Genomic DNA, 55506 nt, shown 5'->3' with positions numbered 1-55506 from the left:
TTCGGTGCCCGGGGTGATGACGAAACGATAGGCCCCGGTCAGCGAGGCGCTTTCCATGGCGGCATAGACCACGACGGTGCCCGCGCCCGCAGCCGGACGTTCGATATAGAACCGGGTGAAGCGCGGGAATTCCTCGGCCACCGAAAGCCCGGTGTTCAGCGCCAGCCCGCGTGCCGACAGACCATAGGCCGAATTGCGGCCGAGCGCGCGGAAATAGGACGCCCCCTGGAAGGCCGCCAGTTCGTCGAACACATCGGGCCGGTTGAGCGGATGATGCAGGCGGAACCCCGCAACGCCGGGCAGTTGGGCATGCTCGGGGACGTGGTTGCGCGCTTCGCGTTCATAGATGAAATCGTCGGTGTCGAAGCCCATGATCCGGGCCTGACCGTCGGCCACTTCGTAAAGCAGCACGGGTTCCTTGAATAGCCAGCCCATGTGGAAGGCGTGCAGCTGGAATTGCGATCCCTCGATATCCGAGAACCGCGCCCGTTCGGGGTTGAAGCGGATCAGGCGGTAATCGTCATAGGTCAGCCCGGACAGGAAGCTTTCCGGCATCTGCACCGGCACCGGCGGCTTGGCTGCCATCGCCTGCATCTCTTGCGACAGGCTGTCGAAGTCGAAATTTTGCTGCGGCGCGGCAGGTTCGGCCAGGGTTTCGGGGGCTGCCACCGGCGCGGCCGCATCCTGTGCGAAGGCCAGCCGGGGCAGCGCCGTGCTGCAGGCCAGGAAAACGCCCGCAGGCGCCGCTGCAAGCAGACGGCGGCGGGTCAGAACCGAACGGGTGTCAGGGCGCATCGCGGGCATATATTTTCCAAGTAATCTCAGGTAGTTCTCAAGGCCGATCAGGGCGGCCTGTTTGCTGATTTCTTACGCATAGAGCCGAAAAACTTGCAAGGTGGCATCGTGTTACAAAAGCGTCAAAGGCGCGTGACGAGGACGCAATCCGCGCAATGTTGCCGAGCTGCCGCGCCGAACTTGCGGAATATTGCGCATTCTGCGGTTGCGAAGGGTTTCACCGCGCAATTTTGCGAGGGTTCCGGCGCCCCGTAACGCCGCCGCACCACGCCTGCGCGGATGTCTGGCGACCGCGGCAGGGGGGTGAGTCGCGCCGGTTTGTTCCATTGGTCGCGCCCGAGAGGCAAAAGAATGGGCCGGTTGTGCTTGACAGTCGGGGGTGGCTTTCGCACTTAAGGTAAACCCTTGTGCCACAGGCCCGGCGCGCATCTTCGGTAACCCAGCCAAGCTGCCCACGCCCCCAAAGGCCCGCCAAAGAACGGACCAAAGACCGATGTCGCCTGCCCTCATCGCCGCCTTGCCCTTCATCGGAGCATTCCTGCCCGCGCTTTTGATCCGAACCGGGCGCACCCATGCGGCGGCGGCTGCGGGTCTGACCTCGGGGCTGGCGCTGCTGGGGCTGTTGCTGCACCTGCCTGCGGTGCTGCGCGGCGAGGTGATCCAGGCGCGTTTCGAGTGGTTGCCCTGGCTTGGTCTGAACGCGAACTTTATGATCGATGGGCTGGGCATGCTGTTTGCCACGCTGATCCTTGGCATCGGCATCCTGATTATCCTTTACGCTCGTTATTACCTGACCAAGGCCGATCCGGCGGGGCAGTTCTATACCTATCTGCTGCTGTTCCAGGGTGCGATGGTGGGCATTGTTCTGTCGGATAACATCCTGCTTTTGCTGGTGTTCTGGGAATTGACCTCGCTCAGCTCGTTCCTGCTGATCGGGTTCTGGAAACACCTGCCCGAAGGCCGGCAGGGCGCGCGCATGGCGCTGACGGTGACGGGGCTGGGCGGGCTGTCGATGATTGCGGGGATGCTGATCCTTGGCAATATCGCGGGCAGCTACGACATTTCGGAAATCCTGAAACACCGCGAGGCGATCCAGTCCTCGGACCTGTATCTGCCCGCGCTGATCCTGATCTTGGGCGGGGCCTTCACCAAATCGGCGCAGTTCCCGTTCCATTTCTGGCTGCCCCATGCGATGGCCGCGCCGACGCCAGTGTCGGCCTATCTGCATTCGGCGACGATGGTGAAGGCGGGGCTGTTCCTGATGGCGCGGCTCTGGCCGGTGCTGTCGGGCACGCCCGAGTGGTTCTATCTGGTGGCCACGACCGGCCTGATCACCATGCTGATCGGCGCCAAGATCGCGATCTTCAAGGACGATCTGAAGGCGCTGCTGGCGTTTTCCACGGTGTCGCATCTGGGGCTGATTACCTTCCTGCTGGGGCTGGGCACGAAAACCGCGGCGGTGGCGGCGGTGTTCCACATCATCAACCACGCCACCTTCAAGGCGGCGCTGTTCATGTCGGCGGGCATCGTCGATCACGAGGCCCATACCCGCGATCTGAAACGTCTGGGGGGCTTGCGCCACCTGATGCCGATCACCGCCACCATCGCCGTGATCGCGGCGCTGTCGATGGCGGGGATTCCGCTGTTCAACGGCTTCCTGTCCAAGGAGCTGATGCTGGAAGAGGCCGCCCATACCGTCTGGGCCGAGACGACCTGGTTGGTGCCGGTGGTGGCGACGCTCGCTGCGCTGTTCTCGGCGGCCTATTCGTTCCGCTTCATCGCGCATGGCTTTTTCGGCCCGGTGCGCGACGATTACCCGCATACGCCGCATGATCCGGGCATCGGCATGTGGGCAAGCCCTGCGTTCCTGGTCACGCTGGTCGTGCTGATCGGGGTGATGCCGATGACCTTTGCCGGGCCCTATGTGCAGATGGCGGCCAATGCGGTGGTGGGGGGCGATCTGCACATGCATCCGATCAAGCACTGGCACGGGGTGACCCCGGCGCTGATGATGTCGGGCATCGCGGTGGTGGGGGGTATTGCCCTGCTGGCGCTGTTCAAGCCGCTGAAACTGCTGTGGGAAAGCATGCCGCGCCCCGAAGCCAAGGTGATCTTCGACTGGCTGGTCGAGGGCTTTGCCGATCTGTCCGGGCGCTTCACCGCTGCGCTGCACAACGGGGCAATGGCACGGTATCTGATGCTGTTCACGCTGGGCTCGATTGCGGCGGGTCTGTGGGCCTGGACCGGGGGCACGCAGGGGCCGATCACCCGCGCGATGCTGCCGGTGACGCCGGTCGCGCTGGTCGGTTGGGTGATGCTGGTGACGGCGACGCTGTGCGTGGTGGCCTTCCATCACAACCGGCTGCTGGCGCTGGTGCTGATTTCGATCGTCGGGCTGATCGTGTCGATCTGCTTCATCTATCTGTCCGCGCCGGACCTGGCGCTGACCCAGATCTCGGTCGAGGTGGTGACGGCGGTGCTGATGCTGCTGGCACTGAACTTCCTGCCCAAGACAACGGCGCTGGAATCGGGGCGGCTCAAGCTCAGTGCCGATGCGGCGCTGGCAATGGCGGGCGGTCTGGCGGTCGGCGGGCTGATCTATGCGCTGATGATGCGCGATTTCTCGTTCGAGACGATGGCGGCCTATCACCTGGCAAAATCGTACGAGCTGGGCGGCGGGGATAACGTCGTGAACGTCATTTTGGTCGATTTCCGCGGCTATGATACCTATGGCGAGATCACAGTTCTGGGGATCGCCGCACTGGTGATCTTTGCGCTAACCGAGGCGCTGCTGTCGGGCACCGCCTCGCGCAAGCTGATCGCCTGGCGCCCGGATATGGTGCGCGGCGGCGACAAGCACCCGCTGATGCTGTTGATCGCGTCGCGGGTGATCCTGCCGATTGCGCTTCTGGTGGGCGTGTTCATCTTCCTGCGCGGGCACAACCTGCCGGGCGGGGGGTTCATCGCCGGGCTGGTCGTCTCGATCGCTCTGGTGATGCAATACATGGCCTCAGGCTTTGCCTGGACCCAGGCGCGGCAGAAGGTCTATTACCACGTTCTGATCGGGGCGGGCGTTCTGGCGGCCGGGATTACCGGCGCCGGGGCCTGGTTCAACGGCATGCCCTTCCTGACCTCGGACTTCGGCTATGTGAAGCTGCCCGGGCTTGAAAAGTTCGAACTGGCCACCGCGGCGGGCTTCGATCTGGGCGTGTTCCTGGGGGTGGTCGGGTCGGTCATGCTGTCGCTGGGCGGTCTGAGCCGTCTGGCACGCCGGGCCGCCGCGATCGAGGATGAAGAAGGCGCCCATATCGTCGCCGAGAAACCCGCCGCGCGCGAGGTTGCCGCGGCTGCCGCAGTGGCCTATCCGGCGGGCACGCCGCTGCCGCGCCGCTGGCTGAGCGCCCGCGCGGCCAAGGGGGAGGAACAATAATGGAAGCGCTGGTTGCAAGTGCCATCGGCATCATGACCGCCGCCGGGATCTATCTGATCCTGCGCCTGCGCACCTTCCCCGTGGTTTTGGGCATGGCGATGCTGTCCTATGCGGTGAACATCTTCCTGTTCGCCACCGGGCGTCTGGCGGTGAACATGCCGCCGATCCTGGGCCATGCCGGGGCCAATACCCCGGGCTATACCGATCCGATGCCGCAGGCGCTGGTGCTGACGGCGATCGTGATTTCATTCGGGATGACGGCGGTGGTGGTGATGCTGTCGCTGGGCGCCTTCATCGAGGCGGGCAATGACCGCATTGATCTGGGCGAGGAGGAGAAGACGAAGTGATGGGTCACTGGATCATCGCGCCGGTCGTTCTGCCGGCCTTCCTTGCGCCCTTGATCGTGCTGTGGATGCGGTTTGATCTGCGCACGCAGCGGGTGTTTTCGGTGGCGGGCATGGTCGCGCTGCTGGCGCTGGCACTGACACTGGCGGCCTCGGCCAGCCTCAACCCGCCCGAGGTGTATCGCCTTGGCAATTGGGAGGCCCCCTTCGGCATCGTTCTGGTGCTTGACCGGTTGTCGGCGCTGATGCTGGTGCTGACCTCGGCGCTCGGGCTGGCGGTGGTTCTGTATGCCATCGGCTCGGGCTGGGACAAGCGCGGCTGGCATTTCCATTCGCTGATGCAGTTTCAGATGATGGGCATCAACGGGGCCTTCCTGACCGGCGATGCGTTCAACCTGTTCGTGTTCTTCGAGGTGCTGCTGATCGCCTCTTACGGGCTGATGATCCATTCGGGCGGCGAGGCGCGGCTGAAGGCGGGCGTGCAATATGTGGTCTATAACCTTGCGGGCTCGACCCTGTTCCTGTTCGCACTGGGCACGATCTATTCGGTGACCGGCACGCTGAACATGGCCGATCTGGCGCAGAAGGTGGCGCAGATGCCCGCAACGGAAACCGGCCTGCTGCGCGTCGGCGCGGTGCTGCTGATGCTGGTTTTCGCGGTCAAGGCGGCGCTGGTGCCGTTCCAGTTCTGGCTGCCCGCGACCTATACCAATGCGCCCGGGCCGGTGGCCGCGCTGTTCGCGATTATGACCAAGGTCGGCGTCTATGCGATCATCCGGGTCTATACGCTGGTGTTTCCGGCGGGCGGCACGATCGGTCTGCTGGCACAAGAGGTGCTGCTGCCCGCAGCGCTGGTCAGCCTGGTGATCGGTATGGTGGGCGTTCTGGGCGCGCGCGACATGGGCCGCACCGTGGCCTATTCGGTGATCGGTTCTGTCGGCACGATGATGCTGGCCTTCAGCCAGTTCGACGAACGCGCGACTGCCGCGGGGCTTTATTACATGGTGCATTCGACGCTGGCCGCCGCCGCGCTGTTCCTGATCGTCGATCTGGTGCGCGAACGGCGCGGGGCGGCGGGGCTGCGGCTGGTGCCGGTGCGCCCGGTCAAGAACGCGGGCCTGCTGGCGGGCATGTTCTTTGCCGGAGCCATCGCCATGGCCGGCATGCCGCCGCTGTCGGGGTTTCTGGGCAAGCTGATGATCCTGGATGCGACGCGCGGCGACTGGCTGATCTGGGGCACGATCCTGGTCACATCGCTGATCGCGATCGTGGGCTTCGGGCGTGCGGGTTCGATGGTATTCTGGAAGGCCCATGCGGCCGAGGGCATCCCCCCCGAAGGGCCGCGCGATGCCACGTCGCCGGGGCTGGCCTTCACGGCGGCGGGCGGATTGCTGGCCGGGCTTGTGGCGCTGACCGTGCTGGCCGGTCCCGCGACCGACTGGCTGCGCGTCACGGCGGCGCAGATCCACGCGCCTCAGGCCTATATCGACGCGGTGATGCAGGGCGCCTATGAGCGCGCCTGGTCGGCCACTTCGGGGCATGAAGACGGGCATGCCGCAGACGACGAGGCGCCCGATCCGGCCCATGCCGCCGAACCCGAAGCCGGGCATTGAGGGAGGATGCGATGCTGAAGAAACTGCTTCCCCACCCGCATCTGACGCTGCTGCTGACGGCGGTCTGGCTGCTGCTGGCCAATGCCTATACGATCAATTCGCTGGTCTTCGGGCTGCTGATGGGCTTGGTGATCCCATGGATCACCGCGCCCTATTGGCCCGACCGTCCCCGCGTCCGCAATTTTCCGATGATCGTGGAATATGTGCTGATCGTGCTGTGGGATATTCTGAAATCCAACATCACGGTGGCGCGGATCGTGCTGTTCGTGCCCAATGCCAAGCTTGAACCGGCCTGGGTCACGGTGCCGCTGGACCTGCACGAACCCGAGGCGATCACCGCGCTGGCCGGAACGATCACGATGACGCCGGGCACCCTGACGGCGGAGCTGGCCGCCGATGGGCACAGCCTGCTGGTGCACTGCCTGCATGCGCCTGACCCCGACGGCGTGCGGGACGAAATCAAGGAACGCTACGAGCGTCGGCTGAAGGAGATTTTCGAATGATCACCGTTGCGTTGATGTTCGCCATCGCCTGCTATGCCGTGGCGCTGTTGTTCAACCTCTACCGCGTCGTGATCGGCCCCGGCGTGACCGACCGCATCCTTGCCCTCGACACGATGGCGATCAACGCGATCGCGCTTCTGGTGCTGTTCGGGATCTGGGAAGGCACCGCGATCTTCTTCGAAGCCTCGATCCTTTACGCCATGACCGGCTTCGTGGCGACGGTGGCCTATGCCAAATTCGTGCTGCGCGGCGATATCATCGAGTGAGGATGTGATGGAACTGTTCTGGGAAATCCTGATCGCGGCGCTTCTGGTCATCGGCGGCTTCTTCGGGCTGGTGGGCAGCTTCGGTCTGGTCAAGCTGCCCGATCCGATGACGCGGCTGCACGCGCCGACCAAGGCCGCGACGCTGGGCGTGGGGGCGGTGCTGATCGGCTCGATGGTCTATTTCGCGGCGTTCAAGGGCGATCTGAGCTTGCACGAGTTGATGATCACGCTGTTCATCTTCCTGACCGCGCCGATCACCGCACATTTCATCGCCAAGGCCAATCTGTTGCGCGACTGGCGCCCAGAGCGGTTGCCGCCGCCCGAGGGAGAGGGCGATTGGGCCGTCTACACGCCCGCTGCCGACACCTCGGCGCTGGAATTGCAAGAGGTCGAGGACGCCGACAAAGAGGCCGCGCGTGAGGCCGCGCAGGCGGCGGCGCAAGCGGCGGCCGGGACGACCGGCTCCGAGGCAGAGCGCGGCTGAGCCGTCGCCGCCGGACCCGAGAGCCCGAGTTGACGGCGCAGGGGCCGCATGCTTGTGTGACCCCGATATGGCCCGGAGGGTTTCCCCATGACTGATCGGATCGGCGGTGTGCCTGCCGCGCGGATCGCGGCCCTGGCCGCACATGAAGCCGCGCGATACGCGCAGGCGCGTCCGCGCACGCAGGCAGCACTGGCCGCCGGGGGGCAGCGCTATCTGGGCGGGGTGCCGATGCATTGGATGCGCGACTGGCCGCAGCCCTTCCCGATGCTGGTGGCCCGCACGAAAGGCGCGGTGATCCAGGACATCGACGGCCACCGCATCGACGATTTCTGTCTGGGCGATACCGGCAGCATGTTCGGCCACAGCCCGGCGCCGGTGGCGCGCGCGATCCGTGCGCAGGCCGGTCGCGGGCTGACCTACATGCTGCCCACCGAGGCGGCATTGCAGGCGGGCGCGCTGCTGTCGGATTGTTTCGGGCCTATGCGCTGGCAGATTGCCACCACCGCCACCGATGCCAACCGCTTTGCCCTGCGGGTGGCGCGCGCGGTGACGGGGCGGCGCAAGGTTTTGGTGTTCAATGGCTGCTATCACGGCACGGTCGATGACACGATGGTGCGGCTGGGCCCCGCGGGGACCGAGGCGCGCCCCGGTCTGGTCGGGCAGGTCGCGGATCTGACGCAGACCGCCGTCGTGGCCGAGTTCAACGATCTGGCCTCGGTCGAGGCGGCGTTGGCGGCGGGCGATGTGGCCGCGATCCTGACCGAACCGGTGATGACCAATTCCTGCATGGTGCTGCCCGGTCAGGGCTTTCACGCCGGGCTGCGCGAACTGGCCACGCGCCATGGCGCGCTGCTGATTATCGACGAAACCCATACGATCAGCTCGGGTCTGGGCGGCTATACCCGGGTGCATGGGCTGCAACCCGACATGTTCGTCGTCGGCAAATGCGTGGCGGGCGGGGTGCCCACTGCGGTTTGGGGCATGACAGAAGATGTCGCGCAGCGCTTCGCGGCCTATGACGCCACGCGCCCGGCGGGGCACAGCGGCATGGGCACCACGCTTTCCGCCAATCCGATGCAATTCGCCTGCCTGGTGGCGACCCTGTCGCAGGTGATGACCTCCGACAATTATGCCCGGATGGAGGCGGGCGCCGCGCGACTTTGCGCGGGGCTCAGCAAGCAGATCGCCCATTTCGCCGCGCCCTGGCATGTGGTGCGCGTCGGCGCACGGGTGGAATTCATCTGCGCCCCCGGACCGCTGCACACTGGCACGCAGGCCGAGGCCGCGCATCACCCCGCGCTCGAGGCCGCGATCCATCAGGCGCTGCTCAACCGCGGCTGCCTGATCGCCCCCTTCCACAACATGATGCTGATTTCGCCCGCCACCTCGACCCGCCAGATCGACCGACTGGTCGCCGCGTTCGCCGATGTGCTGGGCCATTTGTTCGAGACCTGACATGACCCACTCTCCCACCGGATCGACCCTCGCCGAAGCCGAGGCCTTTCTTGCCGCCCATCCCGAAATCGAAGCCTTCGACATCGTGCTGCACGACGCCAACGGCATCGGCCGCGGCAAGATCATCCGCCGCCACGAATTGCCCGGGCTGTACAAGAACGGGCGCCACCTGCCGATTTCCATTCTGGGCCTCGATATCGTGGGCGAGGATGTGCATGAAACCGGGCTGATCTGGGATCAGGGCGATGGCGATCTGCGCGCCTGGCCGATCCCCGGCACGCTCAAGCCGCTGCATGGCACCAATCCGCCGCGCGGCGAATTGCTGATGTCGATGTTTCATCTGGACGGGACCGAGATGACCTCGGACCCGCGCCACGCGCTGCGCCGTCAGGTCGATGCGATGGCCGCCGAAGGCCTGTTCCCGGCCGGCGCGTTCGAGCTGGAGTTCTTCCTGCTCGATCCCGACCGCAGCCAGGGCGTGCGCCCGGCGGCCGCCGTTCTGGACGGGCGCCGCAGCGACTGGACCGAGGTTTATTCGGTCGATCACCTGCACGGGATGGAGCCGCTGTTTTCAGACATCTACCGTGCCGCCGAGGCGATGGATATTCGCGCCGAAACGGTGATCTCGGAATATGCGCCGGGGCAATATGAACTGACGCTGGATTACCGCACTGATGTGATGCAGGCCGCGGATGACCTGATCCGGCTCAAACGCATCGTGCGGATGCAGGCGCGCCGGCATGGGGTGGTGGCCTGCTTCATGGCTAAGCCGGTCGAGAAATACGCAGGTTCCGGCATGCATTTCCACGTCTCGTTGCAGGATGCACAGGGCCGCAACGTCTTTGCCGAGGCGGTCGAGGGCGAATGGACCGATACGATCAAGCACGCCATCGGGGGGCTGCGCGCGACGATGGGGGAATCGATGCTGGTCTTTGCGCCGCATGCCAACAGCTGGCGGCGGTTTGCTAACCAGTCCTACGCGCCGGTCAGCCCCAGTTGGGGGGTGAACAACCGCTCGGTCGCGCTGCGCATTCCGGCCGGAGACATCAAGGCGCGGCGGATCGAGCATCGCCCCTCGGGCGTTGACGCCAACCCCTATCTGGTCGCCGCGACCGTGCTGGCCGGCATCCGCCACGGGCTGAAACACCGCATCGACCCGGGCCCGGAAACCACCGGCAACGGCTATGAGGGCGGCGCCGACGATCTGCCGATCCCCGGCGACTGGCGCGAGGCGATTGCGGCCGCAAAGGCATCGGCCTTCCTGCGCGAAGCTCTGGGGACCGACATGCACCGCACCTTCACCGCGATCAAGGCCGCCGAATATGACCGCGTGGCGCGCTGGATCGCGGATGTGGATTACGAGCTTTACCTGCACAACGTTTGACACCGCTTGCCGTTGCGCCCCGGGGGTTTCACACCCCCGGACCCCCGTGGGATATTTCGGCCAGAGTGAAAGCAGCTTTCTCGCTGGCCGAAATATCCTGGGGGGAGCTTTGCTGAAAAGCAAAGCGGGGGGCAAAGCCCCCCGCCGCGGTTCCTACAAGGGCACAGGCCTCAGATCAGGCCGGCATGTGCCATCGCGGCGTCGATCTGCGCCTTGGTGCTGTCCAGCAGCTCGGTCAGCGGCAGCCGCACCTCGGGTGCGCACATGCCCAGTTTCGACAGCGCGTATTTCGCACCGGCCACGCCGGGTTCGACGAAAATCGCGGTGTGCAGTGGCATCAGCTTGTCCTGATAGGCCAGCGCGGTGGCGTAATCGCCGCGCAGCGTGGCGTCCTGGAATTCGGCGCAGAGTTTGGGCGCCACGTTCGCGGTGACCGAGATGCAACCCACGCCGCCATGCGCGTTGAAGCCAAGCGCGGTGGCATCCTCGCCCGACAGCTGCACGAAATCGGCGCCGCAGGCGGCCCGCTGCATCGAGACGCGCTCGATCTTGCCGGTTGCGTCCTTGACGCCGATGATGCGCGGCAGTTTCGCCAGTTCGCCCATCGTCTCGGGCGACATGTCGATGACCGAGCGGCCGGGGATGTTGTAGATGATGATCGGCAGGTCGCAGGCGTCATGCATCGCGGTGAAATGCGCGACCATCCCGCGTTGCGTGGGTTTGTTGTAGTAGGGCGTCACCACCAGCGCGGCATTGGCGCCGGTTTTCGCGGCATGCTGGATCAGGCGCACGCCCTCGGCCGTGCTGTTCGAGCCCGCGCCCGCGATCACCGGAATCCGGCCTGCCGCGGCTTTCACCACCTCGGTGATGACCAGCATATGCTCTTCATGGCTCAGCGTCGGGCTCTCGCCGGTGGTGCCCACCGGAACCAGACCGTGGCTGCCCTGCGCCACATGCCATTCGACCAGCTTCTTGAGCGCGTCCAGATCCAGCGCGCCGTTCTTGAACGGCGTGATGAGGGCGGGGATGGACCCTTTGAACATGACACGCTCCTTGCGGTATGGGCGGATTCGCCCGTTGAAATCGCGCGGAACATAAGACGCCTGTGCGCGCTTGCCAACTTGTGAATTGCACGCGGGGGCGTGAGCGGGCAGGAAGGGGAAAACAGCGAGCAGAGCGATGATCCGACCCTTGTCCCGTGCGGCCCTTCTGGTCGCCTGTCTTTCCCTTGCGCCCCTGACTGCGCGTGCCGATGACGCACCCGCATTTGCCGCCGCGATGCAGGCGGTGGCGCGCCAGGATTGGGTAGGGGCCGAGGCGCAGGCGCGTTTGGCCGGGCCGCTGGCCTTCGATATCGTCGAATGGCACCGGCTGCGCGCGGGCGAGGGGGAGTTTGCAGCCTATGCCGATTTCGCCACCCGTCGTGCCGACTGGCCGGGGATGGAGCTGTTGCACCGCAAGGGCGAGGCCGCGCTGGAGGGCGTGGCGCCCGCGCAGGTCGTGGCCTATTTCGGCGCCACCGCGCCGCAGACCGGCGAGGGCGCGCTGGCGCTTGTGGCGGCGTTGCAGGCCCTGGGGCGCGACACCGAGGCGGCATCGGTCGCGCAGACCGCCTGGCGCGGGTTGAAGCTCAGCCCCGAGGAACACGCGGCCTTTCGCGCCCGCCATGCCGATCTGATCGGGCCGCATCACGGCGGGCGGATGCAGGCCATGCTGGATCGTGGCGCGCTGGATCAGGCGCGGGTGATGCTGGATCTGGTGACGCCGGGCACGCGGGCGGTGGCGGCGGCGCGGATCGCGCTGCAGGCGCGCGAGACCGGTGTCGATGCGCTGGTCGAGGCGGTGCCGGAACGGATGCTCGGATCGGCTGGGCTGGCGCTGGACCGGGCGACCTGGCGTTGGCGCAACGATCTGGAAGCAGGCGCGGCCGAGATCATGCTGGACCGTTCGGATACCGCCGAAAACCTTGGCGACCCCGCGCAATGGGCCGGGCTGCGCGCCAATCTGGCGCGCTGGTTCCTGCGCGATGGCAACCCGCAGCTGGCCTACAAACTGGCGGCGCGGCACCGGCTGGCGGCCGAGGGCGGCGATTTCGCCGATCTGGAATGGGTCGCGGGCTATGCCGCGCTGAAACTGGGCGACGCGCCGACCGCGCTGCGCCATTTCCAGGCGCTCGGCGCTGCCGTGCAAAGCCCGATCAGCACTTCGCGCGCGGCTTATTGGCAGGGCCGCGCGCTGGAGGCGATGGGCAAGAGCGCCGAGGCCCGCGCCGCCTATGCCGAAGGGGCGCGGTTCCAGACGGCGTTCTATGGTCTGTTGGCGGCGGAACGTGCGGGCCTGCCGCCCGACCCCGCCTTCACCACGCCCAAACCGTTGCCCGACTGGCAAGGCGCCCCCTTTACCCGTCATTCGGTGTTTCAGGCCGCGCAGCTGTTGCACGCGGCGGGGCAGGATGCGCTGGCCGGGCGCTTCCTGCTGCATCTGGAAGAAAGCCTGCCCGCCGAGCAGATCGCGCCGCTTGCCCGACTTGCGCTGGACTGGGGCGATGCGCATCTGGCGCTGAGCCTGGGCAAACGCGCGGCGGGCAATGGCGAGGTTCTGGTGACCGCCTATTACCCGATCCCGGAACTGACCACCCACGATCTGGGTGTTCCCGAGGAACTGGCCCTGTCGATCGCCCGGCGCGAAAGCGAATTCGACCCGACGGTGGTCAGTCCTGTCGGCGCGCGCGGGTTGATGCAGCTGATGCCGGGCACCGCCAAGATGATGGCCGAAAAGACCGGACTGCCCTATGATCTGGCGCGGCTGACGTCGGACCCGACCTATAACATGCAGCTGGGCAGCGCCTATCTGGGGGTGCTGCGCGATGAATTCGGCGCCTCGCCGGTGCTGGTCGCGGCGGGCTATAACGCGGGGCCGGGGCGGCCGCGTGCCTGGATGGCCGAACGGGGCGATCCGCGCGCGGCTTCGGTCGATGTGGTCGACTGGATCGAGATGATCCCGTTTTCCGAAACCCGCAACTATGTGATGCGGGTGGCTGAAAGCCTGCCGGTCTATCGCGCCCGTCTGGGCCTGCCGGCCAAGCGCTTCACCGACGAATTGCGCGGGCGCTAGGCGGCGGCCTTGCGCGCCCGCCAAAGGGTGAACAGCCCGGCCGAGGCGACGATGGCGGCACCTGCCACCACATTGGGGCGCAGAGTGTCGCCAAACACGCTCATCCCCAGGGCCGCGCCCCAGACCAGTTGCAGATAGGCGAAGGGCTGCAGCGCCGAGGCCTCGGCCACCTCGTAGGCGCGGATCAGCAGGCCGTGGCCCGCAACGGCGGTCAGGCACAGCAACGCCATCCAGCCCCAGTCCGGCGCGCTCATCGGTTGCCAGAACCACATGCCAACGAGGGTCGCGAAGATCGCGCCGACAATGCCGGTCCAGAAGAAGGAAACCTCGCCCGCGTCCTGCCGCGCCACATATCGGGTCAGCAGGCCATAGACCGCGAACATCGCCGCCGCCGCCAGCGGGATCGCCGCGGTCAGGCTGAACATGCCGCCGCCCGGTTGCAGGATCACCAGAACCCCCAGAAAGCCGATGCCGATCGCGACCCAGCGGCGCCAGCCCACCCGCTCGCCCAGGATCGGGCCGGACAGGGCCGCGACCAGTAGCGGATAGCAGATGAAAACGGCATGCGTGTCGATCAGACCCAGATGCACGAAGGCAAAGATCATCACATAGATCTCGGCCACCAGCAGCAACGCGCGCAGGCTTTGCAGCCAGGGGTGATGGGCGCGCAGCGCCACGCCCAGCCCTCCGGGCCGCCGCATCACCATGGCAATCACGAACAGCGCAAAGAACCAGTAGCGCACCATCACCACCATATAGGTGTTGTATTGTGCCGCCAGATGCCGCGAGATGCCGTCTTGCAGCGCGAAGATGATCGTCGTGACCACCATCATCACGATGCCCGCGCGCAGATCCTGCGTTCTCATGCCTTGACCCCGTGGCTCATATGGCGCTTGTGGCCATGGCCCGGAGCGCGGGTCACCGCAAACCCCGCCGCCGCCAGATTGCGCCGCACGAAGCCCGCCGCGGTATAGGTGGCGAAGGTGCCGCCCGGTGCCGTATGGGCGCCCACTGCCGCCATCAGATCGGACCCCCAGAGTTCGGGGTTCTTGGCGGGGGAAAACCCGTCCAGATACCAGGCATCGGCGCACCCGTCCCATGCGGGCAGGGTTTCGCGGGCGTCCCCGATCACGATGTCCACATCAATGGGGCCCAGCTGGAACTTCCGGTCGCCGCGCGCCCAGGCGGCCAGAAACGGCGCGGCCACGGCCTCGGCCTCGGGGAAGGTGGCCAGTGCGCGGGCGATTTCCGCCGCGCTCATCGGGTAGGCCTCGAACGAAGTGTAACGGATCGGCGTGTCGCCGCAGGCGATCAGGGTTGCCAGCAGATTGAGCCCGGTGCCGAAGCCCAGTTCGGCGATCTGAAATCCGGGGCGCAGCCGCGCGGGCAGATCATTGCCTGCCAGAAACACATGTCGCGTTTCATCAAGCCCGTTGGCCAGACTGAAATAGGGGTCGTCGAACCGGGTCGAGACGGGGATCGCATCGTCACGCCATTCAAGGGCGGCTTGGCTCTGGTCAGGAAGGGACATCGGGGGTAGGCCTTGGCACCAATGGGGCAGGGCCGGACAGTGGCGAAAGGGGCGCGCGATGACAAGGGCAGAAAGCGGCGATCGGGTGACGGTGCGCGGCGCGGGGGTCTTCGGTCTGGCCTGTGCATTCACGCTGGCCCGGCGCGGCGCCCGGGTGCGACTGATCGAGACGGCGCGGATCGGCGCGGGATCGTCGGGTGGCACGGTCGGCGCGCTGGCCCCGCATGTGCCCGAACAATGGAATCCGAAAAAACAGTTTCAACTCGACAGCCTGCTGATGGCGCAGGCGTTTTGGGACGATGTGCGCGCCATCGGCGGGCGCGATCCGGGTTATGCCAGGGTGGGGCGGATCCAGCCGCTGGCCGATGAGACCGCCGTCGCGCTGGCGCAGGCGCGCGCGGCAGGGGCCGCACTGCACTGGGGCGATGCGGCGGTCTGGCGTGTGGCCCCGGTGGCCGCGTTTGGCCCGCTTGCCCCACTCTCGCCCACCGGGCTGGTGGTGCATGACACCTTGTCGGCACGCGCCGCCCCGCGTGCCGCGGGCGCGGCACTGGCCGCCGCCCTGACCGCCCTGGGCGGTGAAATCGTTCTGGGCGAGGGCGCAGAGGTCGGCCCGGTGATCCACGCCACTGGCGCCCCCGGTCTGGCCGCGCTGTCGGCGGCATTGGGCAAGCCGGTCGGCAATGGCGTCAAGGGCCAGTCGGCGCTGCTGCGCCATGACGCGGGACCGGCGCCGCAGGTCTATGCCGAAGGGCTGCATATCGTGCCCCATGCCGATGGCACGGTGGCGATCGGCTCGACGTCAGAGCGAGACTATGACGCCCCCGATACCGTGGATGCGCAACTCGACGCGCTGATCGACAAAGCGCGGCGGATCTGCCCGGTGCTGGCGGAAGCGGAAGTGGTGGATCGCTGGGCCGGGGTGCGCCCGCGGGCGAAATCCCGCGCGCCGATGCTAGGCGCCTGGCCCGGGCGGGCGGGCCATTTCATTGCCAATGGCGGGTTCAAGATCGGCTTCGGCATGGCGCCCAAGGTGGCCGAGGTGATGGCCGATCTGGTGCTGGAGGGGCGCGACGCGATCCCGGATGGCTTCCGGGTCGAGGATAATCTTTGACAGAAGGGGGCTCTGCCCCCGCGCGCAGGCGCGCTCCCCCGGGATATTTATGCCAAGCTGAAAGGGGAAACCGGGCGCTGTTTCAGCTTGGCATAAATATCCCGGGGGTGAATTGGCAAAGCCAAGAGGGGGCAGCGCCCCCCTTGCGCGCTTACCAGCGGCGCAGCGCGTCCTCGTCGGCGTCCTTGGCGGCGACCCAGGCGGTCTCGCCGCTTGCGGAATGCTCTTTCTTCCAGAACGGGGCGCGGGATTTCAGGTAATCCATCAGGAATTCCGCCGCCTCGAAGGCCGCGACCCGGTGGCGGGCGGCGGTGGCGACCATCATGATCGGCGCGCCCACCGCGATCTTGCCGATGCGGTGGATCACCAGACAATCGCCTAGCGACCAGCGCGTGACGGCCTCGTCCACGATCTTTGCAATCGCGCGTTCGGTCATGGCGGGGTAGTGCTCCAGCTCCAGCGCGGTCATCTGGCCGCTGTCGTCGCGCACAATACCCGTGAAGCTGACGATGGCGCCGACATCGGCGCGGCCCTGTCCGAAGCCCGCCATCTCGGCGGCGAAATCAAATGGGGCCTCTTGCACCGAGATCCGCATCTCAGCCCCCGGTCATCGGCGGGAAGAAGGCCACCTCGCGCACGCCCCCAAGCGGCGCGTCGAAATCGGACAGCTCCTGATCGAGCGCCACGCGCAGGGCCGAGGTATCGGCGAAGGCCGCGGCATAGCGCGGATCGCGGGCGCAAAGTTCGGCGACGAGATCGGCCACCGTCGCGGCATCTGTCTGCAGGGTTTCGCGTGCCAGCCCGATGCGTTCGCGGACCCAGGCGAAGTAGACGATATCAACCACGGGGCGTATCCTTCAGAAAGGGCAGGGCCTTGCGGAAATAATCCCAGCCGGTTGCCGCGGTCAGCGCGGCGGCGATCCAGATCAGCGCCAGCCCTGCGTGATTGGCCAGATCGGCGGGCGACACGCCGGTGGGCAGATCGCCCTCTCCCGCGCGCGGGGCGCGGCCCTGCTCCAGATAGGCAAGCCCGGTGCCCAGAAACAGCATCGCGATGGCCACCATCTGCGCGGTGGTCTTCCATTTCGCCAGCTTGGTGACCTTCAGCAGCCCCGCCTGCGCGCCCAGAAATTCGCGCAGCCCCGACACGAAGACTTCGCGGAACAGGATCACGGTCGCCGGCAGGATCAGCCAGGGGTTCATCCCCGAATAGCCGGTCAGCACCACCAGCGCGATCACCACCATCGCCTTGTCGGCAATCGGGTCGAGCATGGCGCCGAACTTGCTTTCCTGCTTCCACAGCCGCGCCAGATAGCCGTCGAACCAGTCGGTCACCGCGGCGGTGATGAACAGCGCCAGCGCGAACCAGTCCGCCCAGGGGCGGTGGAAATACAGAAACATCACCGCCACACCGGGGGCGGCGATCAGACGCAGAACCGTCAGGATATTGGGCAGGGTCCATTTCATGCGCGCACCCTAACGGGGCCGTGGCCCAAGGGGAAGGGGGCGCGTTAGCGCAGCGGGTCGGTGTAGTCGTGCACGCCGCCCTGCCAGTCGGTCACTCGCCACCGCCCCCGGGCCGTGCCGGGGGTGAAGTGATCGGCCGTGATCGGCACCTTGCCAAACCCGCCCGGGATGTCGAGCACATAGGTCGGCAGCGCAGTGCCCGACAGATGGCCGCGCAGCGCGGCCATCAATGCGCGTCCCTCGGCAATCGTGGTGCGGAAATGGCTGGTGCCGCGCGCAAGATCGCAGTGGTGCAGGTAATAGGGTTTGACCCGCACCGCCAGCAGGGCGCGGAACAGATCGCTCAGTGCGGCCACGCTGTCATTCACTCCGCGCAGCAGCACCGATTGGGACAAAAGCGGCACGCCCGCCTGCGCCAGTCGCGCGAGCGCGGCGCGGGCCTCGGGCACCAGTTCCTGCGCGTGATTGGTATGCACCACCAGCCAGACGGTCGGTCGCGCGGCGGCCAGCGTGTCCACCAGCGCGGGTGTGATGCGTTCGGGGGCCACCACCGGCACCCGGCTGTGCAGACGCACCAGCGCGACGTGATCCATTGTGCCAAGCCGCGCCAGCACATCGCCCAGCCGCCGGGCCGACAGGGTCAGCGGGTCGCCGCCGGTCAGGATCACCTCGCGGATCGCGGGGGTTGCGGCGATATAGTCCAGCGCGCGCGCCAGATCGGGGGCGGGCAGCGGGCCGGTCTCGCCCACGGTTTCACGCCGGAAGCAGAAGCGGCAATAGACATCGCAGGTCTTGGTGATGTGCACGATGACCCGGTCGGGGTAGCGATGCGTCAGCCCGGGCACCGGGGAATGGGCGGCATCGCCGATCGGATCGAGCAATTCCTCGGGGCGGGTGGTCAGCTCGGCCACGTCGGGCACGAATTGCGCGGCCACCGGATCGCCGGGCGTGGCAATCGCATCCTGCATCGCCGGGGTCACGCGGATGCGGAATTCGGCCGCAACCCGGTCGAGCGCGGGCAGATCGGCGGCGCGCACCAGATCGTGGCGCAAAAGATCTGCGGTCTGCGTCAGGGCACGAGAGGGAAGCGATACATCGGTCATGCGCCGCGCGCTACGCCGCCCCGGCCCGCGCGTCAAGTTTTGTCGTTGAAGAAGTTCCAGATCGTTTCGGCCATCGCCTGGCTGATGCCCGGCGCTTCGGTCAGATCGGTGATGCCCGCCCGGCTGACCGCTTTGGCCGAGCCGAAATGCGCCAGCAGCGCGCGTTTGCGGGTTGCGCCGATGCCGGGGATTTCATCCAGCGGGTTGGCCATGGTGGCCTTGGCGCGTTTGGCGCGATGCGCGCCGATCGCCCAGCGGTGGGCCTCGTCGCGCAGGCGCTGGATGTAATACAGAACCGGGTCCTGCCGCTGCAGCGCGAAGGGGCGCGCACCGATGCGGTGGAATTCCTCTTTGCCGTGGTCGCGGTCGATGCCCTTGGCCACGCCCACCATCGGAATGTCGCTGACGCCCATCTGGGCCATGATTTCCGCCACCGCCGAAACCTGCCCCGCGCCACCGTCGATCAGCAGCAGGTCGGGCCAATGCTCGCCCTTGCGATCCGGGTCTTCCTTGATCAACCGTCCGAAACGCCGGGTCATCACCTCTTTCATCATGCCGAAATCGTCGCCCGGGGTCAGATCCTCGCCCTTGATGTTCCATTTGCGATACTGGCTTTTGATCAGCCCTTCGGGGCCAGCCACGACCATGCCGCCGACCGCGTGGGCACCCTGGATATGCGAGTTGTCGTAGATCTCGATCCGCCGGGGCGGGGCAGGCAGTCCGAAGGCCTGCGCCACGCCTTCCAGCAGCCGGGCCTGCGCTGCGGATTCCGACATTCGCCGCCCAAGGCTTTCACGCGCATTGCGCAGCGCGTTTTCCACCAGTTCGGCCTTTTCGCCCCGCTGCGGCACGGCGATCTCGACCCGCCGCCCGGCGCGGGCCGACAGCAGATCGACCATCAGATCCTCGTCCTCGATCGGGTGGCTCAGCAGCAGCAGGCGCGGTGGTTCCTTGGCATCGTAGAACTGCGCCAGAAACGCCTCCAGCACCTCGGGCGCCTCGGCCCCCGATCCGGTGCGGGGATAGAAATCGTGGTTGCCCCAGCTTTGATGCGCGCGGATGAAGAACACCTGCACGCAGGCCTGCCCGCCTTCCATATGCAGCGCGATCACATCCGCCTCGGCCACGCCGCGCGGGTTGATGCCCTGGCTTTGCTGCACATTGGTCAGCGCGCCGATCCTGTCGCGCAGGGCGGTGGCGCGTTCATATTCCATCGCCTCGGAGGCGGCCATCATCTCGGCGGCGAGTTCCTTCTGGATGGCGGTCGACTTGCCTTCCAGAAACCGCTGAGCATCCTCGACCGTGCGGGCATAGTCCGCCTCGGAGATCCGGCCCACGCAGGGGGCCGAGCAGCGCTTGATCTGGAATTGCAGGCAGGGCCGGGTGCGCGCGGCAAAGACCGCGTCCGAGCAGTTGCGCAGCTGGAACACCCGTTCCAGATGGTTCAGCGTGCGGTTGACCGCACTGGCCGAGGCGAAGGGTCCGAAATAGGCGCCCTTCACGGTGCGCGCCCCGCGATGTTTGCGGATCATCGGGAACGGGTGGTCCTGCGGGATGACGATATAGGGGAAGCTTTTGTCGTCGCGCAGCAGCACGTTGTAGCGCGGCTTCAACTGCTTGATGAGGTTCTGTTCCAGCAGCAGCGCCTCGGTCTCGGTCCGGGTCGTCAGAAACATCATGTAGGACGTTTCCGCGATCATCCGCGCGATCCGCCCCGAATGCCCCGAGGGGCGCGCATAGTTCGACACCCGCGCCTTCAGATTGCGCGCCTTGCCGACATACAGCACCTCTTGGGCGGCATTCAGCATCCGGTAGACGCCGGGCGAGCCGTCAAGCCGGGTGACGTAATCCGCGATCAGCGCATGGCCTTTCAGCCGCGGCGGGGGGCCGGGCTCTGGCGTGTCGGACGGGGAGGGCGCGTCAGTCATCTTTACCTTTTGTTAACGCTTCGATTCCCGGTGGCGCTGCAACGTCGGAAGGGCGAGTTCAAGTGTAAACCTGTCCACGGTTTCTGTGGATAACTCTGTTGGAAAGATTTGGGCAGAGCGGATTTTTCCTTGTTTTGCGCCGGGTTTGTTGATGTGCCTGTTTTTTGAGCAAAATTATAACACGCTGCAAATAAACGATAATTTTTTACACCCGTGGCAACCCACTGATTCAATTAAGGAAATCGTAACACTTTTGTTACGCCGTGCTGCAGCGTGGACAACTTGTCGCTGGGTCACCTGCCCGGCGCTATTCACGGCCCTGAACATCGGGGGTTTTCCAGCCCAGATGCTGGCCGCCATCGACGCACAGCAATTGGCCGGTGACTGCGGGGGCGTCCAGAAAATACCCCAGTGCGGCACAGACATCGGCGGGGTCCGCCCCGCGCTCCAGCACGGTCGCGGCGCGTTGCCGGGCGAAGGCTTCTGCGGTTTGATGCGTGCCTTGCAGGGTCGGCCCGGGGCCGATCGCGTTGACGCGGATGTCAGGCGCCAGCGCCTGCGCGGCGGTGCGGGTCAGGGCCCAAAGCCCCATCTTGGCCAGGGTGTAGGACATGAATTCGGGCGTCAGCTTGTGAACGCGCTGGTCGATCATGTTCACGACCAGCCCCCGCGCGCGCGGCTCGGGGCCGGTGCGATCGGCGGGCGGCACCTGTGCGGCAAAGTCCTGCGTCAGCACGAAAGGGGCGCGCAGGTTCGATTCGAAATGCCGGTCCCAGCTGATGCGGGTGGCGGTGCGGATGGTGTCATATTCGAAGATCGAGGCGTTGTTGACCAGCACATCCAGCGGCCCCCCCAGGGCATCCGTCGCGCGGTCGATCAGGGTGGCGGTCTGCGCCTCGTCCAGCAGGTCGGCAGCCAGGGGCACGGCCCGCACGCCCAGGGCACGCGCGTCGGCTGCGGTCGCCTCGGCGGCCTCTGCCGAACCGTGGTAGTGGATTGCGACGTCATATCCGCGCCCGGCCAGATAGAGCGTCATTGCGCGCCCAAGCCGTTTTGCCGCCCCGGTGATTAGTGCCCGTGCCATCGTTCACACCTTGTCCGCCGTCACCAGAACGATGACATAGGCTACATAGATGCCGGTGAAACCGATGCCGATCAACCGCCGGAACGACCAGCGATAGAAGATGAAGGGCGCGATCAGCAGTGCCGCCCCCAGCATCACCCAAAGGTCGAGATGCAGCATCGAGGCGGGCACCGGCATCCGTCCGAACAGGCCGGCCACGCCGATGATGCACAGCAGGTTGAAGATGTTCGACCCGATCACGTTGCCCAGGGCCACATCCGCCCGCCCCTTGATCGCGGCCGTGATCGAGGTTGCAAGTTCTGGCAACGAGGTGCCAACCGCAACCAGCGTCAGCCCGATTACCGCCTCGGAAATCCCGTAGGCGCGGGCGATCGAACTGGCGCCGTCGACCAGAAAATTCGCGCCCAGCGGCAGGCCGATCAGGCCAGCCAGGATATAAGCCCCGATCCGCGGCCAACCCATGTGCAGGTCGGCGCCCTCGATCTCTTCTCCGGCGCGTTCGGCGCGATGGGCCAGGGCCTCGCGGATCTGCCGCGTCAGGATCAGCGCCAGCGCGGCCAGCAGCACCAGCGCATGCGGCCAGCCGATCGGTCCCATGAAGCTCAGCAAGATGAACAGCACACTTGCACCGAGCATGATGAGATAGCTTTCGCGCAGATCCTGCTCGTCAGTGCGGATGACCGAGATGATGGCGGGGATGCCCAGCACCAGCAGGATATTGGCGGTGTTCGACCCGATCACATTGCCCAGTGCAATGTCAGGCGTTCCGTTCAGAACGGCGGCGACCGACACCATCATTTCGGGCGCCGAGGTGCCGAAGGCCACCACCGTCAGCCCGACGATCAGCGCCGGGATGCCCAGCCGCAGCGACAGGTTGACCGCACCCTTGACCAGCAGGTCACCGGCAATCACCAGCAGGCCAAGACCGGCCGCGATCAGAAACAGATCCCAGAGCACCTATGCCCCCTTGTTCTTGCAGGGGCAGGGCCCCGATCCGATTTTCGGGCGTCCGCAGCTGGGGCAGCGTCCCGCCACGCGCCGGGCGCCGGGGCGCTTGAGTCCGGGCAGGCGCAGCTTGCCGAAGATCGCCAGCACCGCCATCACTACCAGAAACAGGGTCATTCCCTTGATCAGCATGGGTTACAGCCCGAAACGCGCCCAAAGCGCGCGTTCCTCTGCCGCCTCGATCACCGCACCGGCCGCGTCGGCGCCAAAGCGGCGCAGCCACGGCTGCCGCAGGCCGTAAGGGATGAAGCGCACCTTGTCGCCATAAAGCGATTTGAGCTTTGGCACCGCATGCGCCACGCCGTCGATCAGCCCGATCTCCACCGCCTGCCTGCCGGTCCAGACATCTCCGGTGAACAGATCGGCCTCGCCGTTCAGCCGCGCACCACGCCGGGCGACGACATGGGACTTGAAGGCCAGATGCATGTCTTCCAGCAGCCGGGTCAGCCGGGCCACATCGTCGGGCTTTTCCGGGCGGAACGGGTCCATGAAGCTTTTCGCCCCGCCGGCGGTATGCACGCGCCGTTCGACCCCGTATTTGTCGATCAGGCCCTGCAGCCCGAAGCCCGCCGAGATCACCCCGATCGAGCCCACGATCGAGGTTGCGTCGGCCCAGATGTCATCGGCGGCACAGGCCAGCCAATAGCCCCCGGAGGCGGCCACGTCCTCGACAAAGGCATGCACGGGCAGACCGGTTTCCTCGGCCAGCCGCCGGATACGCGCGGCGATCAGCGAGCTTTGCACCGGAGAGCCGCCGGGCGAATTGACGACCAGCGCCACGGCGCAGGGTTTGCCGCGTTTGAAGGCGCGCTCGATCAGGGGCCCGAGCGCGGCATCCGACAGGCCCTGTGCGCCCGGACGGGTGGCGCCGATCGCACCTTGCAGCCGGATCACGGCCACGCGCGGGGCCTTGCGGCCAAAGGGAAGGAGGCGATTGAAATCCATGGCTCCGATGTAGGGGGTCCGTTGCAGGGGAACAAGCCGCAGCCGGGGGCTTTGTCGGATTTGAGCGGGGTTTTTCGGAAGAGCGTGGAAATTGAGTATTTTTGCCAAGAAGAAGCAGCACTGGCGCGCGCAATTCGGGCGCGTTAGCGTGGGGCCATGATCGAGAAGCTCGAGATGTTCATGGTTCTGGCGCGCGAGGGGCATTTCGGCCGCGCGGCGGTGGCCTATGGTGTGACCCAGCCGACGCTGAGCTCCGCGATCCGGTCGCTAGAGGAAAGCCTGGGCGTGCAGCTGGTGTTTCGCGGCGCGCGGTATCAGGGGCTGACGCCCGAGGGGCAGCAGGTGCTGGATCATGCCCGCCGGATCGTCGGCGAGGCGCGCGCGCTGCAAGACGAGATGCGGCAGGCGCGCCACGGTGTTGCGGGGCATCTGCGCATCGGTGTGATCCCGACTGCGCTGCCGCGGGTGGCGCGGCTGACGGCGCCCTATCTGGCGCGCAACCGGGCGGCGCGGGTGACGGTGCTGTCACGCTCGTCTGCCGAGATCCGCGATGGGATCGCAGCGCAGGAACTGGATGCGGGCATCACCTATCTGGACGGGGCCGGGTTGGGCCGGGTCGATGAGGTCGGGCTGTGGACTGAACGCTATCGTCTGGTCGAGCGTGGCAGCGATGACGCGCCGCTGACCTGGGCCGAGGCGGCGGCGCGCCCGCTGTGCCTGCTGACGCCGGACATGCAGAACCGCCATCTGATCAACGCGCATCTGGCCGAGGCGGGCGCACAGGTCGCGCCGCGGGTGGAGTCGAATTCGACCATCGCGCTGCTTAGCCATGTGGCCACGGGGGATTGGGCCGCCATTCTGGCCGAGGCGCTGTGCGAAGGGTTCGCATTGCCGCCGGGGTGCGTCGCGCGGCCGCTGACTTCGCCGGATGCGCAGCATCGCGTCGGGCTGATCGTGGCGCATCGTCCGACCCATACGCCGAGCCTGCGCGCGTTGATTTCCGAGGCGCGCAGGGTGGCGGATTGATAGGGGTAACCTATCAGGCAACGGTCCATGCGAATTGATTTCCCTATGATGTCGCGTTAGCTGAATCCCAGCCATTCCGGGAGAAGAGCCATGTTCGACGCCGCGCGCCTGAGCGAGATTTTGCATGTCCATGCCGGGCGCGAAGGGCCGCTGCTGCCGATCCTGCACGATGTTCAGGCCGAATTCGGTCATATTCCCGATGCCGCGCTGGACCCGATCGCGGGTGCGCTGCGCCTGAGCCGGGCCGAGGTGGCGGGCGTCGTGGGCTTCTATCACGATTTTCGCGCGGCCCCCGCCGGGCGCCATATCATCAAGCTGTGCCGCGCCGAGGCCTGTCAGGCGATGGGCGGCGCGGGCGTGCAGGTGCGGCTGGAGGCGGCGCTTGGGCAGCGGCTGGGCGAGACGAAGAATGGCGTGACGCTGGAGGCGGTCTATTGTCTGGGCCTGTGCGCCAATGCGCCCGCTGCGATGGTCGACGACCGGCTGGTCGGGCGGCTGGATGGCGCCGCTGTGGATGCGCTGGTGGCGGAGGTTTCGGCATGAAGATCTGGGTGCCCATGGATGCGGCGGCGCGGGCCTGCGGCGCGGATGCGGTGGCGGCGGCGATTGTGGCCGAGGCCGAACGGCGCGGGATTGCGGTGCAGATCCTCCGCAATGGCTCGCGCGGGATGCTGTGGCTCGAACCGCTGGTCGAGATCGAAACCCCCGCCGGGCGGATGGCGTTTGGACCGATGACCCCGGCCGATGTGGCCGGTCTGTTCGAGGCGCCCGAAACTCACCCCAAGGCGCAGGGCCTGACCGAGGAGATCGCGTTTTTCAAACGTCAGACTCGGCTGACATTCGCGCGCTGCGGGCTGATCGACCCGCTGGATCTGGATGCCTATGAGGCGCAGGGCGGTCTGGCGGGGCTGCGCGCGGCGCTTGCGTGCGATCCCGAAGCGGTGGTCGATGAAATCGCGGCCTCGGGGCTGCGCGGGCGCGGGGGGGCGGGCTTCCCCACGGGCATCAAGTGGCGCACGGTGCTGCATGCCAAGGCCACGCCGAAATACATCGTGTGCAACGCCGACGAGGGCGACAGCGGGTCTTTTGCCGACCGCATGCTGATGGAGGGCGATCCCTTCTGTTTGATCGAGGGCATGACCATCGCGGCGCTGGCCACCGGGGCCACGCGCGGCTTCGTCTATATCCGGTCGGAATATCCCGATGCGATCCGCCAGATGCGCGCGGCGGTCGAAATCGCCACGCTGGCCGGGGTGATCGGACCGTCCATCATGGGCCATCCGCAGGGGTTCGATCTGGAAATCCGGGTCGGTGCGGGCGCCTATGTCTGCGGCGAGGAAACCTCGCTTCTGAACTCGCTGGAGGGCAAGCGCGGCGTGGTGCGCGCCAAGCCGCCGCTGCCCGCACTGGAAGGGTTCATGGGGCGTCCGACGGTGGTGAACAACGTGCTCAGTCTGGCCGCCGTGCCGTGGATCATGGCGCATGGCGCGCAGGCCTATCACGATATTGGTGTGGGGCGGTCGCGCGGCACCATCCCCCTGCAGATCGCCGGCAATGTGCGCTTCGGCGGGCTGTTCGAAACCGGCTTTGGCATCACCCTGGGCGAGATCGTGACCGAGATCGGCGGCGGCACCGCCAGCGGGCGCCCGGTCAAGGCGGTGCAGGTTGGCGGGCCGTTGGGCGCGTATCACCCGGTGTCGGATTTCGGCCTGCCCTTCTGCTACGAGGAATTCGCGGGTCAGGGCGGGCTGGTGGGTCACGCCGGGCTGGTCGTGCATGACGCGGGCGCCGACATGCTGGGGCTGGCGCGGTTCGCGATGGAATTCTGCGCCGTGGAAAGCTGCGGAAAATGCACACCCTGCCGGATCGGCGCGGTGCGGGGCGTCGAAACGCTGGACCGGGTGGCGGCGGGCGACAGGGCCGCGCTGCCGCTGCTGGAAGACCTGTGCAACACGATGAAGCTCGGCTCGCTATGTGCGCTGGGCGGCTTCACGCCCTATCCGGTGCTGTCGGCGTTGCGCCACTTCCCCGAAGAATTCACGCCTGTTCAGGAGGCTGCGGAATGAAGGATTTCATCATCCCGACCAAGGACTGGAACAAGGACATGGGCACACCCGCCCGCGCGGGCAAACCCGTCACGCTCAACATCGACGGGGTGGCGGTGACGGTGCCTGCGGGCACATCGGTGATGCGCGCCGCGCAGGAGGCCGGGATCGCGATTCCGAAACTTTGCGCCACCGACAGTCTGGAGCCGATCGGCTCGTGCCGGTTGTGCATGGTGCAGATCGACGGCATGCGCGGCACGCCGGCCTCCTGCACGACGCCGGTGCATGAAGGCATGCAGGTGCATACCCAGACCGAGGATCTGAAGCGCCTGCGCCGCGGGGTGATGGAGCTGTATATCTCGGATCACCCGCTGGATTGCCTGACCTGCGCGGCCAATGGCGATTGCGAATTGCAGGATATGGCGGGCGCGGTGGGTTTGCGCGAGGTGCGCTATACCCCGGGCGAGAACCATTTCGAAACGCGCAGCAATGGCGAGGCGAACCCGCGCTACATCGCGAAGGATGTCTCGAACCCCTATTTCAGCTATGACCCGGCGAAATGCATCGTCTGCATGCGCTGCGTGCGCGCCTGCGAAGAGGTGCAGGGCACTTTCGCGCTGACGATCGAGGGGCGTGGCTTTGACGCCCGCATCAGCCCCGCCGCGCCCGATTTCCTGTCGTCCGATTGCGTCAGCTGCGGCGCCTGCGTGCAGGCCTGCCCGACCGCCACGCTGGTGGAAAAATCGGTCGAAGAGATCGGCACGCCCGAGCGTAGCGTGGTGACCACCTGTGCCTATTGCGGCGTCGGCTGTAGTTTCGAGGCGCAGATGCGTGGCGATGAATTGGTGCGGATGGTGCCCTGGAAGGGCGGTCAGGCGAACCGCGGCCACAGCTGCGTCAAGGGCCGCTTCGCCTATGGCTATGCCAACCATGCCGACCGCATCCTGAACCCGATGATCCGCGACAGCATCGACCAGCCCTGGCGCGAGGTCAGCTGGGCCGAGGCGCTGGACTTCACCGCCACCCGGCTGCGCGCCATTCAGGCCCGTCACGGCAAGGATTCGGTGGGCGTCATCACCAGCTCGCGCTGCACCAACGAGGAAACCTTCCTCGTGCAGAAACTGGCGCGCGCGGTGTTTGGCACCAACAACACCGACACCTGCGCCCGGGTCTGCCATTCGCCCACCGGCTATGGGCTGAAACAGACCTTCGGCACCTCGGCAGGCACGCAGAACTTCGATTCCGTCGAAAAGACCGACCTGGCGGTGGTGATCGGCGCCAACCCGACCGATGGCCACCCGGTGTTTGCCTCGCGCCTGCGCAAACGGCTGCGGGCGGGGGCCAAGCTGATCGTGATCGACCCGCGCCGCATCGACCTGCTGGAAACCCCGCATCTGGGCCAAAGCTGGCATCTGGCGCTGCGCCCGGGCACCAATGTCGCGGTGCTGACCGCGATGGCCCATGTGATCGTGACCGAGGGCTTGCGGGACGGCACGTTTATCGCCGAGCGCTGCGATTTGGACGAATGGGCCGATTACATCGAATTCGTGCAGAACCCCGACTATGCCCCCGAGGCGGTCGAGGGCCTGACCGGCGTGCCCGCCCCCCTGCTGCGCGAGGCGGCGCGCGCCTATGCCGCCGCGCCCAATGCCGCGATCTATTACGGTCTGGGCGTGACCGAGCATTCCCAGGGCTCGACCACCGTCATCGCGATTGCCAACCTTGCGATGATGACCGGCAATATCGGGCGCGAGGGTGTGGGCGTGAACCCGCTGCGCGGCCAGAACAACGTGCAGGGCAGCTGCGACATGGGCAGCTTCCCGCATGAACTGCCCGGCTATCGCCATGTTTCGGACGATGCCGCCCGCGCGATTTTCGAGCGCGCCTGGGGCGTGACGCTGGACCCGGAACCGGGCCTGCGCATCCCCAACATGTTGGATGCCGCCGTCGCGGGGCAGTTCAAGGGGCTCTATGTTCAGGGCGAAGACATCCTGCAATCGGACCCCGACACCCGCCATGTCTCGGCCGGTCTGGCGGCGATGGACTGCGTGATCGTGCATGACCTGTTCTTGAACGAAACCGCGAATTACGCGCATGTCTTCCTGCCCGGCTCGACCTTCCTGGAAAAGGACGGCACCTTCACCAATGCCGAACGCCGGATCAACCCGGTGCGCCGGGTGATGGCGCCGAAGAACGGTTATGCCGATTGGGAAGTGACGCAGATGCTGGCCAATGCGATGGGCGCGGGCTGGAGCTATACCCACCCGCGCGAGATCATGGCCGAGATCGCCGCGACCACGCCCGGCTTCGCCAATGTGACCTATGCGATGCTGGACGAGCGCGGCTCGGTCCAGTGGCCGTGCAACGACAGCGCGCCAGAAGGCTCGCCCATCATGCATGTCGACGGGTTCGTGCGCGGCAAGGGGCGGTTCATCCGCACCGCCTATGTCCCGACCGAGGAACGCACCGGGCCGCGGTTCCCGCTGCTGCTGACCACCGGGCGGATCTTGTCGCAGTATAACGTGGGTGCGCAGACCCGGCGCACCGCGAATGTGGTCTGGCACGATCAGGATGTGCTGGAAATCCACCCGCATGATGCGGAAACCCGTGGCATCAAGGAGGGCGACTGGGTGCGGCTGGCCTCGCGCGCGGGCGATACCACGCTGCGCGCGGTGCTGACCGACCGTGTCTCGCCCGGGGTGGTCTATACCACCTTCCACCACCCCACGACGCAGGCCAATGTGGTGACCACCGACAATTCGGACTGGGCCACCAACTGCCCGGAATACAAGGTGACGGCGGTGCAGGTCGCGCTGTCGAACGGGCCGTCCGACTGGCAGGAACGCTATGCTGCGCAGGCCGCCGCCGCCCGCCGGATCGAGGCTGCCGAATGAAAGGCGCGGTCGCTGTCACACGACCCGATGGCGGCCCCGAAGTGCTTGCCGCCGAGGTGCCCGTGGCGCTGGTCTTCGACGGCACCACCCAGGCGGTGATGATGGCCACCCCCGACGATCTAGGGGATTTCCTGATCGGATTCGCGCTCAGCGAGGGGCTGATCGCCAGCCCCGCCGAAATCCTGCGCCGCGAGATCGTGGCACAGCCCGGCGGGATCGAGGCGCGCGCCTGGCTTGCCGCACCCGCCAGCGCGCGCTTCGCCGAACGGCGCCGTGCAACGGTCGGGCCGGTGGGCTGCGGGCTGTGCGGTATCGACAGCCTGGCGCAGGCGTTGCGCCCGCTGCCCGGCACCCGCGCACTGCCCCTTTCGACAGCATCCGGCACCCGGGCGCTGGATGCGCTGCGCGCAGCCCAACCGTTGCAGGATGCGACCCGGGCCTGCCATGCCGCGGGGTTCTGGACCGAAGGCGGCGGGCTTGTCCTGCTGCGCGAGGATATCGGGCGGCACAACGCGCTGGACAAGCTTGCAGGCGCGCTGGCGGCGGCGGGCATCACGCCGGGCAGCGGCGCGGTGGTGATGACCTCGCGGCTGTCGGTCGATCTGGTGCAGAAAGCGGCCATCATCGGCGCGGGGGCGCTGATCGCCCCTTCGGCGCCCACTGCGCTGGCGGTCGAACAGGCACAGGCCGCAGGCCTGCCGCTGATTGCCCGCAGCCCGCGCGAAAACCGGCTGGTGTGCTATACTGCCCCGGCCCAGACCAAGGACGACGCCGCATGAATGCCGCTGACAAGCTGACCAGAATGGCCAATCAGATCGCCACGTTTTTCGAAAGCCAGACCGGCGATCAGGCGGCGGGCGTGGCCGCGCATATCAATGAAAACTGGTCGCCACCGATGCGCGCGGGGCTGCTGGATCACATCGCGCAGGGCGGCGCCGATCTCAAGCCGCTGGTGATCGAGGCCGCTCCTCTGATCCGTCCGGCCCCGGTCCGCGCGCTCTGAACCCCTTCACCTTGGCCGAAATATCCCACGGGGGTGCGGGGGTGTGAAACCCCCGCGGCCTGCGCGGGATCAGCAGGCCTTATTTCGATCCGTTCATCCGGTCGATATAGGCGCGCAGCTCCTCGGCCTCGTGACGTGCGTCGCGCAGACCGTCCATTGCGGCACGCAGCTCGGCTTCGGTCTGGCTGAGCTGGTTCATCAGTTCGGCCTCGCGCGCTTCGATATAGGTGATCGCCTGATCGCGGTTTTCCTCGGCCTCGTGCAGGGCCTGCGCCATTTGCTCCAGCTCGCCCATGTCGGCGCGGGTCACCCGGGTCAGCCGATGGATCAGCCAGGAGGCGAACCAGCCCAGGCAGAAAGAGAGAAACAGGATAATGGCCGTGGCGATGACGAATTCGGTTCTGTTCATGGGCTTTGTGCCTTCTCAATCTGCGGCGCCAAGGGTGGCGGGGCGCGGGGCCGGTCGACCGGGGGCCTCGGCTGCGGGGGCCACGGGAATTTCGATCGCGGGGTCTTGCGCGGCGGCCACCTCGGGCGGCAGTCCGGCGGTGTGATCCGGGGCGGGGCCGCCGGTCGGAGCAGCGGCATCCTGCGGCTCCGTCGCGGCATCTTCCCCGGCGGGGGCTGTCGCACTGTCAGCGGGGGGCGCATCGCCTGCCGCTTCCGCTTCGCCCTCCATCGGTGCGGCCTCTTCCATCGGGCCTTCGTCACCCATCGGGGCTTCGGTGGCGGTCTCTTCCTCGGGCAGGGCGGCGGCCTGTTCCGGCGTCGCGCTGTCTTCGGCGGGGGCCGCCACTGGGGCGGGGGTCTCGACCGGGGCTTCGTCCAGCAGGACGAATTCGATCCGGCGGTTCGCTTCACGCCCCTCTTCGGTGTCGTTGTCGGCGATCGGCTGGCTTTCGCCATAGCCTTTGGCGGTCAGGTTCCCGACCAGAATGCGCCGTTCGCGCAGGGCGCGCAGCACGGCCTGCGCCCGATCCTGCGACAGCTTCTGGTTCATCTCTTCGCCGCCCTGGCTGTCGGTATGCCCGCCCAGTTCCATGCGGAAATCCTGACAATCCTTCATCGCCGCCGCCAGCGCATCCAGCGGCTGCGCCCCCTCGGCGGCGATCGTCGAGGAACCGGGTTCGAAGGTGATCTTCTTCTCGGCCAGCACCGCATTCAGACGGGCCACGCATTCGGGCCCGTCGGGCAGACCCAGCACCGGATCAAGCCGCTTGTCATAGCGCACGGCCAGTTCGATCTGCGCGCTTTCGCCCAGCCGGTCGGCCAGGATGCGCGCGATCTGGTCGCTGGCGGCCGGATTGCCGCTGATCCCGCGGATCTTCACCAGGTCGGGACGCACAGAGACCACGCCCTCGGCCAGTTCGTGCAGGGCCTCAAGCGCGGCCATGGTGCGCACCGGCCAGCCCGACGGCAGCGCGGCATCGACACGCGTCGCGCCATAGACGGTTGCCGAGCCAAAGCGGGCGCGCGCGAAATTCTCCAGCGCCTCGCGCTGGCGGTCGTCGCTGACCCGCCCGCGCAGCTGCACCTGGCCATCCGCGCTCAGGGTGGCGGAAAACTCGGGCACGCCGGTGCCGGTCTCGGGTTTCTTCTGCAACTCGGCCTTGAGCGAGAAGACCTCGGGCAGGTTCGATTCCAGCTCGCCCACCACCTTGTCAAACGTGGCGGGGCTGACGCTGTCGGCGGCGATCAGCGCGATGTCGGCATCGGAATAGGTGATCGTTCCGGCGCCAAGTTCACCCAGTGCCTTCAACCCCATTTCCACGGCCGCGGCCCAGTCGGGCGAGGGCACGCCCATGCCGACGGTGCAGCCCTGCGCGCCCTTGGCGCCAACGCCGCGGGCGGCCGCCAGAATCCGGTCGCGCGCCCGGACGGTATCGGCTGAGCAGGCATCGAAGCGCGCGCCCTCGGCGTCGATCAGGAAGCGCAGGGTGAAGGGGGTGATGACCGGGCGCGGCGCGGAAATGTCGAAGCTGAGCTTCAGATCGCTGGGGCGGCGGCGCGCAAGCGAGGTTTCGATGCGTGCCTTTTCCGCCGGGCTGTCGGTGATCGCGGTGACCGCCACCTTGCCCGGATCGACCGAGATCTTGGCACGCGGCAGGGTCTTCAGGGTCGTGACCGCAAAGCTCATCGCGGTGTTCCAGCCTGCGGGCTCGGGGTAGTTGGCGGTTTCGAGCATGTCGGTCACCTGACCGTCGGCCGCGACCGCCTTCAACTCGGCCAGCAGTGCCTTGCGGTCCGTCGAGGCGGGCACCAGCCCGATCAGCGAGATCCCGTCATCATTGCGCAGCACCTGCAGCGAGAAGGCGGGCGGCGCCAGATCGGCGGTGCTTTCGACATCGGTGTTGTCGATGATCCGCGTGGCCTCGATCACCGAGCCGGCCAGGGCCAGGGTGCGGAACCGCTCGGCCTCGGAAGGGGCGGTGCCCATGATGATCACCTGCAGGCCGTCGGCCTCGATCCGGGTCCAGCTGTGGCCCGCCGCCTCCAGCGCCAGCCGCAATTCGTTGCGCGAGCGTTTCTCGATCACTGTCGCCGATCCGCCTGCGATTACCGCCGCCAGCAGCAGCGCCAGAACGAAGGCGGTTGTCGTCATGATCGTGGTGCGCGCGCGCATGCGGTCAGGGCCTCCCAGCCTGTTGCTCCTGCTCTTCCTTAAGGGGCGGGCCCCGGCGGATCAATTACACGATTGCGGCGATGGCAAGAAACAGCGCAGCAATCAGCCCGGTATCGCGGCTGGCGCGGAACAGGCGCAGGCACACATCGGGGTTGTCGATATCAAGCCGCCGCATCTGCCACAGCATATGCCAGCCAAAGCCCCAGGGCGCCGCCAGACCAAGCGCTAGCGTCACCGGCCCGGACTGCGGCAGCAACGCCCAGAGCACCGCAATCGTCATCAGCGCGACCGAGGCGATCAGGAACCCGCCCAGCCATTTCGCGCTGTCCGCGCCAAAAAGTCGCGCCGTCGATTTCACCCCGATCAGCGCGTCGTCTTCCTTGTCCTGATGGGCATAGATCGTGTCGTAGAACAGCGTCCAGACGATGCCTGCCGCATAAAGCGCAATCGCCGCCGGGTGCAGGCTGCCGGTATGTGCGACCCAGCCCATCAATGCGCCCCAGTTGAAGGCGATGCCCAGAAACGCCTGTGGCCACCAGGTGAAGCGCTTGGCAAAGGGGTAAATCGCCACCGGCCCCAGGGCCAGCAGCCCCAGCACGATTGCGGCGGTGTTGAAGCTCAGCAGGATCAGCGCCGAGATCGCCACCTGCACGCTCATCCACGCCAGCGCCTGTTTCACGGTGACCTGCCCCGCCGGGATCGGGCGTGAACGGGTGCGTGCCACCTGCGCGTCGATCTTGCGGTCGGTGATGTCGTTCCAGGTGCAGCCCGCGCCGCGCATCAGGAAGGCGCCGATCGCGCAGGCGAGGGCCAGCCACAAATCGCCCAGCCGTGGTGCGTCATGGGCGGCGGCCAGCGCAATCGACCACCAGCAGGGCAGCAGCAGCAGCCAGGTGCCGATCGGCCGGTCGGCGCGCGACAGGCGCAGATAGGGGCGCGTGGCGGGCGGGGCCAGCCGGTCCACCCAGTTGCCGCCCACCGCATCGGCGACGGTGCCATTTTCGACGGTGGGGGCCTCTGGCGTTTTGGTCGCTCCGGTCATAGATTTCGCCTCATGGAACGTGCAAAGATCAGACTTCATGTAGAGCACCCCTTGGGCCCGGGGCAACCCGTGCCCTTGACCGAGGCGCAGGCGCATTACCTTTTCGGCGTCATGCGGCAGGGGGTGGGCGCACATGTCGCGCTGTTCAACGGGCGCGATGGCGAATGGACCGCCACCGTGACCGAGGCCGGCAAGAAACGCGGCAGCCTGCTGTGCGTGGCGCAGGCTGCGCCGCAGCTGAACCCGCCCGATCTGTGGCTCATGTTCGCGCCGATCAAGAAAGCGCGCACCGATTTCATCGTGGAAAAGGCCGCCGAACTGGGCTGCGCGCGGATCGTTCCGGTGCAGACCGACTTCACCAATTCCGAACGTATCCGGCAGGACCGGCTGCAGGCCCATGCGGTCGAGGCGGCCGAGCAATGCCTGGGCACGGCGGTGCCCGAGGTGACCGACCTGCAACCGCTGCGCAAGCTGCTGGAAGGCTGGGACGCGGGGCGGCGCATCCTGTGGGCCGATGAAAGCCTGGTCGGCCCGGCACAGACGCTGGCAGGGCTGGCGCCGGGGCCATGGGCGATCCTGATCGGCCCCGAAGGCGGGTTTTCCGAACCCGAACGCACCCGTCTGCGCGCGCAACCCTTCGTGACACCAATCAGCCTTGGCCCGCGCATCCTGCGCGCCGATACCGCGGCCTGCGCGGCGATCACGCTGTGGCAGTCGCATCTGGGGGATTGGCGGTGATCCGTCCCGAAGTCGCGGCGGGCCTTGTGCGCTGGCGCGAGGTGCTGGCTGCGGCGGGCGTGGCGCTGCTGGGGCTGTGGCTGTTCTCGCTCGGCGGGTATCTGTTGGGGCCACTCGGCGCGGGCGTCATCGTATTGGGCGCGGCCTGGTCGCTGATCGCCTTTCGCCGGGTGCGCTTTGATCGGGCCATCGACGCGCCCGGGATGGTCGAGGTCGACGAAGGCCAGATCGGCTATTTCGGCGCGGGGCAGGGCTTGGGCGGCTATGTCGCGTTGCGCGATCTGACCGAGATCCGCCTGCTGATGCTGCGCGGGCGGCACTACTGGCGGCTGAAGGGGGCGGATGGGCAGGCAATCCTGATCCCGACCGCGGCCGCCGGGGCCGCGGCGCTTTACGATGCCTTCGCCGGCCTGCCCGGTATCGACATGGGGCGGCTCACCGCCGCGCTCGATCGGCGCGTGGCTGCACAGAGCCTGTGGACCCGTGAGCCAAAGAAGCTTGCCCCCAAGGCTTGACTTGGGCGCCCGCCCGCGCCACCTGTTCCTTCCCGGTTACGTTTGAGAGGCGAGCCCATGTCCATTCCCCAACAGGGCGGCGGCCCGATCGAACGGTTCGAGCAACTGGCCGAATACATCGCCTCGGGCGAGAAGCCGAAATCCGACTGGCGCATCGGCACCGAGCACGAGAAATTCGGCTATTGCCAGGACACGCTGAAACCGCTGCCCTACGACGGGCCGCGCTCGATCAAGGCGATGCTCGAAGGGCTGCGCGACGATTTCGGCTGGACCCCGGTCTACGAGCAGGACAACATCATCGGCCTGAGCTTCCCCGACGGCTCGAACGTCAGTCTGGAACCCGGCGGGCAGCTGGAACTGTCGGGTGCGCCCCTGGAAACCATCCACCAGACCTGCGACGAGGTGAATGAACACCTGCGCGAAGTGCATCAGGTCGCCGACCGGATCGGCGCGCGCTTCATCGGGATGGGGGCCGCGCCGGACTGGCGGGCGGACGAAATGCCGATGATGCCCAAGGGCCGCTACCGGCTGATGACCGATTACATGGACAAGGTCGGCACCATGGGCAAGACCATGATGTATCGGACCTGCACGGTTCAGGTGAACCTCGACTTCGCCTCGGAATCCGACATGGTGCAGAAGATGCGCGTGGCGCTGGCCCTGCAGCCGGTGGCAACGGCGCTGTTTGCCAACTCGCCCTTCCTCGATGGCAAGCCCAACGGCATGAAGTCGTGGCGCGCGAATATCTGGCAAAACCTGGACCCGGCCCGCACCGGCATGCTGCCCTTCATGTTCGAAGACGGCGCGGGCTATGAACGTTGGGTCGACTATGTGCTCGATGTGCCGATGTATTTCGTCTACCGCGACGGCAAATACATCAATGCCCTTGGCCAGTCCTTCCGCGATTTCCTGAAAGGCCAGCTGCCTGCGCTGCCGGGCGAAAAGCCGACGCTCAGCGACTGGGCCGATCACATGACCACCGTCTTCCCCGAAGCGCGGGTGAAGAAATACATCGAGATGCGCGGCGCCGATGGCGGACCGTGGCGCAGGCTCTGCGCGCTGCCCGCGCTCTGGGTCGGGCTGATGTATGACCAGGGCGCGTTGGACGCGGCCTGGGATCTGGTCAAGGGATGGGATGCCGAAACCCGCGAGGGCCTGCGCGTCGCCGCGGCGCGCGATGCGTTGCAGGGCACGGCGGGTGGCGTCAAGCTGCACGATCTGGCGCGCGAAGTGGTTGCGATCGCGAAATCCGGTCTGCAATCGCGGGCCCGTCCCGGCGCCGGGGGGCTGATCCCGGACGAGACGCATTTCCTCAATGCGCTGGAGGAATCGGTCGAAACCGGCCGGGTGCCCGCGGATGAGCTGCTGGAGAAATACCACGGCGAATGGCAGGGCGATCTGAGCCGGATCTACGGCGAATACAGCTACTGATCCAGCGGCCCGCAGTCGGTCGACGGGCCTCTTTCAGCTTGGTCCAAATATCCCACGGGGGTGCGGGGGTGTGAAACCCCCGCTCTGCACTCAGTCCTCGCGCGGGACCTTGGGGATCGAACCGCTGGTTGCCCAGGGCTCCGGTGCGGGTTCTGTGCGTTTGCCGCGCCGCGGGTTCTGGCCAAAGCCGTTGCTGCCCGGGTCCGAGGGCTGCACGAAGAAATACAGCAGCACCAGCCCGCCGATCAACGGCAGGAACGCAAGCAGCAGCCACCAGCCACTGCGCCCGGTGTCATGCAGCCGCCGCGCGCCCGCCGCGATCGCGGGCAGCAGCGTTGCAAGGGCGAAAAGGCCGCCCAACGGCCCGCCTTCACTGCGATAGCCCCAGTATCCCGGGCCGTGGCTGACGTTGCCGGTGTGGAACAGCACATTGTCCGCGATGCCCAGAATGATCTGCCCCAGAATGATGAACAGCACGAACCACCAATATTCCGGGCGCGATGCGCGCCCGGAAAAGGTGACGTATTTCTGCAGGCAAGTGCGGACGGCAGTCTGAAAATCCATGGCGGGCTCCGACATAAGGCTGTCAGCCTATCAGGCGCCTGCCGCGTGGCAAAATCAACCCTTCTTGCCGATTTTCGGTTCTGTTCCGGCGGCCAGACGCGCGATATTCGCCCGGTGGCGCCAGAACACCAGCACGGCCAGCCCGGCGGCCAGCGGCATCATCTCGCGGTGTCCCAGCACCCAGGCCAGCGGCACCGTCGCGGCCGCCGCCACCAGCGCCGAAAGCGACGAGATCCGGCTGACCAGCGCGGTCAGCAGCCACATTCCGCAGGCCGCAAGCCCGACCGGCCAGGCCAGCGCCAGCATCGTGCCCAGGAAGGTGGCCACGCCCTTGCCGCCATTGAATCGCAGCCAGACCGGATAAAGGTGCCCCAGAAACGCGGCGCCCCCCGCGATCTGTGCCGCGGTTTCACCCAGCAGCGCACGCGCCACCAGCACCGCGATTGCGCCCTTGCCACTGTCCAGCAGCAGTGTCGCCAGCGCCGCGGGCTTGTTGCCGGTGCGCAGCACATTCGTCGCGCCGATATTGCCCGAGCCGATCTGGCGCAGATCGCCCAAGCCCAGCATCCGCGTGATGACCAATCCGAAAGGCACCGCCCCCAGAAGATAGCTGCACACAGCCACCAGCCCGAGCATCGCAGGCCCGCTCTCGATTCCCGGCATTTGCTGCCCTCGCCTTGTTTTTGTTAGTTGTCGTTGCGGTAAACCTGCACCCCGCCAACGAATGTGGCAAGGGTCTTGCCTTCCATCCGGGTGCCATCGAAGGGCGTATTCTTCGATTTCGACCGCAGCGTGGTGCGATCCAGCACGAAGGGCGCGTCCGGGTCGAACAGCACCAGATCGGCGGGCGCGCCCTCGGCCAGGCGGCCTTGCGGCAGGCCAAGGCGGCGCGCGGGGTTCAGCGCCATCGCGCGGAACAGTTGCGGAAGGCTCAGGTGGCCCGCATGCACCAGCCGCATCGCCGCGGGCAGGAAGGTTTCCAGCGCGACCGCGCCCGAGGCCGCCTCTTCAAACGGCAGGCGCTTGCTTTCTTCGTCGGCGGGCGTGTGCATCGAACAGATCACGTCGATCAGCCCGTCGGCCACCGCCGCCACCATCGCCAGGCGGTCCTCTTCCGAGCGCAGCGGCGGCGTCAGCTTGAAGAAGGTGCGGTAATCGCCCACGTCAAATTCGTTCAGCGTCAGGTGATGGATCGAGATCCCCGCCGTCACGTCCAGCCCGGCAGCCCGGGCGCGTTCCAGCGCAGGCAGGCTGCGCGCGGTGGTGATCTGATCGGCGTGATAGCGCGCGCCGGTCATTTCGACCAGCGCCAGGTCGCGGTCCAGACCCATCCGCTCGGCCATGGGCGACACGCCGGGCAGGCCGCGCAGGCTGGCGAATTTGCCGCTGGTCACGGCGGCGCCTTTCGACAGGCCCGGTTCCTGCGGGTGCCCGATCACCAGCGCGCCCAGGCTGCGCGCATAGGTCAGCGCGCGACCCAGCACCCTGGTGTCGGTGGTCACATGGTCGCAATCGGTGAAGGCCACGGCGCCGGCATCCAGCAGAAAGCCGATCTCGGTCATTTCACGGCCCTCGCGGCCCTTGGTCAGCGCGGCCATGTGCCGGATGCGCACCGGCGCCTCGGTGGCGCGGCGGGTCACGAATTCCAGCGTCTCGGGCGTGTCGATGGCGGGCAGGGTGTCAGGCCGGGCAATGATGGTGGTCACGCCGCCCGCCGCCGCCGCCAGCCCGGCGGTACGAAAGCTTTCGCGGTGCCGTTCGCCCGGCTCGCCGATCTTGACGCCGATGTCGACGATCCCCGGCGCCAGACAGGCGCCCCGACAGTCGATCACCTGCGCGTCGGCGGGCGCCGACATCGTGCCGATCGCGGCGATCACGCCGTTGTGGATGACCAGATTGCCGGTGCTTTCGGTCAGCGCCTCGGGGTCGATCAGGCGGGCGTTTTCAAGAAACAGGGTCATCGGGGGCCTCTCGGAAGCTGGCAGAGGAAGATGGGGCGGATTGCAGCTGCAATTCGCGGATCAGGCGCAGCACCTTTTCGCCGTCGGCGATATTTTCGAACCCGGCGCGCTGGGTCCGCTCATCGCCGTCGCTGTCGGTTTCGCGCTGGCTGTAGAACCAGACCGAGGCGGCGCGGCGCCCGGTTTTCAGCTCGAGCCCCGAGCTGCGCAGGATCGGATAGATCGCCAGATCGCGGCCCCAGTAGTGTTTCGCGATATAGGCCGCGCGGGTCGAAAGCGCATAGCGCACCCGGCGTGGGGCTTGCGCCGCAATGATCCATTGGCCCACCACCAAAAACAGCCCGACAGCCAGAAACGGCAAGCCAAAGACCGCGGCCAGCAGCGTGCCGCCCAGATCCGTCGCGCTTTTCGCCTGGAAGGCAAAGAACAGCCCGCCCAGGCTCAGCCCGCCGCCCGCGGCCAGGAAGGGAATGCCGAACAGCGTCATGAACACCGCCATCGGCCAGGCGTGAAACCCGGGAACCGGCGCGCCTTGCCACAGCAGCTTTTCGCCCGGCAGGAAATAATCTTCCCAGCGCGCGCCGGTCATCGCGCGACCTTGGCGCGGGCGCTGCGTGCGGCCTCGATCCGGGCCACCACGGCTTCGCCATCGGCCAGATGCTTGATCAGATGCTTGGCGCCCGAATTGGTCACGATCTGCACATCGCCCAGCAGACGCCGCACCTTGTCGATTTCCAGCAGCATCACCTGCCGCCCCTGCGGTCCGATCAACCGCCGGTCGGTCAGCTGCCAGCGCCGCGCGAAAGCCTCGGAGCGGAAGTAAAGCCCGCGCAGCAGCAGCCCGATCACCACCGCGGCAATCGCCACAGGCAGCTGATCGGCCTTGCCCATAAGCGGCAGGATCGCCAGCAGCGCCGCGATCCCCACGGCAATCATCGCGCCGTGGTCAGTCCAATAGCGGCGATGGTCGGCCAGAAACACCGCCAGCACGGGTTCCCCTTCTTCCAGCGGCAATTCCGATTGCGGCCCGGGGCGGTAATCCATCACCGTGTCGCGTTTCATCTCAGACATAGGTGCCCTCCGTCGCCGCCCGGCCACGTTCGGCGCGCAGGTTCTGCGCCAGCAGGTCCATGCAGGCCATGCGCACGGCAACGCCCATCTCGACCTGTTCCTGGATCACGCTGCGGTTGATGTCGTCGGCGATCTCGCCGTCGATTTCCACGCCGCGGTTCATCGGTCCGGGGTGCATCACGATGGCGTCGTCCTTGGCGTAGCTGAGCTTTTCGGCGTCCAGCCCGTAGCGGTGGAAATATTCGCGTTCGGACGGGATGAAGCCACCATCCATCCGTTCCTTCTGAAGCCGCAGCATCATCACCACGTCGGCGCCTTCCAGCCCCGCGCGCATGTCGTCGTAAACCTCGCAGCCGAATTCGGAGATGCCCGCGGGCATCAGCGTCGGCGGCCCGATCAGGCGCACCCGGTTTTCCATCTTGTTCAGCAAGATCAGGTTCGAGCGGGCAACCCGGCTGTGCGCGACATCGCCGCAGATCGCCACGGTCAGCCGCCCGATCCGGCCCTTGGCGCGGCGGATCGTCAGCGCATCCAGAAGCGCCTGAGTCGGGTGTTCATGCTTGCCGTCGCCCGCATTCAGCACAGCGCAATTGACCTTTTCGGCCAGCAGGTTGACCGCCCCCGACGAGCCGTGCCGCACCACTAGAAGATCGGGGTGCATCGCATTCAGCGTCATCGCCGTGTCGATCAGGGTTTCGCCCTTCTTCACCGAACTGGTCTGCATCGACATGTTCATCACATCCGCACCCAGGCGTTTGCCGGCCAGCTCGAAACTGGACTGGGTGCGCGTCGAATTTTCGAAAAACATGTTGATCTGGGTCATCCCCGCCAGCACGTCGGTGCGTTTCACCGTGCGCCGGTTCAGTTCCACATAGCGGTCGGCCAGATCAAGGACGGTGCGGATATCTTCCTGGGTCAGATGCTCGATCCCCAGAAGGTGCCTTGCGCGGAATGCCATTCACCTGCCTCCGATGTTGTGCTGGGGCCTTATGGCAAAAGGCCGCGCGCGCGTCCAGCGCCAAGCGTGCCGCGGGGCGGGCGCTTTACCTTGTCGCCCTGCGCGCATAGCTTGCGGGGATGGAGACTCAGCCCCACGCCGAACTGGATTACTATGCCGCGCTGGCCGCCCTGGAGTGGCAGGTCGAACTGGGCGTGGCCGAAGCGGTGCTGGACGAGCCCGTCGATTGCTATGCCCTGCCCGATGCCGCGCCGCAGATCCATCGCCCCGCAGCCCCCGCGCCTGCGCCCGAGGCCCCGAGGCGTCCGGCGCTGCATGTCGTGCCAGAGGCGGGGCCGGACCCGGTCGCCGTGGCCCGCGCGGCAGCGGCAGCGGCGCAGACTCTGCCCGATCTGCGTGAGGCGATGGCAGCCTACGATCTGTGCGATCTGAAGAAGGGCGCGCGCAATCTGGTCTTTGCCGATGGCACCCCGGGCGCGCGCGTGATGATTATCGGCGAGGCCCCGGGCCGCGACGAGGACCAGATCGGGCGTCCGTTCGTGGGGCGCGCGGGCCAGTTGCTCGACCGGATGCTGGCGGCGATCGGCCTGTCGCGGGCCGCACCCGATGCGCTGGCTGCGGTTTACATCACCAACGTCCTGCCCTGGCGGCCACCGGGCAACCGCGACCCGGAACCTGCCGAGATCGCGCAGATGCTGCCATTTCTGGCGCGCCATGTCGAACTGGCCGATCCCGATCTGATCGTGCTGATGGGCAATGCGGCCTGCAAGGCGGCCTTGGGCAAGGCCGGTATCCTGCGGCTGCGCGGGCACTGGACTGAGGCCTTCGGCCGTCCGGCGCTGCCGATGACGCACCCTGCCTATCTGCTGCGCCAGCCGCATGCCAAGCGCGAAGCCTGGGCCGATCTGCTGGAAATCCGTGCCCGGCTGAACGGCTGAGTCTGCCCCGCACCCTGACGATTGCGTGATCGGTAGCGGAAGCGGCCTTGTGCCGCGTAGAAGGGGGATGCTGTTTTTGCGTAAGACATCTGCGATATATCTTTAAGAATAGTGCGCGGGGCCAGGCCTCGCCTTGGCAGGGACAAGACGATGCGGTTTTTGACGCGGAGCCTGATGGGGCTGTTTCTTCTGGCGCTGACGCTGGGGCTGCTGGCCGCAGCGGGCTTTGCCGTGAAATCGGCGCTCGACGCCCGCGCCTCTGGGGGCGGACGGCCGGCTGCGGCGCGCGAGCGGGTGTTCGCGGCGAATGTCGTGACGCTCGACTTCACCACGATCACCCCGGAACTGACCGCCTATGGCGAGGTCCGGTCGACCCGGCGTCTGGAATTGCGCGCCTCGGCTGCGGGCACCATCGCCGATCTGTCGCCGAATTTCGAAGAGGGCGCCGCCGTGGCCGCAGGCGAGGTGCTGGTGCAACTCGATCCGGCCGAGGCGCGGGCGGTGCGCGACAGTGCCGCCGCATCGCTGGCCGAGGCCGAGGCCGCGCTGGCACAGGCGACCCGCGCGCTGGATATCACGCGCGACGATCTGATTGCCGCCGAACGTCAGGTGGTGCTGCGGCAAAGCGCGCTGGAACGGCAGCGCGCGATTGATGCCAAGGGGCTTGGCAAGGCCGCCGATACCGAAACCGCCGAACTGGCACTCAGCACTGCCGAGCAGGCCGTGCTGACCAAACGCGCGGCACTGTCATCGGCGCAGGCGACGCTGGATCAGGCGCAAAACAGCCGCCGTCGCGCTGAAATCGCGTTGACCGAGGCCGAGCGGAAGCTTGACGAAACCCAGATCCGCGCGGAATTCCCCGGCCTTCTGGCGCAGGTGACGGCGGTGCGCGGCGGGATCGTGTCGAACAACGAAATGCTGGCCGAACTGATCGACCCTGCCGCGCTGGAAGTCGCGTTCCGGGTGTCGAACGCGCAATATGCGCGGCTGACCGATGCGGAGGGGCGGCTGATCGAGGCGCCCGCGACGGTGACGCTCGATGCGCAGGGGGCGATGCTGCAGGCGCAGGCGCGGTTGGTGCGGGTCGGTGCGGCGGTGGACGAGGGGCTGACCGGGCGGCTGCTGTTCGCGCGGCTCGAACAGGGCGCGGCGAGTTTCCGTGCGGGCGATTTCGTCACCGTGCGCCTGCAGGAACCCGCGCTGGAAAATGTGGCGCAGGTGCCTGCCGCTGCCGTGGGGGCCGATGGCCGGGTGCTGGTGCTGGCCGAAGGCGACCGGCTGCAGGATGCGCCGGTCGAGGTGCTGCGCCGGCAGGGCGATGCGGTGCTGATCCGCGCCGCCACGCTGCGGGCGGGGCAAGAAATCGTGGCCGAGCGCACGCCGCTGCTGGGCACCGGGCTGAAGCTGCGCCCGTTGCGCCCCGCGCAGGACGGGGCCGCCATCCCGGCCCCCGAAGAGACGATTGCGCTGGACCCCGAACGCCGGGCGCGTCTGCTGGCCTTCGTCGAAGGCAACAGCCGGATGTCGGAAGACAACAAGACCCGGCTGCGCGCGCAACTGGCGCTGGATCAGGTGCCGGTTTCGGTCGTGACCCGGCTGGAAGAACGGATCGGGGGCTGAGCGATGAGTGACCCCGATACGCCCGTTCAGGCGCCCGGTCCGAACGCCGCGGCCGCGGCCGCCGCGATGGCCGAAGGGGATTTTGCCCGCCCCGGCGACCCGTTGCCGCCGCCGCGCGGCATCTTGGGTCTGTTCACGCGCCACGCGACGCTGGCCAATATCGTTCTGGTCGTGCTGCTGTGTGCGGGGCTTGCCGCCGCGCCGCGGATGCGCGCGCAGTTCTTTCCCGATTCCGTGGTCGAAGAGGTCAATGTTTCCGTCACCTGGGAAGGCGCCGGCGCCGAAGATGTGGACCGCGCCATCGTCGAGGTGCTGGAGCCCACGCTGATTGCAGTCGAAGGCGTGGAGGCGTCCGAAAGCCGCGCTACCGAAGGCTCGGCCAAGATCACGCTGGAATTCGAACCCGGCTGGGACATGGGTCGCGCGGTCAATGATGTTGAACAGGCCATCGCCACCGCGGGCGACCTGCCTGAGGCCGCCGAGGAACCCGAGGTCACGCGCGGGGTCTGGCGCGATACGGTCACCGATGTCGTCATCACCGGCCCTCTGGCGCCCGAACAGCTGGGGCGGCTGGCCGATGAACTGGTCGTGCGGCTCTATGCCGAGGGGGTGACGCGCACCACCGTTCAGGGCATGGCCGCGCCGCAGACGGTGGTCGAGGTGCCGACCGTCAAGATGATGCAGCACGATGTCACCCTGTCCGAGATCGTGGCGGTGATCGCCGCCGAGGCCTCGACCAATCCTGCGGGGGATGTGGCGGGGGGCGCCGCGCGGGTGCGCACCGGCGAGGAACGCCGCGATGCGCGCGAGATCGCGGCGCTGGTGCTGCGGTCCGAAGCCGACGGATCGCAGCTGACCGTGGGTGATGTGGCCACCGTCCGGGTCGAGGGGGCGAACCGCAACCGCGCCTATTTCGTGGGCGATAACCCGGCGATGTCGATCAATGTCGCGCGCTCGGCCCAGGGCGATGCGATTGCCCTGCAGCGCAAGGTCGAACAGGTGAAGGCCACGATGGAGCCGACGCTGCCCGCGGGCACGACGATCGACCTGATCCGCACCCGTTCGGACGCGATCACGCAGCGGCTGGAACTGCTGATCGGCAACGGGGTGATGGGGCTCGGGCTGGTGCTGGTGCTGCTGTTCCTGTTTTTGAACGCGCGCACGGCGTTCTGGGTGGCGATGGGGATTCCCACCTCGATGGCGGCGGCGATTGCGGTGATGTATGTCTCGGGCATGACGATCAACATGATCTCGCTGTTCGCGCTGATCCTGACGCTGGGGATCGTGGTGGATGACGCGATCGTGGTGGGCGAGCATGCCGATTTCCGCGCGCGTTCCTTGGGCGAACACCCGGTGCTGGCCGCCGAACAGGGCGCGCGGCGGATGGCGGCGCCGGTTTTTGCCTCGACCCTGACCACGGTCATCGCCTTTGCCGGGCTGACAATCATCGGCGGGCAGATGGGCACGATGGTGACCGATATTCCCTGGACGGTGATCGCGGTGCTGTCGGCCTCGTTGATCGAATGCTTCCTGATCCTGCCCAATCACATGGCCCATGCGCTGACCCATACCGCCGAAGGCGCGTGGTATGACTGGCCCTCGCGGCAGGTGAACCGGGGGTTGGAATGGGTGCGGGTGCGCCTGATGCGGCCGCTCACGCGCGCGGTGATCGCGGCGCGCTATCCGGTGCTGGCGGCGGCGGTGGCGCTGCTGGCCTGGCAGGTGTCCTTCCTGATTTCGGGCAAGGTGCAGTGGCGGTTTTTCAGCCCGCCCGAACAAAGCACGGTGTCGGGCGCCTTCGCCATGGTCGCCGGTGCCTCGCGCGACGATACGCTGGACATGATGCGCGGGCTGCAGGCCGCGGTCGAAAAGGTCGGCGCCGAATATCAGGCGGAATACGGGGTGAACCCGGTCGAATATGCCATCGCGCAGGTCGGTGGCGCGGCGGGGCGGGGGCTGGCCTCGGCCGACAGCAAGGACGCCGACCAACTGGGTAGCATCTCGATCGAGCTGATCGACAGCGATTATCGCCCCTATTCCAGCGCCGATTTCGTCAGCCGCCTGCAGCAAGAGGCCACGCGCCATCCGCTGCTGGAGGAAATCAGCTTCCGTGGTTTCCGCTTCGGGCCGTCCTCGGACGGGCTGTCGGTGCAGTTCACCGGCGCGGAAAGTCGGGTGCTGAAGGACGCCGCGGAAGACCTGAAAACCGCGCTTGCCGCCTTCCCCGAGGTGTCGGCGGTCGAGGATAACCTGGCCTATGACAAGGACGAGCTGATCCTGAGCCTGACGCCGCAGGGGGCCGCACTTGGTTTCGATATCGACGCCCTGGGCCGCGAATTGCGCGCCCGGCTGAACGGGACCGAGGCGGCAAGCTTCCCCGACGGGGTGCGTTCGGCCACGATCCGGGTGGAACTGCCCGACAGCGAACTGGCCGCCGATTTCACCGAGCGGATGCAGATGCGCACGCCGGCGGGTGAATGGGTGCCGCTGGCCGATATCGTCACCGTGCGCTCGGAAACCGGGTTTTCGACGATCCGGCGCGAGGATGGGTTGCGGCTTGTGTCCGTTACCGGCGACATTTCCGAAGACGACCCCGAGCGCGCCAATGAAATCACCCGGCAGCTGAGCGAGGTGATCCTGCCGCGCATCGCCGAAGAGCGCGGCATCGTCTATCAACTCTCCGGCGCCGCCGAGCAGGAGCGCGATTTCATGGCCGATGCGATTCTGGGCCTGACGCTGTGCCTGATTGGCATCTACATCGTTCTGGCCTGGATCTTTGCCAGCTGGACCCGGCCCATCGTGGTGATGTCGGTCATTCCCTTCGGCCTGGTCGGGGCGATCTGGGGCCATTACATCTGGCAATTGCCGATGTCGATGTTTGCCGTGGTGGGGGCCATCGGCATGTCCGGCATCATCATCAACGATGCGATCGTGCTGATCTCGACGGTCGATGAATATGCCGAAAAGCGCGGGCTGATCCCGGCGATCGTGGATGCGGTGGCCGACCGTCTGCGCCCGGTGATGTTGACCACGCTGACCACGGTTCTGGGGCTGGCGCCGCTGCTGTATGAACAATCCAGCGCGGCGCTGTTCCTGAAATCCACCGTCATCACGCTGGTTTACGGGCTGGGGTTCGGCATGGTGATCGTGCTGCTGGTGGTGCCGGCGACGCTGGCGGTGCAGATGGATTTCGCCCGTCAGGTGCGGGCGATGCGGCACGGGGCGCGGGTGCCGGGGTTGCGCACGGTGCTGTGGGCGGCGACGGCGCTGGTGGCGCTGGCTTTCGCGGCCACGCTGGGGCGCGCGCTTTGGTCGGGCACGGGCGTCGGCGCGGCCCTGGGTGTCTTTGTGATGCTGGCGGCGGTCGTGGTGCTGGCGGCGGGTATTCTGGCGCCGCGCGTGTTGCGCGGGCGGGTGCGTCACCTCAGCCCGCGGGGCTGAGGGCCAGCGGCTTAGTCGGGGCAGCCGTTGATTTCCACGGCGCCCTCGGCACTCAGCACGGTGATGCGCAGATCGTTCTGGTCCAGTGCGAAGGGCTGCGCGTTTTCCGGCACGAATTCGGCCATCGCGGTCAGCTGCCCGCCCTCGCGATGCGCCACCGTATCCGACACCCAGACCGGGGTCGATTTCAACTCGAACAGCGCCACTTCCTGCGCCGCTTCGGGCAGGTCGATCGTTGCGGTCACGCGCATTCCGTCGGCGATCGGTTCGACCGTGCAGCGCGCGCCGCCGTCGATTGGGCGCGGCTGTTCGGTCAGCGCGGTGCGGATCATCGGATCGGGCGCGCCCGGCCCGTCCAGATTGGCATCAAGCGCGACCGAGACCGGCACGCAGATTTCATGGCAAATCCCGAATTCCAGATCGGCCGACAATGCAACCGGCTGCGTCGGATCTGCGGGGGTGATTTCCAGCGGCAGGATCAGCTCGTCGTCATAGCCGACGGACCGCAGGCCGTTCTGGTCGAAAATTTCGGGTGTGGGCCAGTGCACCGTCACCCGTGCCACGTTTTGTGAATCGGCAAAGTTCAGGCTGGGCGGAATGCCCGCATCGCCCGGGCTGCGCCAATAGGTCTTCCACCCCTTGTCCAGCGCGATCCGCACCCCGGCCATCCGCGCACCCGTCGGCGTCTGCCAGCCGGGCAGCAGTTCGGCCCCCTCCATGCCGGGGGGCAGCAGGGTATCCTGAGCCTGCCCGGCAAGCGGGGCGGCCAGGGCAAGGCACAGGGCAGTCGAGAATTGGGCAGCGGCAAATCTGGTCATGCCCTTGCGATACCGCTGGAAAGGGGGGCAGGCAAAGTCACAAACGCGCCAGTTGCGCGTGTTGTGCGTTCTTGCCACACCCCGGGGCTTGATCGTGGGGCGGCGGGGGGCCACCTTGAACGGGAAGGGGGCAACTGGCCCCGAGGCGCACGGAGGCGGCGATGGATCTGACCGGAAAACTGCTGATTGCCATGCCCGGAATGGGCGATCCGGGATTCGAGCATGCGGTGGTGGCGGTCTGTGCGCATTCGCCCGAAGGCGCGATGGGTCTGATCGTGAACAAGCCGTTGCCCAAGCCCGGGATGAACGATCTGCTGGAACAGCTGGGCATTTCGGTCACCGCCTCGGACCGGGCCGAAACCCGGCCGATCCTGTTTGGCGGCCCGGTCGAGACCGGGCGCGGGTTCGTCCTGCACAGCCCGGAATGGCAGGGGCGCGGCAAGCCGATGCCGGTCACGCCGCAGATGTCGATGACCGCCACGCGCGACATTCTGGAAGACATCGCTGCGGGCTGCGGCCCGGATCGGGCGCTTCTGGCCCTGGGCTATGCGGGCTGGGGGCCGGGGCAGCTGGAGGAGGAAATCCTTGATAACGGCTGGCTGATCGCCGATGCCGATGCCGATCTGGCGCTGAGCGGCGAACATGCGACGAAATGGATGCGCGCCCTGAGCGGCATGGGCATCGACCCGCGCAGCCTGTCTGCGGCTGCGGGGCGGGCCTGAAATCAGGGTCGCGGCGCGGCGGCGCGGCGCAGCCGGTCGTTGATGGCGCGGCCCAGCCCGTGGTCGGGCACCGGCGCCACGGCAATGCGCACCGCCCCCGCTGCGGCAGCCATCCGGTCGGCCTGCCGCAGGGCGCCGAACAGGTTTGCCGCAGCCTTGACCAGATCGCCGCTGGGCGACAGGTTCAGGTTCGCCAGTTCGCATTCGGGGCCGAAGCCGATCCAGATTTCGTTGCTGGCCGGTGCGCTGGCCTCCAGTCGCACCAAGGCGCCGGGGGCATAATGCGACAGCAACTGCCCGGGCGCGGTGGGCTTGGTCGCATCGCCGCCCATGTCCAGCGGCTGACCAAGCGCGGCCTCCAGCACCTCGGCTGGCAGGCCGCCGGGGCGCAGCAGCACAGGCGGATCAAGCGCAAGGATCGTCGATTCGACGCCGACCGCGCAGGGGCCGCCATCGACGACCGCCGCGATCCGCCCGTCCAGACCATCGAGCACGTCATCGGCGCAGGTCGGGCTGATCTTGCCCGAGGGGTTGGCCGAAGGCGCCGCCAGCGGCCCGCCATAGGCCGCCAGCAGGGCCCGCGCCACCGGATGTTCGGGCACCCGAATCGCCACCGTGGGCAGGCCCGCCGTGACCAGATCGGAAATCCCCGCCTCGGGGCGCAGCGGCAGCACCAGCGTCAGCGGCCCGGGCCAGAACGCCGTGGCCAGCGCGCGCGCCTGTGGCGAGAAAACGGCGATCGTCTCGGCTGCCGCCAGATCGGGCAGATGCACGATCAGCGGATTGAAGCGCGGGCGGCCCTTGGCCTCGAAAATCCGGGCGACGGCCAGATCGCTGCGCGCATCTCCGCCCAGGCCGTAAACCGTCTCGGTCGGGAAGGCGACCAGCGCACCCGCGCCCAGCAATTGCGCAGCACGGGCCAGCCCCGCAGGATCGGTGCCAAGGCGTTCGGTTTTCTGGTTCATCGGGGTTTCGTGACGCAGCGTTGGTGTTGAAGGGGCCTGACCTTGCGGTAACTTACCCCCGGAAATCAGGTCATACGCGTGCAGCCCCCATTTGCCAAGCCGCGCGCCAAAGGAGCATCCCATGCCGTATCGTTCGCCCGTCGCGGAAATCCGCTTCATTCTGGATCAGGTGGTGCCGCTGGCCCCGGTCGCCGCGACCGAGATGTTCGCCGAGGCCACCGGTGACACGGTCGAGGCGATCCTGACCGAGGCGGGTCGGCTGTGCGACGAGGTGATGGCGCCGCTGAACCGCAATGGCGATCTGACGCCCGCGCGGCTGGAAAACGGGGTGGTGCGCAGCTCGCCCGGGTTCAAGGAAGGCTATCAGGCGATTGCCGAGGGTGGCTGGGTCGCGATTGCGGCGCCGCAGGAGTTTGGCGGGATGGGCCTGCCGCAGACGCTGTGCGTGGCGGTCAATGACCTGATGTCGGGCGCCTGTCTGTCGCTGCAACTGAACCCGCTGCTGACGCAAGGCCAGATCGAGGCGCTGGAGCATCACGCCAGTGACGAGATCAAGGAACTGTATCTGCCCAAGCTGATTTCGGGCGAATGGTCGGGCACGATGAACCTGACCGAACCGCAGGCCGGGTCCGACGTGGGGGCGCTGCGCACCAAGGCCGAACCGCTGGGCGATGGCACCTATGCGGTGACCGGGCAGAAGATCTTCATCAGCTGGGGCGATTCGGATGTGACGGCGAACATCTGCCATCTGGTGCTGGCGCGGCTGCCCGATGCGGCGCCGGGGACCAAGGGCATCAGCCTGTTCATGGTGCCGAAGTTCATTCCCGATGCGAACGGCAACCCGGGCGTGGCCAACAGCCTGAAGGTCGTGTCGCTGGAACACAAGATGGGTCTGCACGGATCGCCGACCTGCGTGATGGCCTTTGACGGCGCGACCGGCTGGATGGTGGGCGAACCCGGCAAGGGCATGGCCGCGATGTTCACGATGATGAACAACGCCCGTCTGGCCGTGGGCGTGCAGGGCATCGGCATTGCCGAGGGCGCCTATCAGAAGGCGCTGGAATACGCGCAGGAACGGGTGCAGTTCGCGCCGATCATCGAACATGCCGACGTGCGCCGGATGCTGGCGGAAATGAAGGCCGAGGTGTTCGCCGCACGCTCGATCGCGCTGGCCTGCGCGGTGGCGCTGGATATGGGCCGGGCCACGGGCAATGACGACTGGGCTGCGCGGGCCGCACTGCTGACGCCCATCGCCAAGGCCTATGGCACCGACATCGGCATGTGGGTGGCCGAGCAGGGTGTGCAGGTGCATGGCGGCATGGGCTTCATCGAGGAAACCGGCGCGGCGCAATTCTACCGCGACGTGCGGGTGACCGCGATCTACGAAGGCACCAACGGCATTCAGGCGATGGACCTTGTGGGCCGCAAGATGATGGATCAGGGCCGCGCCGCCTTCCGTCTGCTGCAAGAGGTGGAAGACGAGGCCAAGGCCGCGCGCACCGTCCTGCCGGATCTGGCCGAGGATGTCTGGGCCGCTGCGGAAACCCTGCGCGAGGCGACCGAGGTTCTGCTGGCCCAGGGCATGCAGGATCGTTTCGCCGGCGCGGTGCCCTATCTGCGGGCCTTCGCGCGGGTTCTGGGCGCGCATTACCACCTGCGCGCGGCGATTGCCGCGGGCGCGGACAGCGCGCGGGCCAAGCTTGCCGCGGTCTATATCCGCCGCTTGCTGCCGCAATATGCCGCCGCTCTGGCCGAGGCCCGCGAAGGCGCCGAGGGCCTCTATGCGCTGAGCGTGGAAGACCTGAGCGCATGAGCGCGCAACGGGGCGGGCTGCGCTATCCGTGGCCCGAACCGCCCGCCTTTGGCGACGCGATCAAGGTCGCGCCCGGTGTGCTCTGGGCGCGGCTGCCGCTGCCGATGGCGTTGGATCACGTCAACTGCTTCGCCTTCGACGATGGTGAAGCGGGCTGGACGCTGGTCGATCCCGGCATCGACACGCCCGCCTGCCGCGCCGCGCTGGATGCCCTGATCGCGGGGCCGATGGGCGGACGCCCGGTCTGGCGCGTTCTGGTCACGCATTACCACCCCGATCATATCGGTCTGGCCGGGCTGCTGCAGGCCCGCGGCGCCGAGCTGTGGACCACCCGCACCTCGTGGCTGTTTGCGCGGATGCTGGTGCTGGACGATCAGCCGGTGCCGCGGGCGGAAACGCTGGAATTCTGGCGGGCGGCGGGGATGGTGCCTGAACTGTTCGAAAAACGCCGGGCCGCGCGGCCCTTCAATTTTGCCGATTGCGTGCATCCGCTGCCGCTGGGCTATCGCCGGATCGACGAGGGTGAGCAGATCGGCATGGGCGGGCGCCGCTGGCAGGTGCGGATTGGCCATGGCCATGCGCCCGATCACGCGACGCTGTGGAGCCTGGACGACGACCTGATTGTCGGCGGCGATCAGCTGTTGCCCTCGATCTCGGCCAATCTGGGGGTCTATGCGACCGAGCCGCTGGCCGATCCGGTGGCGGACTGGCTCGACAGTTGCCGCGGTTTCCAGCCGCTGGCAGATGACCGGCATCTGGTTCTGCCCGGTCACAAGCTGCCCTTCACCGGCTTGCCGCTGCGGCTGCGGCAGATGATCGAGAACCACGAAGGCGCGCTGAACCGGCTGCGCGGCATGTTGGCCGAGGCGCCGCGCAGCGCGACCGAATGCTTCCCCGCGCTGTTCAAGCGCAGCATCGGCGAACGCGAATACGGGCTGGCGCTGGACGAGTCGGTGGCGCATCTGAACCATCTTTGGCACAAAGGCGAGGTGACCCGCGAAAGGCGCCCCGATGGTGCCTGGGGCTGGAGCCTGAAATGACCGAGATCCGCACCACCGCCGAGGCCCATGAGGAAAGCGCACTGCCCCGTGCCCGGGCGGTGCATATGGCCGAGAATGCGCCCGACACCCCCGAGAACCTGCCACTGCCGCCCGATCTGGCGGCCGAGCCGGTCGAGGGCAAGAGCCCGGCGCAATGGGCCTATGAACGGCTTGTGCTGTATATCCAGAACTTCGAGCAGCAATTGCAGCCCGACGAAGAGGTCGCGCTGGGGCTGACCGGCGGCGATGTGGGTGTGCTGCAGATCGAGGGCCTGGGCTATTTCGCGCCCGACATCCTGACCTTCTATGGCCGCGACGAAGACGGCGTGCGCACCCAGCTGATCCAGCATGTCAGCCAGCTGAACGTCATGCTCGTGGCGATCCCGAAAGGTGCCGAGGAAGAGGAACCCCGCCGCATCGGGTTCCGGCTGGGACAGGGAATCGCGCAGAGCAAGCCGCTCGATCAGCACAGGTGACAGAGTGCCGCACATGCGCTAACCCTTGAGGCAGGGAGCCAGTCAGGGAGGACGCAATGGCCGATTATCAGCCGGGCAAGATGGATATTCGTGTCCAGGAGAAGACATTCGCCGGTTTTGTGCGCTTCGTAACCTATGCCGTGGTTGCGATTATCATATTTCTGGTGTTTCTCGCTCTGGCAAACGGCTGAACTACCAGCCCCACCAAGAGTTTGAGGAGGGTCAGGCAGATGCGCCGACTTTTCATCTGCCTGGCTATGACGCTGGCATTGGGCGCGTGTGGCGCCGAACAGACCTGGGCCCCGGATGCAGAGGTGCAACGTGCCGCCTATGTGTCGGGCGAACCGCCCTCGGTCACGCTTTATACGGTGATCAGCACCTCGTCGGGCGCGGGCGGCCATTCCTCGGTGATGATCGACGGCACGCAGCGGGTCATGTTCGATCCGGCGGGCAGCTGGTATCACCCCTGGGTGCCCGAACGGAATGATGTGCATTACGGCATCACCGAAAAAATGCGCAAGTTCTACATCGACTATCATGCCCGCGCGACCTGGGACGTGCTGGAACAGAAGGTTCCGGTGACGCTGGAACAGGCAGAAATGTTGCGCGCGCGCGCCGAAGGCTATGGGGCCGTGTCCAAGATGATGTGCGCCCGTTCCACCTCGTCGATCTTCCGCGGGGTGCCCGGGTTCGAGAGTATTCCGCAGACCTTCTCGCCGTTGCGGTTGTCGGCGGCCTTCGCCAAGTTGCCCGGGGTCCAGAGCAAGCTGAACCATGACGGCGACCCCGACAACAATTCGGGTGTGCTGATGATCCAGCAGGAAGAAGTGCGCTACCAGCCGGTGAACAGCGTCAAGTGACGCTGGCCGGCGTCAGCCGAGCAGCCACAGCGCCAGATAAAGCGTGCCCAGACCACCCGCGATGGCAGCCAGCACATTGCGGGTGACCACCCCCACCAGAACCGTGGCGCAGGCCGCCAGCAGGCGCGCCGGATCGAACGCGCCGCCGGTCGCACTGGGCCAGATCACCAGCGGCGCGACCAGACCGGGCAGCACCGCCACCGGCGTATACCGCAGATAGCGCAGCGCCCATTCCGGCAGCGGGCGGTTGCCGATCAGCCCCAGAAACGAATAGCGCAGGAAGAACGTGCCGATCCCCATCACGACGATGATCAGCCAGATTTCGGGTTTGCTGTAGTGTTCCATCACACACGCCGCCTTTGCATCCAGACCTCGACCTTCGCGCCGGTAACCATGGCCGCCCCCGCCGCGATCAGCAGCCCCAGCCCCGAGGGCAGAAACGCCAGCACCAGCGCCACGATCACCGACACCGCCGCCGCCGCCACATGTGCCAGTGTGCGCATTGCGGGCGCCAGCATCGCCAGAAAGGTGATGGGTGCCGCGAAATCCAGCGCGAATTCGGGCGGGATCGCCTGCCCGATCACCGCGCCGACCCAGGTCGAGACATACCATTGCGGGCACAGCGGCGTGCAGACCCCGGCGTAATAGGCCAGCTTCTGCGTCAGGCTCTGCTTCGGTCGGACCTCGTAATCCTGAATCGACAGGACATAGGCCTGATCGACCATGAAATAAGCGATCAGCGTCTTGTGCCAGCGCGAGGCGGCCCCCAGATGCGGCGCCAGCGAGGCGGAATACATCGCCATTCGCAGGTTCACCGCCAGCGAGGTCAGCAGCACCAGAATGACCGGGGCATTGTCCGACATCAGCTGTACGGCGGTAAACTGCGAGGCGCCCGCGATGACGAGGATGGAAAAGCCCATCACCTCGGACAGGTTCAGCCCGGCCTCGGTGCCGGCCACGCCGAACAACAGGCCGAAGGGCACGATGACCAGCATGAAAGGCAGGCCTTGACGAAAACCGCGCCAATAGGCGCTGGAGGGCGAGGTGGGGTCGGTCATGGATCGGCCAAGGTTGGGGCTTGTGAAGCGGGCGGGGTTGCGCCAGTCATAGGCCCGGTGTGGCAGCGATGCCAGCGCGGGATTGTAACGGGGGCAATGTGGCGATCGCAGGACTGATCCTGGCAGGGGGCGCGGGGCGGCGCATGGGCGGGGCCGACAAGGCGCTGTTGCCGCTGGCCGGGCAGCCGCTGGTGGCGCATCTGGCTGCGGCTTTGGGACCGCAGGTGTCCGTGCTGGCGATCTCGGCCAATGGCGATGCGGGGCGGTTTGCGGATCTGGGCCTGCCGGTGCTGGCCGATGCGCCCGGAACGATTGGCGA

Annotated in this window: 55 protein-coding genes (2 of these 55 only partly in view); 29 read left to right on the top strand and 26 right to left on the bottom strand. The window is 67.0% G+C overall.

Annotated features, from left to right (window positions below; genetic code table 11):
- Window positions 1-804: the start of a glucan biosynthesis protein G gene (locus P2G62_RS05830; protein WP_275733940.1), read on the bottom strand. It extends 840 nt beyond the left edge of the window; only the first 804 of its 1644 coding nucleotides appear in the window; the start codon lies at window positions 802-804; its stop codon lies beyond the left edge, outside the window.
- A gap of 484 nt (window positions 805-1288) precedes the next feature.
- Here P2G62_RS05830 and P2G62_RS05825 point away from each other — a divergent pair, with 484 nt between their 5' ends.
- The 8 genes from P2G62_RS05825 to P2G62_RS05790 all read left to right on the top strand — a co-directional run bounded on the left by P2G62_RS05825 (window position 1289) and on the right by P2G62_RS05790 (window position 10274).
- Window positions 1289-4225, top strand: a complete 2937-nt coding sequence (locus tag P2G62_RS05825; protein ID WP_275733939.1) for a monovalent cation/H+ antiporter subunit A — start codon at window positions 1289-1291, stop codon at window positions 4223-4225.
- Window positions 4225-4572, top strand: a complete 348-nt coding sequence (locus P2G62_RS05820; RefSeq protein ID WP_275733938.1) for a Na+/H+ antiporter subunit C — start codon at window positions 4225-4227, stop codon at window positions 4570-4572. The genes P2G62_RS05825 and P2G62_RS05820 overlap by 1 nt, the downstream gene beginning before the upstream one ends.
- On the top strand, window positions 4572-6182 hold the full coding sequence (locus P2G62_RS05815) for a monovalent cation/H+ antiporter subunit D (protein ID WP_275733937.1): 1611 nt from the start codon (window positions 4572-4574) through the stop codon (window positions 6180-6182). Before P2G62_RS05820 ends, P2G62_RS05815 begins: the two co-directional genes overlap by 1 nt.
- 11 nt (window positions 6183-6193) lie before the next feature.
- Window positions 6194-6685 (top strand): Na+/H+ antiporter subunit E, encoded by a 492-nt coding sequence (locus P2G62_RS05810; RefSeq protein WP_275733936.1) that lies wholly within the window; start codon window positions 6194-6196, stop codon window positions 6683-6685.
- Window positions 6682-6951 carry a K+/H+ antiporter subunit F gene (locus P2G62_RS05805; protein WP_275733935.1) on the top strand — a complete coding sequence of 90 codons (270 nt, stop codon included), beginning with the start codon at window positions 6682-6684 and terminating at the stop codon, window positions 6949-6951. Before P2G62_RS05810 ends, P2G62_RS05805 begins: the two co-directional genes overlap by 4 nt.
- 7 nt (window positions 6952-6958) lie before the next feature.
- Window positions 6959-7435: a Na+/H+ antiporter subunit G gene (locus P2G62_RS05800; RefSeq protein WP_275733934.1), complete on the top strand. Its 477-nt coding sequence runs from the start codon at window positions 6959-6961 to the stop codon at window positions 7433-7435.
- Window positions 7436-7522: 87 nt separating this feature from the next.
- The gene (locus P2G62_RS05795; protein ID WP_275733933.1) at window positions 7523-8890 is read left to right on the top strand and encodes an aspartate aminotransferase family protein; all 1368 of its coding nucleotides are present in this window, start codon (window positions 7523-7525) and stop codon (window positions 8888-8890) included.
- 1 nt (window position 8891) lies between these two features.
- On the top strand, window positions 8892-10274 hold the full coding sequence (locus tag P2G62_RS05790) for a glutamine synthetase family protein (RefSeq protein WP_275733932.1): 1383 nt from the start codon (window positions 8892-8894) through the stop codon (window positions 10272-10274).
- Window positions 10275-10444: 170 nt separating this feature from the next.
- Here the strand turns inward: P2G62_RS05790 and dapA are convergent, their stop codons facing one another.
- Window positions 10445-11317: a 4-hydroxy-tetrahydrodipicolinate synthase gene (gene dapA, locus P2G62_RS05785; protein ID WP_275733931.1), complete on the bottom strand. Its 873-nt coding sequence runs from the start codon at window positions 11315-11317 to the stop codon at window positions 10445-10447.
- Between the two features lie 136 nt (window positions 11318-11453).
- On the opposite strand from dapA, the gene P2G62_RS05780 reads away from it, so the two are divergent.
- Window positions 11454-13388, top strand: coding sequence for a lytic transglycosylase domain-containing protein (locus P2G62_RS05780; RefSeq protein WP_275733930.1), 1935 nt, complete (start codon window positions 11454-11456; stop codon window positions 13386-13388).
- Here the strand turns inward: P2G62_RS05780 and P2G62_RS05775 are convergent.
- Together P2G62_RS05775 and mnmD are read right to left on the bottom strand one after the other, a co-directional pair.
- Window positions 13385-14254, bottom strand: coding sequence for a DMT family transporter (locus tag P2G62_RS05775; protein ID WP_275733929.1), 870 nt, complete (start codon window positions 14252-14254; stop codon window positions 13385-13387). The two genes, P2G62_RS05780 and P2G62_RS05775, sit on opposite strands and share 4 nt — an antisense overlap.
- Window positions 14251-14919 (bottom strand): tRNA (5-methylaminomethyl-2-thiouridine)(34)-methyltransferase MnmD, encoded by a 669-nt coding sequence (gene mnmD, locus P2G62_RS05770; protein ID WP_275733928.1) that lies wholly within the window; start codon window positions 14917-14919, stop codon window positions 14251-14253. The genes P2G62_RS05775 and mnmD overlap by 4 nt, the downstream gene beginning before the upstream one ends.
- 58 nt (window positions 14920-14977) lie before the next feature.
- Here mnmD and P2G62_RS05765 point away from each other — a divergent pair, with 58 nt between their 5' ends.
- On the top strand, window positions 14978-16033 hold the full coding sequence (locus tag P2G62_RS05765) for an FAD-binding oxidoreductase (RefSeq protein WP_275733927.1): 1056 nt from the start codon (window positions 14978-14980) through the stop codon (window positions 16031-16033).
- 151 nt (window positions 16034-16184) lie between these two features.
- Here the strand turns inward: P2G62_RS05765 and P2G62_RS05760 are convergent, their stop codons facing one another.
- The 9 genes from P2G62_RS05760 to P2G62_RS05720 all read right to left on the bottom strand — a co-directional run bounded on the left by P2G62_RS05760 (window position 16185) and on the right by P2G62_RS05720 (window position 23565).
- Window positions 16185-16628, bottom strand: a complete 444-nt coding sequence (locus P2G62_RS05760; RefSeq protein WP_275733926.1) for a molybdenum cofactor biosynthesis protein MoaE — start codon at window positions 16626-16628, stop codon at window positions 16185-16187.
- Window position 16629: 1 nt separating this feature from the next.
- Window positions 16630-16878: a molybdopterin converting factor subunit 1 gene (moaD, locus tag P2G62_RS05755; RefSeq protein ID WP_275733925.1), complete on the bottom strand. Its 249-nt coding sequence runs from the start codon at window positions 16876-16878 to the stop codon at window positions 16630-16632.
- Complete coding sequence (pgsA, locus tag P2G62_RS05750) at window positions 16871-17500, bottom strand: CDP-diacylglycerol--glycerol-3-phosphate 3-phosphatidyltransferase (RefSeq protein WP_275733924.1); 630 nt, start codon at window positions 17498-17500, stop codon at window positions 16871-16873. Before pgsA ends, moaD begins: the two co-directional genes overlap by 8 nt.
- Before the next feature lie 44 nt (window positions 17501-17544).
- Complete coding sequence (locus tag P2G62_RS05745; protein ID WP_275733923.1) at window positions 17545-18603, bottom strand: lysine-2,3-aminomutase-like protein; 1059 nt, start codon at window positions 18601-18603, stop codon at window positions 17545-17547.
- A gap of 32 nt (window positions 18604-18635) precedes the next feature.
- Complete coding sequence (uvrC, locus tag P2G62_RS05740; protein ID WP_275733922.1) at window positions 18636-20531, bottom strand: excinuclease ABC subunit UvrC; 1896 nt, start codon at window positions 20529-20531, stop codon at window positions 18636-18638.
- Between the two features lie 307 nt (window positions 20532-20838).
- A complete protein-coding gene (locus P2G62_RS05735) occupies window positions 20839-21615 on the bottom strand; it encodes an SDR family oxidoreductase (protein ID WP_275733921.1) in 777 nt (258 codons plus the stop codon).
- 3 nt (window positions 21616-21618) lie between these two features.
- Window positions 21619-22572 carry a calcium/sodium antiporter gene (locus P2G62_RS05730; protein ID WP_275733920.1) on the bottom strand — a complete coding sequence of 318 codons (954 nt, stop codon included), beginning with the start codon at window positions 22570-22572 and terminating at the stop codon, window positions 21619-21621.
- Window positions 22573-22752, bottom strand: coding sequence for a hypothetical protein (locus P2G62_RS05725; RefSeq protein WP_275733919.1), 180 nt, complete (start codon window positions 22750-22752; stop codon window positions 22573-22575).
- A gap of 3 nt (window positions 22753-22755) precedes the next feature.
- Window positions 22756-23565, bottom strand: a complete 810-nt coding sequence (locus P2G62_RS05720; RefSeq protein ID WP_275733918.1) for a S49 family peptidase — start codon at window positions 23563-23565, stop codon at window positions 22756-22758.
- 156 nt (window positions 23566-23721) lie between these two features.
- Here P2G62_RS05720 and P2G62_RS05715 point away from each other — a divergent pair, with 156 nt between their 5' ends.
- The 6 genes from P2G62_RS05715 to P2G62_RS05690 all read left to right on the top strand — a co-directional run bounded on the left by P2G62_RS05715 (window position 23722) and on the right by P2G62_RS05690 (window position 30533).
- Window positions 23722-24591: a LysR family transcriptional regulator gene (locus tag P2G62_RS05715; RefSeq protein WP_275733917.1), complete on the top strand. Its 870-nt coding sequence runs from the start codon at window positions 23722-23724 to the stop codon at window positions 24589-24591.
- A gap of 90 nt (window positions 24592-24681) precedes the next feature.
- A complete protein-coding gene (locus tag P2G62_RS05710) occupies window positions 24682-25134 on the top strand; it encodes an NAD(P)H-dependent oxidoreductase subunit E (RefSeq protein WP_275733916.1) in 453 nt (150 codons plus the stop codon).
- On the top strand, window positions 25131-26657 hold the full coding sequence (locus P2G62_RS05705; protein ID WP_275733915.1) for an NADH-ubiquinone oxidoreductase-F iron-sulfur binding region domain-containing protein: 1527 nt from the start codon (window positions 25131-25133) through the stop codon (window positions 26655-26657). Before P2G62_RS05710 ends, P2G62_RS05705 begins: the two co-directional genes overlap by 4 nt.
- Entirely contained in the window at window positions 26654-29530 is a 2877-nt protein-coding gene (gene fdhF / locus P2G62_RS05700) for a formate dehydrogenase subunit alpha (RefSeq protein WP_275733914.1), read from the top strand. The genes P2G62_RS05705 and fdhF overlap by 4 nt, the downstream gene beginning before the upstream one ends.
- Complete coding sequence (gene fdhD / locus P2G62_RS05695) at window positions 29527-30309, top strand: formate dehydrogenase accessory sulfurtransferase FdhD (RefSeq protein WP_275733913.1); 783 nt, start codon at window positions 29527-29529, stop codon at window positions 30307-30309. Before fdhF ends, fdhD begins: the two co-directional genes overlap by 4 nt.
- Window positions 30306-30533 (top strand): formate dehydrogenase subunit delta, encoded by a 228-nt coding sequence (locus tag P2G62_RS05690; protein ID WP_275733912.1) that lies wholly within the window; start codon window positions 30306-30308, stop codon window positions 30531-30533. The genes fdhD and P2G62_RS05690 overlap by 4 nt, the downstream gene beginning before the upstream one ends.
- 79 nt (window positions 30534-30612) lie before the next feature.
- On the opposite strand, the gene P2G62_RS05685 is transcribed toward P2G62_RS05690, so the two are convergent.
- The 3 genes from P2G62_RS05685 to ubiA all read right to left on the bottom strand — a co-directional run bounded on the left by P2G62_RS05685 (window position 30613) and on the right by ubiA (window position 34198).
- Window positions 30613-30942 (bottom strand): hypothetical protein, encoded by a 330-nt coding sequence (locus P2G62_RS05685; RefSeq protein ID WP_275733911.1) that lies wholly within the window; start codon window positions 30940-30942, stop codon window positions 30613-30615.
- Between the two features lie 15 nt (window positions 30943-30957).
- Window positions 30958-33156, bottom strand: a complete 2199-nt coding sequence (locus P2G62_RS05680) for an OmpA family protein (RefSeq protein ID WP_275733910.1) — start codon at window positions 33154-33156, stop codon at window positions 30958-30960.
- Between the two features lie 64 nt (window positions 33157-33220).
- Window positions 33221-34198: a 4-hydroxybenzoate octaprenyltransferase gene (gene ubiA / locus P2G62_RS05675; RefSeq protein WP_275733909.1), complete on the bottom strand. Its 978-nt coding sequence runs from the start codon at window positions 34196-34198 to the stop codon at window positions 33221-33223.
- 12 nt (window positions 34199-34210) lie between these two features.
- Between ubiA and P2G62_RS05670 the strand changes: the two genes are divergently transcribed.
- The 3 genes from P2G62_RS05670 to P2G62_RS05660 are packed head-to-tail and all read left to right on the top strand — an operon-like array spanning window position 34211 to window position 36882.
- Window positions 34211-34936, top strand: coding sequence for a 16S rRNA (uracil(1498)-N(3))-methyltransferase (locus P2G62_RS05670; RefSeq protein ID WP_275733908.1), 726 nt, complete (start codon window positions 34211-34213; stop codon window positions 34934-34936).
- Window positions 34933-35451, top strand: coding sequence for a hypothetical protein (locus P2G62_RS05665; RefSeq protein ID WP_275733907.1), 519 nt, complete (start codon window positions 34933-34935; stop codon window positions 35449-35451). The genes P2G62_RS05670 and P2G62_RS05665 overlap by 4 nt, the downstream gene beginning before the upstream one ends.
- A 57-nt stretch (window positions 35452-35508) precedes the next feature.
- Window positions 35509-36882, top strand: a complete 1374-nt coding sequence (locus P2G62_RS05660; RefSeq protein ID WP_275733906.1) for a glutamate--cysteine ligase — start codon at window positions 35509-35511, stop codon at window positions 36880-36882.
- 90 nt (window positions 36883-36972) lie between these two features.
- Here the strand turns inward: P2G62_RS05660 and P2G62_RS05655 are convergent, their stop codons facing one another.
- The 6 genes from P2G62_RS05655 to P2G62_RS05630 are packed head-to-tail and all read right to left on the bottom strand — an operon-like array spanning window position 36973 to window position 41436.
- Complete coding sequence (locus P2G62_RS05655) at window positions 36973-37446, bottom strand: DUF805 domain-containing protein (RefSeq protein ID WP_275733905.1); 474 nt, start codon at window positions 37444-37446, stop codon at window positions 36973-36975.
- A 54-nt stretch (window positions 37447-37500) separates the two neighbouring features.
- Window positions 37501-38109: a glycerol-3-phosphate 1-O-acyltransferase PlsY gene (gene plsY, locus P2G62_RS05650; protein WP_275733904.1), complete on the bottom strand. Its 609-nt coding sequence runs from the start codon at window positions 38107-38109 to the stop codon at window positions 37501-37503.
- A gap of 23 nt (window positions 38110-38132) precedes the next feature.
- Window positions 38133-39407 (bottom strand): dihydroorotase, encoded by a 1275-nt coding sequence (gene pyrC, locus P2G62_RS05645; RefSeq protein WP_275733902.1) that lies wholly within the window; start codon window positions 39405-39407, stop codon window positions 38133-38135.
- Window positions 39391-39996, bottom strand: coding sequence for a hypothetical protein (locus P2G62_RS05640; RefSeq protein WP_275733901.1), 606 nt, complete (start codon window positions 39994-39996; stop codon window positions 39391-39393). The genes pyrC and P2G62_RS05640 overlap by 17 nt, the downstream gene beginning before the upstream one ends.
- Window positions 39993-40478 (bottom strand): hypothetical protein, encoded by a 486-nt coding sequence (locus tag P2G62_RS05635; protein WP_275733900.1) that lies wholly within the window; start codon window positions 40476-40478, stop codon window positions 39993-39995. The genes P2G62_RS05640 and P2G62_RS05635 overlap by 4 nt, the downstream gene beginning before the upstream one ends.
- Window positions 40471-41436, bottom strand: a complete 966-nt coding sequence (locus tag P2G62_RS05630; RefSeq protein ID WP_275733899.1) for an aspartate carbamoyltransferase catalytic subunit — start codon at window positions 41434-41436, stop codon at window positions 40471-40473. Before P2G62_RS05630 ends, P2G62_RS05635 begins: the two co-directional genes overlap by 8 nt.
- Before the next feature lie 119 nt (window positions 41437-41555).
- Here P2G62_RS05630 and P2G62_RS05625 point away from each other — a divergent pair, with 119 nt between their 5' ends.
- The 3 genes from P2G62_RS05625 (at window position 41556) to P2G62_RS05615 (ending at window position 47435) form a co-directional block, all read left to right on the top strand.
- Window positions 41556-42374: a uracil-DNA glycosylase gene (locus P2G62_RS05625; RefSeq protein ID WP_275733898.1), complete on the top strand. Its 819-nt coding sequence runs from the start codon at window positions 41556-41558 to the stop codon at window positions 42372-42374.
- Between the two features lie 150 nt (window positions 42375-42524).
- Window positions 42525-43994, top strand: a complete 1470-nt coding sequence (locus P2G62_RS05620; protein ID WP_275733897.1) for an HlyD family efflux transporter periplasmic adaptor subunit — start codon at window positions 42525-42527, stop codon at window positions 43992-43994.
- 66 nt (window positions 43995-44060) lie between these two features.
- The gene (locus tag P2G62_RS05615; protein WP_275734093.1) at window positions 44061-47435 is read left to right on the top strand and encodes an efflux RND transporter permease subunit; all 3375 of its coding nucleotides are present in this window, start codon (window positions 44061-44063) and stop codon (window positions 47433-47435) included.
- Between the two features lie 11 nt (window positions 47436-47446).
- Here the strand turns inward: P2G62_RS05615 and P2G62_RS05610 are convergent, their stop codons facing one another.
- On the bottom strand, window positions 47447-48253 hold the full coding sequence (locus tag P2G62_RS05610) for a protein-disulfide reductase DsbD domain-containing protein (protein ID WP_275733896.1): 807 nt from the start codon (window positions 48251-48253) through the stop codon (window positions 47447-47449).
- Between the two features lie 161 nt (window positions 48254-48414).
- Here P2G62_RS05610 and P2G62_RS05605 point away from each other — a divergent pair, with 161 nt between their 5' ends.
- Entirely contained in the window at window positions 48415-48975 is a 561-nt protein-coding gene (locus P2G62_RS05605; RefSeq protein ID WP_275733895.1) for a YqgE/AlgH family protein, read from the top strand.
- A gap of 2 nt (window positions 48976-48977) precedes the next feature.
- Here P2G62_RS05605 and P2G62_RS05600 read toward each other — a convergent pair whose 3' ends face one another.
- A complete protein-coding gene (locus tag P2G62_RS05600; protein WP_275733894.1) occupies window positions 48978-49940 on the bottom strand; it encodes an L-threonylcarbamoyladenylate synthase in 963 nt (320 codons plus the stop codon).
- 121 nt (window positions 49941-50061) lie between these two features.
- Here P2G62_RS05600 and P2G62_RS05595 point away from each other — a divergent pair, with 121 nt between their 5' ends.
- Genes P2G62_RS05595 through P2G62_RS05575 form a run of 5 tightly spaced genes read left to right on the top strand, consistent with a single transcriptional unit; the run spans window position 50062 to window position 54129 of the window.
- On the top strand, window positions 50062-51753 hold the full coding sequence (locus P2G62_RS05595) for an acyl-CoA dehydrogenase (protein ID WP_275733893.1): 1692 nt from the start codon (window positions 50062-50064) through the stop codon (window positions 51751-51753).
- Window positions 51750-52793 carry an MBL fold metallo-hydrolase gene (locus P2G62_RS05590; protein WP_275733892.1) on the top strand — a complete coding sequence of 348 codons (1044 nt, stop codon included), beginning with the start codon at window positions 51750-51752 and terminating at the stop codon, window positions 52791-52793. Before P2G62_RS05595 ends, P2G62_RS05590 begins: the two co-directional genes overlap by 4 nt.
- On the top strand, window positions 52790-53269 hold the full coding sequence (locus P2G62_RS05585) for a DUF6173 family protein (protein ID WP_275733891.1): 480 nt from the start codon (window positions 52790-52792) through the stop codon (window positions 53267-53269). Before P2G62_RS05590 ends, P2G62_RS05585 begins: the two co-directional genes overlap by 4 nt.
- 56 nt (window positions 53270-53325) lie before the next feature.
- The gene (locus P2G62_RS05580) at window positions 53326-53460 is read left to right on the top strand and encodes an aa3-type cytochrome c oxidase subunit IV (RefSeq protein WP_275733890.1); all 135 of its coding nucleotides are present in this window, start codon (window positions 53326-53328) and stop codon (window positions 53458-53460) included.
- 39 nt (window positions 53461-53499) lie between these two features.
- Window positions 53500-54129: a hypothetical protein gene (locus P2G62_RS05575; protein ID WP_275733889.1), complete on the top strand. Its 630-nt coding sequence runs from the start codon at window positions 53500-53502 to the stop codon at window positions 54127-54129.
- Between the two features lie 12 nt (window positions 54130-54141).
- Here P2G62_RS05575 and P2G62_RS05570 read toward each other — a convergent pair whose 3' ends face one another.
- Both P2G62_RS05570 and P2G62_RS05565 read right to left on the bottom strand, forming a co-directional pair.
- Entirely contained in the window at window positions 54142-54474 is a 333-nt protein-coding gene (locus tag P2G62_RS05570) for an AzlD domain-containing protein (RefSeq protein WP_275733888.1), read from the bottom strand.
- Complete coding sequence (locus P2G62_RS05565; protein ID WP_275733887.1) at window positions 54474-55187, bottom strand: AzlC family ABC transporter permease; 714 nt, start codon at window positions 55185-55187, stop codon at window positions 54474-54476. Before P2G62_RS05565 ends, P2G62_RS05570 begins: the two co-directional genes overlap by 1 nt.
- Before the next feature lie 98 nt (window positions 55188-55285).
- Between P2G62_RS05565 and mobA the strand changes: the two genes are divergently transcribed.
- A protein-coding gene (mobA, locus tag P2G62_RS05560) for a molybdenum cofactor guanylyltransferase MobA (protein WP_275733886.1) crosses the window boundary here: on the top strand, window positions 55286-55506 show its beginning. The gene runs 370 nt beyond the window's last position; only the first 221 of its 591 coding nucleotides appear in the window; its start codon is at window positions 55286-55288; its stop codon lies beyond the right edge, outside the window.

The sequence above is a fragment of the Paenirhodobacter sp. CAU 1674 genome, from assembly GCF_029222945.1.
Classification (GTDB): domain Bacteria; phylum Pseudomonadota; class Alphaproteobacteria; order Rhodobacterales; family Rhodobacteraceae; genus Rhodobacter.
This window is presented reverse-complemented; position numbering and strand designations above follow the sequence as displayed.

Bases quoted from the DNA above. Each gene is read 5' to 3' on its own strand.
- P2G62_RS05825 (WP_275733939.1), top strand. From the start codon at position 1,289: ATGTCGCCTGCCCTCATCGCCGCCTTGCCCTTCATCGGAGCATTCCTG.
- P2G62_RS05820 (WP_275733938.1), top strand. From the start codon at position 4,225: ATGGAAGCGCTGGTTGCAAGTGCCATCGGCATCATGACCGCCGCCGGG.
- P2G62_RS05815 (WP_275733937.1), top strand. From the start codon at position 4,572: ATGGGTCACTGGATCATCGCGCCGGTCGTTCTGCCGGCCTTCCTTGCG.
- P2G62_RS05810 (WP_275733936.1), top strand. From the start codon at position 6,194: ATGCTGAAGAAACTGCTTCCCCACCCGCATCTGACGCTGCTGCTGACG.
- P2G62_RS05805 (WP_275733935.1), top strand. From the start codon at position 6,682: ATGATCACCGTTGCGTTGATGTTCGCCATCGCCTGCTATGCCGTGGCG.
- P2G62_RS05800 (WP_275733934.1), top strand. From the start codon at position 6,959: ATGGAACTGTTCTGGGAAATCCTGATCGCGGCGCTTCTGGTCATCGGC.
- P2G62_RS05795 (WP_275733933.1), top strand. From the start codon at position 7,523: ATGACTGATCGGATCGGCGGTGTGCCTGCCGCGCGGATCGCGGCCCTG.
- P2G62_RS05790 (WP_275733932.1), top strand. From the start codon at position 8,892: ATGACCCACTCTCCCACCGGATCGACCCTCGCCGAAGCCGAGGCCTTT.
- dapA (WP_275733931.1), bottom strand. From the start codon at position 11,317: ATGTTCAAAGGGTCCATCCCCGCCCTCATCACGCCGTTCAAGAACGGC.
- P2G62_RS05780 (WP_275733930.1), top strand. From the start codon at position 11,454: ATGATCCGACCCTTGTCCCGTGCGGCCCTTCTGGTCGCCTGTCTTTCC.
- P2G62_RS05775 (WP_275733929.1), bottom strand. From the start codon at position 14,254: ATGAGAACGCAGGATCTGCGCGCGGGCATCGTGATGATGGTGGTCACG.
- mnmD (WP_275733928.1), bottom strand. From the start codon at position 14,919: ATGTCCCTTCCTGACCAGAGCCAAGCCGCCCTTGAATGGCGTGACGAT.
- P2G62_RS05765 (WP_275733927.1), top strand. From the start codon at position 14,978: ATGACAAGGGCAGAAAGCGGCGATCGGGTGACGGTGCGCGGCGCGGGG.
- P2G62_RS05760 (WP_275733926.1), bottom strand. From the start codon at position 16,628: ATGCGGATCTCGGTGCAAGAGGCCCCATTTGATTTCGCCGCCGAGATG.
- pgsA (WP_275733924.1), bottom strand. From the start codon at position 17,500: ATGAAATGGACCCTGCCCAATATCCTGACGGTTCTGCGTCTGATCGCC.
- P2G62_RS05745 (WP_275733923.1), bottom strand. From the start codon at position 18,603: ATGACCGATGTATCGCTTCCCTCTCGTGCCCTGACGCAGACCGCAGAT.
- uvrC (WP_275733922.1), bottom strand. From the start codon at position 20,531: ATGACTGACGCGCCCTCCCCGTCCGACACGCCAGAGCCCGGCCCCCCG.
- P2G62_RS05735 (WP_275733921.1), bottom strand. From the start codon at position 21,615: ATGGCACGGGCACTAATCACCGGGGCGGCAAAACGGCTTGGGCGCGCA.
- P2G62_RS05725 (WP_275733919.1), bottom strand. From the start codon at position 22,752: ATGCTGATCAAGGGAATGACCCTGTTTCTGGTAGTGATGGCGGTGCTG.
- P2G62_RS05720 (WP_275733918.1), bottom strand. From the start codon at position 23,565: ATGGATTTCAATCGCCTCCTTCCCTTTGGCCGCAAGGCCCCGCGCGTG.
- P2G62_RS05715 (WP_275733917.1), top strand. From the start codon at position 23,722: ATGATCGAGAAGCTCGAGATGTTCATGGTTCTGGCGCGCGAGGGGCAT.
- P2G62_RS05710 (WP_275733916.1), top strand. From the start codon at position 24,682: ATGTTCGACGCCGCGCGCCTGAGCGAGATTTTGCATGTCCATGCCGGG.
- P2G62_RS05705 (WP_275733915.1), top strand. From the start codon at position 25,131: ATGAAGATCTGGGTGCCCATGGATGCGGCGGCGCGGGCCTGCGGCGCG.
- fdhF (WP_275733914.1), top strand. From the start codon at position 26,654: ATGAAGGATTTCATCATCCCGACCAAGGACTGGAACAAGGACATGGGC.
- fdhD (WP_275733913.1), top strand. From the start codon at position 29,527: ATGAAAGGCGCGGTCGCTGTCACACGACCCGATGGCGGCCCCGAAGTG.
- P2G62_RS05690 (WP_275733912.1), top strand. From the start codon at position 30,306: ATGAATGCCGCTGACAAGCTGACCAGAATGGCCAATCAGATCGCCACG.
- P2G62_RS05685 (WP_275733911.1), bottom strand. From the start codon at position 30,942: ATGAACAGAACCGAATTCGTCATCGCCACGGCCATTATCCTGTTTCTC.
- P2G62_RS05680 (WP_275733910.1), bottom strand. From the start codon at position 33,156: ATGCGCGCGCGCACCACGATCATGACGACAACCGCCTTCGTTCTGGCG.
- ubiA (WP_275733909.1), bottom strand. From the start codon at position 34,198: ATGACCGGAGCGACCAAAACGCCAGAGGCCCCCACCGTCGAAAATGGC.
- P2G62_RS05670 (WP_275733908.1), top strand. From the start codon at position 34,211: ATGGAACGTGCAAAGATCAGACTTCATGTAGAGCACCCCTTGGGCCCG.
- P2G62_RS05660 (WP_275733906.1), top strand. From the start codon at position 35,509: ATGTCCATTCCCCAACAGGGCGGCGGCCCGATCGAACGGTTCGAGCAA.
- P2G62_RS05655 (WP_275733905.1), bottom strand. From the start codon at position 37,446: ATGGATTTTCAGACTGCCGTCCGCACTTGCCTGCAGAAATACGTCACC.
- plsY (WP_275733904.1), bottom strand. From the start codon at position 38,109: ATGCCGGGAATCGAGAGCGGGCCTGCGATGCTCGGGCTGGTGGCTGTG.
- pyrC (WP_275733902.1), bottom strand. From the start codon at position 39,407: ATGACCCTGTTTCTTGAAAACGCCCGCCTGATCGACCCCGAGGCGCTG.
- P2G62_RS05640 (WP_275733901.1), bottom strand. From the start codon at position 39,996: ATGACCGGCGCGCGCTGGGAAGATTATTTCCTGCCGGGCGAAAAGCTG.
- P2G62_RS05635 (WP_275733900.1), bottom strand. From the start codon at position 40,478: ATGTCTGAGATGAAACGCGACACGGTGATGGATTACCGCCCCGGGCCG.
- P2G62_RS05630 (WP_275733899.1), bottom strand. From the start codon at position 41,436: ATGGCATTCCGCGCAAGGCACCTTCTGGGGATCGAGCATCTGACCCAG.
- P2G62_RS05625 (WP_275733898.1), top strand. From the start codon at position 41,556: ATGGAGACTCAGCCCCACGCCGAACTGGATTACTATGCCGCGCTGGCC.
- P2G62_RS05620 (WP_275733897.1), top strand. From the start codon at position 42,525: ATGCGGTTTTTGACGCGGAGCCTGATGGGGCTGTTTCTTCTGGCGCTG.
- P2G62_RS05615 (WP_275734093.1), top strand. From the start codon at position 44,061: ATGGCCGAAGGGGATTTTGCCCGCCCCGGCGACCCGTTGCCGCCGCCG.
- P2G62_RS05610 (WP_275733896.1), bottom strand. From the start codon at position 48,253: ATGACCAGATTTGCCGCTGCCCAATTCTCGACTGCCCTGTGCCTTGCC.
- P2G62_RS05605 (WP_275733895.1), top strand. From the start codon at position 48,415: ATGGATCTGACCGGAAAACTGCTGATTGCCATGCCCGGAATGGGCGAT.
- P2G62_RS05600 (WP_275733894.1), bottom strand. From the start codon at position 49,940: ATGAACCAGAAAACCGAACGCCTTGGCACCGATCCTGCGGGGCTGGCC.
- P2G62_RS05595 (WP_275733893.1), top strand. From the start codon at position 50,062: ATGCCGTATCGTTCGCCCGTCGCGGAAATCCGCTTCATTCTGGATCAG.
- P2G62_RS05590 (WP_275733892.1), top strand. From the start codon at position 51,750: ATGAGCGCGCAACGGGGCGGGCTGCGCTATCCGTGGCCCGAACCGCCC.
- P2G62_RS05585 (WP_275733891.1), top strand. From the start codon at position 52,790: ATGACCGAGATCCGCACCACCGCCGAGGCCCATGAGGAAAGCGCACTG.
- P2G62_RS05580 (WP_275733890.1), top strand. From the start codon at position 53,326: ATGGCCGATTATCAGCCGGGCAAGATGGATATTCGTGTCCAGGAGAAG.
- P2G62_RS05575 (WP_275733889.1), top strand. From the start codon at position 53,500: ATGCGCCGACTTTTCATCTGCCTGGCTATGACGCTGGCATTGGGCGCG.
- P2G62_RS05570 (WP_275733888.1), bottom strand. From the start codon at position 54,474: ATGGAACACTACAGCAAACCCGAAATCTGGCTGATCATCGTCGTGATG.
- P2G62_RS05565 (WP_275733887.1), bottom strand. From the start codon at position 55,187: ATGACCGACCCCACCTCGCCCTCCAGCGCCTATTGGCGCGGTTTTCGT.